Origin of the sequence: Streptomyces sp. NPDC048331 (assembly GCF_043201215.1) — a bacterium.
Taxonomy (GTDB): domain Bacteria; phylum Actinomycetota; class Actinomycetes; order Streptomycetales; family Streptomycetaceae; genus Streptomyces.
In genome coordinates, this window is sequence record NZ_JBICYT010000022.1 from 56,642 (window position 1) to 109,782 (window position 53,141).

At 71.7% G+C, this 53,141-nt stretch carries 60 protein-coding genes (2 of these 60 running past the window's edge); 34 read left to right on the forward strand and 26 right to left on the reverse strand.

Annotated features, from left to right (window positions below; all coding sequences use genetic code 11):
- Positions 1–47: the 3' portion of an Imm7 family immunity protein gene (locus ACGFYY_RS27845; protein ID WP_393713436.1), read on the forward strand. Its footprint begins 346 nt before the window's first position; only the last 47 of its 393 coding nucleotides appear in the window; its start codon lies off the left edge, out of view; it ends in the stop codon at positions 45–47.
- 56 nt (positions 48–103) lie between these two features.
- On the opposite strand, the gene ACGFYY_RS27850 is transcribed toward ACGFYY_RS27845, so the two are convergent.
- Positions 104–1,345 (reverse strand): saccharopine dehydrogenase family protein, encoded by a 1,242-nt coding sequence (locus ACGFYY_RS27850; protein WP_393713438.1) that lies wholly within the window; start codon positions 1,343–1,345, stop codon positions 104–106.
- 111 nt (positions 1,346–1,456) lie between these two features.
- On the opposite strand from ACGFYY_RS27850, the gene ACGFYY_RS27855 reads away from it, so the two are divergent.
- The 3 genes from ACGFYY_RS27855 (at position 1,457) to ACGFYY_RS27865 (ending at position 4,488) form a co-directional block, all read left to right on the forward strand.
- Positions 1,457–2,200, forward strand: coding sequence for a TetR/AcrR family transcriptional regulator (locus ACGFYY_RS27855; RefSeq protein WP_393713440.1), 744 nt, complete (start codon positions 1,457–1,459; stop codon positions 2,198–2,200).
- Between the two features lie 117 nt (positions 2,201–2,317).
- Positions 2,318–3,862 carry an APC family permease gene (locus ACGFYY_RS27860; protein WP_393713442.1) on the forward strand — a complete coding sequence of 515 codons (1,545 nt, stop codon included), beginning with the start codon at positions 2,318–2,320 and terminating at the stop codon, positions 3,860–3,862.
- Positions 3,863–3,996: 134 nt separating this feature from the next.
- Positions 3,997–4,488, forward strand: a complete 492-nt coding sequence (locus ACGFYY_RS27865) for a hypothetical protein (protein WP_393713444.1) — start codon at positions 3,997–3,999, stop codon at positions 4,486–4,488.
- A gap of 42 nt (positions 4,489–4,530) precedes the next feature.
- Here ACGFYY_RS27865 and ACGFYY_RS27870 read toward each other — a convergent pair whose 3' ends face one another.
- Positions 4,531–6,702 (reverse strand): TerD family protein, encoded by a 2,172-nt coding sequence (locus ACGFYY_RS27870; protein WP_393713446.1) that lies wholly within the window; start codon positions 6,700–6,702, stop codon positions 4,531–4,533.
- A gap of 120 nt (positions 6,703–6,822) precedes the next feature.
- Here ACGFYY_RS27870 and cpt point away from each other — a divergent pair, with 120 nt between their 5' ends.
- The gene (gene cpt / locus ACGFYY_RS27875; RefSeq protein WP_393713582.1) at positions 6,823–7,344 is read left to right on the forward strand and encodes a chloramphenicol phosphotransferase CPT; all 522 of its coding nucleotides are present in this window, start codon (positions 6,823–6,825) and stop codon (positions 7,342–7,344) included.
- 158 nt (positions 7,345–7,502) lie between these two features.
- Here the strand turns inward: cpt and ACGFYY_RS27880 are convergent, their stop codons facing one another.
- Complete coding sequence (locus ACGFYY_RS27880; protein ID WP_393713448.1) at positions 7,503–8,072, reverse strand: anthrone oxygenase family protein; 570 nt, start codon at positions 8,070–8,072, stop codon at positions 7,503–7,505.
- A 220-nt stretch (positions 8,073–8,292) separates the two neighbouring features.
- Here ACGFYY_RS27880 and ACGFYY_RS27885 point away from each other — a divergent pair, with 220 nt between their 5' ends.
- Positions 8,293–8,811 carry a GNAT family N-acetyltransferase gene (locus tag ACGFYY_RS27885; protein WP_393713450.1) on the forward strand — a complete coding sequence of 173 codons (519 nt, stop codon included), beginning with the start codon at positions 8,293–8,295 and terminating at the stop codon, positions 8,809–8,811.
- A gap of 48 nt (positions 8,812–8,859) precedes the next feature.
- On the opposite strand, the gene ACGFYY_RS27890 is transcribed toward ACGFYY_RS27885, so the two are convergent.
- The 3 genes from ACGFYY_RS27890 to ACGFYY_RS27900 form a co-directional block, all read right to left on the reverse strand.
- Positions 8,860–9,870, reverse strand: a complete 1,011-nt coding sequence (locus ACGFYY_RS27890) for an AraC family transcriptional regulator (protein ID WP_393713452.1) — start codon at positions 9,868–9,870, stop codon at positions 8,860–8,862.
- 68 nt (positions 9,871–9,938) lie between these two features.
- Positions 9,939–10,802 (reverse strand): NAD(P)H-binding protein, encoded by an 864-nt coding sequence (locus ACGFYY_RS27895; protein WP_393713453.1) that lies wholly within the window; start codon positions 10,800–10,802, stop codon positions 9,939–9,941.
- A gap of 344 nt (positions 10,803–11,146) precedes the next feature.
- Positions 11,147–11,641 carry a hypothetical protein gene (locus tag ACGFYY_RS27900; RefSeq protein WP_393713455.1) on the reverse strand — a complete coding sequence of 165 codons (495 nt, stop codon included), beginning with the start codon at positions 11,639–11,641 and terminating at the stop codon, positions 11,147–11,149.
- A gap of 251 nt (positions 11,642–11,892) precedes the next feature.
- Between ACGFYY_RS27900 and ACGFYY_RS27905 the strand changes: the two genes are divergently transcribed.
- From ACGFYY_RS27905 to ACGFYY_RS27915, 3 genes are all read left to right on the forward strand, one after another.
- On the forward strand, positions 11,893–12,534 hold the full coding sequence (locus ACGFYY_RS27905) for an NAD(P)H-dependent oxidoreductase (protein WP_365268287.1): 642 nt from the start codon (positions 11,893–11,895) through the stop codon (positions 12,532–12,534).
- A 72-nt stretch (positions 12,535–12,606) separates the two neighbouring features.
- Positions 12,607–13,161 carry a flavoprotein gene (locus ACGFYY_RS27910; protein ID WP_393713458.1) on the forward strand — a complete coding sequence of 185 codons (555 nt, stop codon included), beginning with the start codon at positions 12,607–12,609 and terminating at the stop codon, positions 13,159–13,161.
- A 435-nt stretch (positions 13,162–13,596) separates the two neighbouring features.
- Entirely contained in the window at positions 13,597–15,489 is a 1,893-nt protein-coding gene (locus ACGFYY_RS27915; RefSeq protein WP_393713460.1) for an ATP-binding cassette domain-containing protein, read from the forward strand.
- Between the two features lie 92 nt (positions 15,490–15,581).
- Here the strand turns inward: ACGFYY_RS27915 and ACGFYY_RS27920 are convergent, their stop codons facing one another.
- From ACGFYY_RS27920 to ACGFYY_RS27930, 3 genes are all read right to left on the reverse strand, one after another.
- Positions 15,582–15,899 (reverse strand): ASCH domain-containing protein, encoded by a 318-nt coding sequence (locus tag ACGFYY_RS27920; RefSeq protein ID WP_393713462.1) that lies wholly within the window; start codon positions 15,897–15,899, stop codon positions 15,582–15,584.
- Positions 15,900–16,039: 140 nt separating this feature from the next.
- Positions 16,040–16,588, reverse strand: a complete 549-nt coding sequence (locus ACGFYY_RS27925) for a GNAT family N-acetyltransferase (RefSeq protein WP_393713464.1) — start codon at positions 16,586–16,588, stop codon at positions 16,040–16,042.
- 13 nt (positions 16,589–16,601) lie between these two features.
- The gene (locus ACGFYY_RS27930) at positions 16,602–17,612 is read right to left on the reverse strand and encodes a phosphotransferase (RefSeq protein ID WP_393713466.1); all 1,011 of its coding nucleotides are present in this window, start codon (positions 17,610–17,612) and stop codon (positions 16,602–16,604) included.
- 62 nt (positions 17,613–17,674) lie between these two features.
- On the opposite strand from ACGFYY_RS27930, the gene ACGFYY_RS27935 reads away from it, so the two are divergent.
- The 4 genes from ACGFYY_RS27935 to ACGFYY_RS27950 all read left to right on the forward strand — a co-directional run bounded on the left by ACGFYY_RS27935 (position 17,675) and on the right by ACGFYY_RS27950 (position 21,565).
- Complete coding sequence (locus tag ACGFYY_RS27935) at positions 17,675–18,490, forward strand: DUF1963 domain-containing protein (protein ID WP_393713468.1); 816 nt, start codon at positions 17,675–17,677, stop codon at positions 18,488–18,490.
- Positions 18,491–18,568: 78 nt separating this feature from the next.
- Entirely contained in the window at positions 18,569–19,195 is a 627-nt protein-coding gene (locus ACGFYY_RS27940) for a TetR/AcrR family transcriptional regulator (RefSeq protein ID WP_393713470.1), read from the forward strand.
- On the forward strand, positions 19,192–20,115 hold the full coding sequence (locus tag ACGFYY_RS27945; RefSeq protein WP_393713472.1) for an SDR family oxidoreductase: 924 nt from the start codon (positions 19,192–19,194) through the stop codon (positions 20,113–20,115). Before ACGFYY_RS27940 ends, ACGFYY_RS27945 begins: the two co-directional genes overlap by 4 nt.
- A gap of 52 nt (positions 20,116–20,167) precedes the next feature.
- Positions 20,168–21,565 (forward strand): hypothetical protein, encoded by a 1,398-nt coding sequence (locus ACGFYY_RS27950; RefSeq protein WP_393713474.1) that lies wholly within the window; start codon positions 20,168–20,170, stop codon positions 21,563–21,565.
- Positions 21,566–21,595: 30 nt separating this feature from the next.
- On the opposite strand, the gene ACGFYY_RS27955 is transcribed toward ACGFYY_RS27950, so the two are convergent.
- The gene (locus ACGFYY_RS27955) at positions 21,596–22,555 is read right to left on the reverse strand and encodes an MBL fold metallo-hydrolase (protein ID WP_393713476.1); all 960 of its coding nucleotides are present in this window, start codon (positions 22,553–22,555) and stop codon (positions 21,596–21,598) included.
- A gap of 266 nt (positions 22,556–22,821) precedes the next feature.
- Between ACGFYY_RS27955 and ACGFYY_RS27960 the strand changes: the two genes are divergently transcribed.
- A complete protein-coding gene (locus ACGFYY_RS27960) occupies positions 22,822–24,084 on the forward strand; it encodes a hypothetical protein (RefSeq protein ID WP_365268268.1) in 1,263 nt (420 codons plus the stop codon).
- Between the two features lie 88 nt (positions 24,085–24,172).
- On the opposite strand, the gene ACGFYY_RS27965 is transcribed toward ACGFYY_RS27960, so the two are convergent.
- A complete protein-coding gene (locus ACGFYY_RS27965; RefSeq protein WP_393713479.1) occupies positions 24,173–25,261 on the reverse strand; it encodes a WD40 repeat domain-containing protein in 1,089 nt (362 codons plus the stop codon).
- Between the two features lie 121 nt (positions 25,262–25,382).
- Between ACGFYY_RS27965 and ACGFYY_RS27970 the strand changes: the two genes are divergently transcribed.
- Positions 25,383–26,339: a helix-turn-helix domain-containing protein gene (locus tag ACGFYY_RS27970; RefSeq protein WP_365268264.1), complete on the forward strand. Its 957-nt coding sequence runs from the start codon at positions 25,383–25,385 to the stop codon at positions 26,337–26,339.
- Positions 26,340–26,478: 139 nt separating this feature from the next.
- A complete protein-coding gene (gene gap, locus ACGFYY_RS27975) occupies positions 26,479–27,477 on the forward strand; it encodes a type I glyceraldehyde-3-phosphate dehydrogenase (protein WP_365268262.1) in 999 nt (332 codons plus the stop codon).
- 149 nt (positions 27,478–27,626) lie between these two features.
- Here gap and ACGFYY_RS27980 read toward each other — a convergent pair whose 3' ends face one another.
- A complete protein-coding gene (locus ACGFYY_RS27980) occupies positions 27,627–29,063 on the reverse strand; it encodes an MFS transporter (protein WP_393713584.1) in 1,437 nt (478 codons plus the stop codon).
- 175 nt (positions 29,064–29,238) lie between these two features.
- Between ACGFYY_RS27980 and ACGFYY_RS27985 the strand changes: the two genes are divergently transcribed.
- Complete coding sequence (locus tag ACGFYY_RS27985; protein WP_393713482.1) at positions 29,239–30,114, forward strand: helix-turn-helix transcriptional regulator; 876 nt, start codon at positions 29,239–29,241, stop codon at positions 30,112–30,114.
- A 217-nt stretch (positions 30,115–30,331) separates the two neighbouring features.
- On the opposite strand, the gene ACGFYY_RS27990 is transcribed toward ACGFYY_RS27985, so the two are convergent.
- The gene (locus tag ACGFYY_RS27990) at positions 30,332–31,015 is read right to left on the reverse strand and encodes a class I SAM-dependent methyltransferase (RefSeq protein WP_393713484.1); all 684 of its coding nucleotides are present in this window, start codon (positions 31,013–31,015) and stop codon (positions 30,332–30,334) included.
- A gap of 51 nt (positions 31,016–31,066) precedes the next feature.
- A complete protein-coding gene (locus ACGFYY_RS27995; protein WP_365268256.1) occupies positions 31,067–31,510 on the reverse strand; it encodes a MarR family winged helix-turn-helix transcriptional regulator in 444 nt (147 codons plus the stop codon).
- 103 nt (positions 31,511–31,613) lie between these two features.
- On the opposite strand from ACGFYY_RS27995, the gene ACGFYY_RS28000 reads away from it, so the two are divergent.
- Entirely contained in the window at positions 31,614–32,006 is a 393-nt protein-coding gene (locus tag ACGFYY_RS28000; RefSeq protein ID WP_393713487.1) for a nuclear transport factor 2 family protein, read from the forward strand.
- 14 nt (positions 32,007–32,020) lie between these two features.
- Here ACGFYY_RS28000 and ACGFYY_RS28005 read toward each other — a convergent pair whose 3' ends face one another.
- Positions 32,021–32,407: a VOC family protein gene (locus tag ACGFYY_RS28005; protein ID WP_393713489.1), complete on the reverse strand. Its 387-nt coding sequence runs from the start codon at positions 32,405–32,407 to the stop codon at positions 32,021–32,023.
- 14 nt (positions 32,408–32,421) lie between these two features.
- Positions 32,422–33,618: an aromatic acid exporter family protein gene (locus ACGFYY_RS28010; protein ID WP_365268250.1), complete on the reverse strand. Its 1,197-nt coding sequence runs from the start codon at positions 33,616–33,618 to the stop codon at positions 32,422–32,424.
- 169 nt (positions 33,619–33,787) lie between these two features.
- Between ACGFYY_RS28010 and ACGFYY_RS28015 the strand changes: the two genes are divergently transcribed.
- Positions 33,788–33,973, forward strand: a complete 186-nt coding sequence (locus tag ACGFYY_RS28015) for a hypothetical protein (RefSeq protein ID WP_365268249.1) — start codon at positions 33,788–33,790, stop codon at positions 33,971–33,973.
- Between the two features lie 87 nt (positions 33,974–34,060).
- On the opposite strand, the gene ACGFYY_RS28020 is transcribed toward ACGFYY_RS28015, so the two are convergent.
- On the reverse strand, positions 34,061–34,453 hold the full coding sequence (locus ACGFYY_RS28020) for a hypothetical protein (protein WP_393713492.1): 393 nt from the start codon (positions 34,451–34,453) through the stop codon (positions 34,061–34,063).
- A 174-nt stretch (positions 34,454–34,627) separates the two neighbouring features.
- Between ACGFYY_RS28020 and ACGFYY_RS28025 the strand changes: the two genes are divergently transcribed.
- Both ACGFYY_RS28025 and ACGFYY_RS28030 read left to right on the forward strand, forming a co-directional pair.
- Positions 34,628–34,987, forward strand: coding sequence for a PRC-barrel domain-containing protein (locus ACGFYY_RS28025; protein WP_365268245.1), 360 nt, complete (start codon positions 34,628–34,630; stop codon positions 34,985–34,987).
- A 31-nt stretch (positions 34,988–35,018) separates the two neighbouring features.
- Positions 35,019–35,909, forward strand: a complete 891-nt coding sequence (locus ACGFYY_RS28030; RefSeq protein ID WP_393713494.1) for an oxygenase MpaB family protein — start codon at positions 35,019–35,021, stop codon at positions 35,907–35,909.
- Between the two features lie 10 nt (positions 35,910–35,919).
- Here ACGFYY_RS28030 and ACGFYY_RS28035 read toward each other — a convergent pair whose 3' ends face one another.
- Both ACGFYY_RS28035 and ACGFYY_RS28040 read right to left on the reverse strand, forming a co-directional pair.
- Positions 35,920–36,228, reverse strand: coding sequence for a hypothetical protein (locus tag ACGFYY_RS28035; protein WP_393713496.1), 309 nt, complete (start codon positions 36,226–36,228; stop codon positions 35,920–35,922).
- 112 nt (positions 36,229–36,340) lie between these two features.
- Entirely contained in the window at positions 36,341–37,180 is an 840-nt protein-coding gene (locus ACGFYY_RS28040; protein ID WP_393713498.1) for a class I SAM-dependent methyltransferase, read from the reverse strand.
- A gap of 147 nt (positions 37,181–37,327) precedes the next feature.
- Between ACGFYY_RS28040 and ACGFYY_RS28045 the strand changes: the two genes are divergently transcribed.
- The 4 genes from ACGFYY_RS28045 (at position 37,328) to ACGFYY_RS28060 (ending at position 40,763) form a co-directional block, all read left to right on the forward strand.
- Positions 37,328–38,065, forward strand: a complete 738-nt coding sequence (locus ACGFYY_RS28045; protein WP_393713500.1) for an ArsR/SmtB family transcription factor — start codon at positions 37,328–37,330, stop codon at positions 38,063–38,065.
- A 72-nt stretch (positions 38,066–38,137) separates the two neighbouring features.
- Positions 38,138–39,079 carry a DMT family transporter gene (locus ACGFYY_RS28050; RefSeq protein ID WP_393713502.1) on the forward strand — a complete coding sequence of 314 codons (942 nt, stop codon included), beginning with the start codon at positions 38,138–38,140 and terminating at the stop codon, positions 39,077–39,079.
- Between the two features lie 108 nt (positions 39,080–39,187).
- Positions 39,188–40,117, forward strand: a complete 930-nt coding sequence (locus ACGFYY_RS28055) for a ketopantoate reductase family protein (protein ID WP_393713504.1) — start codon at positions 39,188–39,190, stop codon at positions 40,115–40,117.
- A gap of 133 nt (positions 40,118–40,250) precedes the next feature.
- Positions 40,251–40,763 carry a hypothetical protein gene (locus tag ACGFYY_RS28060; RefSeq protein ID WP_393713506.1) on the forward strand — a complete coding sequence of 171 codons (513 nt, stop codon included), beginning with the start codon at positions 40,251–40,253 and terminating at the stop codon, positions 40,761–40,763.
- On the opposite strand, the gene ACGFYY_RS28065 is transcribed toward ACGFYY_RS28060, so the two are convergent.
- Positions 40,757–41,212, reverse strand: coding sequence for a Fur family transcriptional regulator (locus ACGFYY_RS28065; protein WP_393713508.1), 456 nt, complete (start codon positions 41,210–41,212; stop codon positions 40,757–40,759). The two genes, ACGFYY_RS28060 and ACGFYY_RS28065, sit on opposite strands and share 7 nt — an antisense overlap.
- Before the next feature lie 354 nt (positions 41,213–41,566).
- Between ACGFYY_RS28065 and katG the strand changes: the two genes are divergently transcribed.
- Both katG and ACGFYY_RS28075 read left to right on the forward strand, forming a co-directional pair.
- Positions 41,567–43,756 (forward strand): catalase/peroxidase HPI, encoded by a 2,190-nt coding sequence (gene katG / locus ACGFYY_RS28070; RefSeq protein ID WP_393713510.1) that lies wholly within the window; start codon positions 41,567–41,569, stop codon positions 43,754–43,756.
- 164 nt (positions 43,757–43,920) lie between these two features.
- On the forward strand, positions 43,921–44,406 hold the full coding sequence (locus ACGFYY_RS28075) for a DUF6328 family protein (RefSeq protein WP_365268226.1): 486 nt from the start codon (positions 43,921–43,923) through the stop codon (positions 44,404–44,406).
- A 79-nt stretch (positions 44,407–44,485) separates the two neighbouring features.
- Here the strand turns inward: ACGFYY_RS28075 and ACGFYY_RS28080 are convergent, their stop codons facing one another.
- The gene (locus ACGFYY_RS28080; RefSeq protein WP_181382813.1) at positions 44,486–44,641 is read right to left on the reverse strand and encodes a DUF6131 family protein; all 156 of its coding nucleotides are present in this window, start codon (positions 44,639–44,641) and stop codon (positions 44,486–44,488) included.
- Positions 44,642–44,789: 148 nt separating this feature from the next.
- On the reverse strand, positions 44,790–45,482 hold the full coding sequence (locus ACGFYY_RS28085) for an HAD family hydrolase (protein WP_393713513.1): 693 nt from the start codon (positions 45,480–45,482) through the stop codon (positions 44,790–44,792).
- 230 nt (positions 45,483–45,712) lie between these two features.
- Here ACGFYY_RS28085 and ACGFYY_RS28090 point away from each other — a divergent pair, with 230 nt between their 5' ends.
- The gene (locus ACGFYY_RS28090) at positions 45,713–46,540 is read left to right on the forward strand and encodes a ribonuclease BN (RefSeq protein WP_393713586.1); all 828 of its coding nucleotides are present in this window, start codon (positions 45,713–45,715) and stop codon (positions 46,538–46,540) included.
- Positions 46,541–46,565: 25 nt separating this feature from the next.
- Here ACGFYY_RS28090 and ACGFYY_RS28095 read toward each other — a convergent pair whose 3' ends face one another.
- Positions 46,566–47,519 carry a TIGR03557 family F420-dependent LLM class oxidoreductase gene (locus ACGFYY_RS28095; protein WP_393713515.1) on the reverse strand — a complete coding sequence of 318 codons (954 nt, stop codon included), beginning with the start codon at positions 47,517–47,519 and terminating at the stop codon, positions 46,566–46,568.
- Positions 47,520–47,734: 215 nt separating this feature from the next.
- Here ACGFYY_RS28095 and ACGFYY_RS28100 point away from each other — a divergent pair, with 215 nt between their 5' ends.
- Both ACGFYY_RS28100 and ACGFYY_RS28105 read left to right on the forward strand, forming a co-directional pair.
- Positions 47,735–47,974 (forward strand): DUF6213 family protein, encoded by a 240-nt coding sequence (locus ACGFYY_RS28100; RefSeq protein ID WP_365268219.1) that lies wholly within the window; start codon positions 47,735–47,737, stop codon positions 47,972–47,974.
- On the forward strand, positions 47,971–48,624 hold the full coding sequence (locus tag ACGFYY_RS28105) for an endonuclease (RefSeq protein ID WP_393713517.1): 654 nt from the start codon (positions 47,971–47,973) through the stop codon (positions 48,622–48,624). The genes ACGFYY_RS28100 and ACGFYY_RS28105 overlap by 4 nt, the downstream gene beginning before the upstream one ends.
- Positions 48,625–48,627: 3 nt before the next feature.
- On the opposite strand, the gene ACGFYY_RS28110 is transcribed toward ACGFYY_RS28105, so the two are convergent.
- Complete coding sequence (locus tag ACGFYY_RS28110; protein WP_393713519.1) at positions 48,628–49,095, reverse strand: DUF5709 domain-containing protein; 468 nt, start codon at positions 49,093–49,095, stop codon at positions 48,628–48,630.
- A 14-nt stretch (positions 49,096–49,109) separates the two neighbouring features.
- Positions 49,110–49,352 (reverse strand): DUF6480 family protein, encoded by a 243-nt coding sequence (locus ACGFYY_RS28115; RefSeq protein ID WP_365268215.1) that lies wholly within the window; start codon positions 49,350–49,352, stop codon positions 49,110–49,112.
- Between the two features lie 318 nt (positions 49,353–49,670).
- Between ACGFYY_RS28115 and ACGFYY_RS28120 the strand changes: the two genes are divergently transcribed.
- Positions 49,671–50,003, forward strand: a complete 333-nt coding sequence (locus ACGFYY_RS28120; RefSeq protein ID WP_393713588.1) for a phage holin family protein — start codon at positions 49,671–49,673, stop codon at positions 50,001–50,003.
- A 131-nt stretch (positions 50,004–50,134) separates the two neighbouring features.
- A complete protein-coding gene (locus tag ACGFYY_RS28125) occupies positions 50,135–50,449 on the forward strand; it encodes a hypothetical protein (RefSeq protein ID WP_393713521.1) in 315 nt (104 codons plus the stop codon).
- Positions 50,450–50,666: 217 nt separating this feature from the next.
- On the opposite strand, the gene ACGFYY_RS28130 is transcribed toward ACGFYY_RS28125, so the two are convergent.
- On the reverse strand, positions 50,667–50,822 hold the full coding sequence (locus tag ACGFYY_RS28130) for a DUF6131 family protein (protein ID WP_344548615.1): 156 nt from the start codon (positions 50,820–50,822) through the stop codon (positions 50,667–50,669).
- 315 nt (positions 50,823–51,137) lie between these two features.
- Here ACGFYY_RS28130 and ACGFYY_RS28135 point away from each other — a divergent pair, with 315 nt between their 5' ends.
- Together ACGFYY_RS28135 and ACGFYY_RS28140 are read left to right on the forward strand one after the other, a co-directional pair.
- Complete coding sequence (locus tag ACGFYY_RS28135) at positions 51,138–52,376, forward strand: FAD-dependent oxidoreductase (protein ID WP_393713524.1); 1,239 nt, start codon at positions 51,138–51,140, stop codon at positions 52,374–52,376.
- Between the two features lie 155 nt (positions 52,377–52,531).
- Positions 52,532–53,141, forward strand: partial view of a cytochrome P450 gene (locus ACGFYY_RS28140; RefSeq protein WP_393713526.1) — the beginning only. 611 nt of this gene lie beyond the right edge of the window; the window shows 610 of its 1,221 coding nt (coding positions 1–610); the start codon lies at positions 52,532–52,534; the stop codon falls past the right edge of the window.

A 53,141-nucleotide genomic window follows, 5' to 3' on the forward strand; every position in this document is an offset into this window, starting at 1 on the left:
CGCTGTCGCCGTGCATCCCCGTGCTCGAGGATCCGTTCGGCGGGTAGCGCCGCCGGTGGTGCGGCGGGCCGGGTTCGGCGGGCCGCGCCGGTGCGCCGGACGGTCAGTTGGCCGGGGTGTCGCCCTGTTCGCGCATGCCCCACGGGGAACCGTACGCGGTGAGCAGGTCCAGGAACGGGAGCGGCGGCAGGGCCTCGGGGCCCAGGACGCCGGGCTGCGACCAGATGCCGGTGGCCAGGAGTTCGAGGGCCACCACGGGGTTGACGGCGGTCTGCCAGACGACGGCCTGGGAGCCGTACTCGCGCATGGACCACTGGTTGTCGACCACGTGGTAGAGGTACACCTCGCGCGGCCGGCCGTCCTTGGTGCCCTTGACCCAGGTGCCGGCACAGGTCTTTCCGGTCATGCGGTCCCCGAGCGTCGCCGGGTCGGGCAGGCAGGCGGCGACCACGTCGCGGGGCGAGACCCGGACCTCGGTGCCGTCCTCGCTGCGGACCGCGACCCGTTCGGTGGAGTCCAGACCGAGGGCGTGGAGCGTCTTGAGCTTGCCGATGAAGTCGTCGCCGAGGCCGTACTTGAAGGTGACCCGGCGCGCTCCGACCCAGCGCGGGACGAGAAGGACCTCCTCGTGTTCGACGTTGACGCACTCGACGGGGCCGATGCCCTCGGGAAAGTCGAAGACCTCCGGCTCGCTGAACGGTTCGGTGGTGAACCAGCCGCGCTCGCGCTCGTACACCACGGGCGGGTTCAGGCACTCCTCGATCGTCGTCCAGATGTTGAAGGACGGGGCGAAGTCGTAGCCCTCGACCGCCAGGTTCGCCCCGTCGCGGATGCCGATCTCGTCGATGTCGTCGAAGAGCTGGTCGGCGGCGTAGCGGGCGAAGACGTCCGATAGCCCGGGCTCGACGCCCATGCCGACGAGGGCGAGACGGCCCGACTTCGCCCATTCCTCGGCCCGTTCGAACTGCTCGTCACCGAGCTTGACCCCGCAGGCGCTGTGCGGGTGCACGGGGTGGGGGCGGGAGAGGGACATGGCCATGTCGAGGTAGTGGCTGCCGGCCGCGAGCGCGGCGTTGAACAGGGGCATCACGAAGCGTGGGTCGGTCGCGTTCATCAGGACGTCGCATCCGCGCTCGGTGAGCAGGCTCGTGACCGCCGCCTCGTCGGAGGCGTCGACGCGGCAGGCGCTGAAACGCCGCTCGTCGCCGCCCAGGGCCGCGACCGCGGCCTCCGCGCGGGCCAGGTCGTAGTCGGCGACGACGAAGTGGTCGAAGAAGTCGCGGCGGGCGGCGATCTTGGTGATCGCGCTCCCGACACCGCCGGCACCCACAAGCAGAACACGCATGGCGAGGTCCTTTCTCGGTGAGGCGTGCGCCTCGGGGCTGATGGAACCGTTCCGTCCGAGTTAAGGTCAATGGTGTTGGCATAAGGATGGGCCGTACGGACGGAGACAGCGATGGCGAAGGACGTGGTCCCCGAGGAGGCTCGTAGGCGGCGGCGCCCGACCCGGCAGGGGACGGTGCTCTCCGAGCGGCTGATCGTCGAGACGGCCCTGCGGATGGTGCGCGAGCACGGGAGCGCGGGCCTGTCCGCCCGGCGGCTGGGCGCCGCGCTGGGGGCCGACCCCAGCACTCTGTACCGGTACTTCGACGGCATGGACGGGCTCACCCTGGCGATCGGCGAGGAGCTGATCGGCCGGGCGCTCGACGGCTGGGTCCCGACCGGGCGGTGGCGCGAGGACCTGCGCTCGCTCGGGCTGCGCATCCACGGCGCCTACCTCGCCCACCCGCAGGCCGCGCTGTTGACCGCGAGCCGGGTCAGCGGCCGGCCGCGCGAGATCGCGGCGGACGAGGCGATCCTCGGCAGCCTGCGCGGAGCGGGCTTCGCCGACGTCGACGCCGTACGGATCTACCACGCCTACATCGACCAGGCCCTGGCCTTCGCGGCGCTCGACGCGGGACCCCTCGCGCTGACGGAGAAGGCCCGCGAGTCGGACGAGGAGCGGTGGGAGTCGACGTACGCCCGGCTGCCGGCCGACGCCTACCCGAACATCGCGGCCACCGCCGGACTGCTGGCCGCCCGGATGCCCCACAGCGCGTACCCGGTGGCGCTGGAAATGCTGCTGGACACTGCCGAGCGGCAGCTCGAGGACGCGGCGGGTGCCGGGGGCGGGGGTGGGCGCGCGGCCGGGCGGGGGTGATCCGGCCTGCCGGGTGCGCTGGTGCCCGCTCTTATGCCAACACCATTGACCCTCTGCGCGAAGCACGGGTTTCCTCATCGCATTCACGCCCCGTTCACCGTGCACCAGTGAGGGACCATGGTCGAAGACACCCCGCGGACGCCTGCCGCCACCGCCACGCTCAGACCGAACGCGATCGGGTTCGTCGACGCCCTCGCCATCGGTCTGAACGCCACCTCGCCGGCGTACTCCCTGGCCGCCGTGATCGGGCCGATCGTCGCCCTGGTCGGCGTCCACGCGCCCGGGGTGATGCTCGCGTCGTTCGTTCCGATGGTGCTCATCGCTTCCGCTTTCTACTACCTGAACCGCGCCGATCCCGACTGCGGCACGACCTTTTCGTGGGTGACGCGTGCGTTGGGGCCCACGGCGGGCTGGCTGGGCGGCTGGGCGATCACCATGACCGGAGTCCTGGTGGTCGGCTCGCTCGCCGACGTGGCCGTCGACTTCGGTCTGCTGGCCGTCGGTCTGGACGGCTGGGCCGGGAACACCCTGATCCGCCAGGCCCTCACCGTGCTGGTGATCGTGACGATGGCGGCGCTGTGCGTGCGGGACACCCAGGCCGCGGCCCGTCTGCAGAACGTCCTCGTCCTGCTCCAGACCGTCTGCCTGTTCGTCTTCGCGGCCGTGGCCCTGTACCGGGTCTACGCCGGAACCGGCTCCCCGGGAGCGCTGCGGCCGTCCGTCGACTGGCTCGACCCGTTCGGATCCGGAAGCACGGCGCTGACCGGCGGGCTGCTGCTCGGCGTCTTCGTGTACTGGGGCTGGGAGTCGGCCGTCAACCTCACCGAGGAGACGAAGGACCCCTCCTCCGCCCCGGGCCGGGCCGGCATCTGGTCGACCGTGGTGCTCCTGGCCACCTACGTGTCCGTGGCCTTCGCGGTGGTCGCGTACGCCGGCACCGGCTACCTCGCCGCGCACGCCGACGACGAGGAAGCCGTCTTCGCCTCGCTGGCCCGGGAGGCCCTCGGCGGTTGGGACTGGATCGTCCTGGTCGCCGTCGCCACCTCGGCGCTCGCCTCCACCCAGACGACGATCATCCCGGCCTCCCGTACCGCGCTGTCCATGGCGCGCAAGCATGCCCTCCCCCGCCGGTTCGGTCTGATCCACGACCGGTACCGCACCCCCGCCGTCAGCACGTGGTGGGTCGCGGGCACGGCCACCGTCTGGTACCTGTTCATCCACCAGATCAGCGAGAACGCGCTCGCCGACTCGCTGACGGCCCTGTCCCTGCTGATCGCCTTCTACTACGCCCTCACCGGCATCGCCTGCGCGGTCTACCACCGGCGCCTGTTGACCGCGGGGGTGCGTGAGTTCCTGTTCATCGGCGCCGGCCCCGTCATCGGCGCGGGGATGCTGATCTGGCTGCTCGCCGAGGCGGTCGTCGACATGGCGGACCCCGCCAACTCCGCCGCCGGGACGTCCTGGTTCGGCCTCGGCCCGCCGCTGGTCATCGCCGTCGGCCTGAGTCTCGTAGGGCTGCTGGTGATGTTCGCCCGGCGCGCGGCGTCGGGGGCGTTCTGGGCGGAGCGCCCGAGCGTCCACGAGGCCCCGGTGGACGGCCTACGTGAGCCGGAGCGCCCCGAGGTGACGGAGCGGGCGCCCCGGCCCGCCGCACGGGGCTGAACGCGCGTGGGCGTACGAGCCGTCGTTGGACGTCCGGCGCAGATCCCTCAGGCGTCCACTGCGTACGGATTCACCGCGCTCACTTCCTCTGCCGTTCTCATGTACCCGTCGTTGCTGTCTTCTAGAGTTCGGCCATGACGAGCACTCCCTTCAGGGACACGGCGAAGGCGCTCACCGAGCACATGGACTACATCGCCATGCAGGTCGGCTGTGACAGGGCGCGTTCCCACAGTTGGTGGCGCAACATCGTGGAACACGGCCCGTGGAAGGGGCAGCAGGCGCGAACGGCGCCGCCGACGCCCGACGAGTGGGCCGGGATCGCGAAGCTGTTCGGCACGACCGAAGAGCAGGTGTGCGCGATGATCGCCGCCGACTGGTTCGGCGTCCGGCCCGGCACCGAGGTCTCGGCCCGGGTCATGCAGTTCGCGCCCGTGTTGGACGAGCTGAGCGAGAAGGAAGCCGAGGCGCTGGGCGTCGTCGTCCACAGCATGGCATCGTCTGCGGCTCCCCAGGGTCAGGCCGCCATCGGATCGAAAAAAGGCCTCCGGCCGTCCCTCGTGGTGCGGGACGGCCGGAGGCCTGAAGTAGGTGGCGAGGAAAGCGAAGAGGCTACATTGGAGTGTTGAGAAGGAAGCCCCTTCATAGCCTCGCCACGGCTACGTTAACAGTCACGCGGGGATCAGGTCACGCAGGTTTTCGGGGGTGACGATCCTCGACCCCGGGTGCAGCTTCTCGGGCCGCTCCAGGCCGATGTACGTGACGGGTCCCGCCGGGATCGTCTTCCCGTCCCACACGGTCACGGTCGTGGCGCTGCCGGTCATCAGCTCGATCAGGTGGCGGACGGTGAGCTGCTCGCGGTCGACGACCGCGCGCATCAGCATCGCGACCGTCACCCGGTTGCCCTCGACCCGGTTGTACGACGGAGATCCCGTCAGGTACAGGTGCAACCACTTGGCGCGCCACCGGCCGTCGGCCCCGCGGAGGAAGACCAACGGCAGTGCGATCCGGCCCGGACCGCGCAGATCCGACTTCATGCGCACCGTGCGCGGCTCGAACGGTCGTCCCTGCTGCTCGGCCCCGCGCAGCATGAACCCGAAGAACGACTCCTCGACCTCCTCGAAGCCTTCTCCGGAGAAGATGTTCACCTGCGGGACGATGCAGGTGGCGCGTACCGCGTCCAGTCGTAGGTCGATGAACTCCGAGGCCCCTTCGGGCGCGTTCGTGATGTCACCGGAATGCTCGCCGCCGACGTCCCGCAGGTTGGTGTACGACAACCAGGAGACGGTCGAGTAGTCGGTGTCCAGCAGGGCGGCCGACAGGTCGAAGTCGGTGATGCGCTCGGTCTGCTTCCAGTACACGAAGAAGCGCAGCAGGTCGCCGTCGATCGGGGAGATCGAGCCGCGCGGCAGCACACCGAGCCCGGACATGGTCGCCTTACCGCTGAGCGGCAGCGCGACGTCCAGGACGTCGGGGTCGATCAGCAGGTGGTCGGCGGCGGGCAGCCGGCGGCGGAGGTCCGCGTCGATCGCGGTGATCATCCGCTTGCACTCGGACGCGTACACCGGCGGGCGGGTGTCTTCGGTGACCCAGGCCCGACCGGAGCGGTTGACGAACACCCGTTGTTCGCCGGTCGCCTCCGCACGGTTGTGCAGGTGTTGGCGTACCGACAGCAGGACGCGACCGGAGACGTCGGGGACGACCTGTTCGGCGGCGGCCATGACCGCGTCACGCTCGTCCTGCGTGGAGGCGGAGCGCAGCAGCCGGTCCAGGGAGCGCAGCAGCTTGCCGGGCGCGGCCTTCAGCAGTTCGGCCGCGCCGGTGGGGTCGAGCTGGGCGTGCAGTTCCTCGACCCGACTGTCGAAGGTGCGCGCCGCCTTCTCGCCGCGGGCGACGGCGAACACGTCGGACGCGTGCGGCCACTGCGGGTACTCGTGCGGGTGCAGCCGCTCGCCGAGCCGTTTCCACATCTCGCGGTGTGCGTGCACGTCGGCGAGCTTGGCGGGCGCCGCGCCGACGACCGCGTCGAGGCCCGCGAGCAGCGCCCGGCGCGCGGCACGGGGGATGCCCCGCAGCCGCGTCGGCTCCTGCAGGCCGACATCACCACCCGCGAGCGCGCAGGCGAGCCGGAGCACATCGGTGACCGTGTCCAGCAGCAGGCCCGAACCGGCCTTCAGTCGGGCCTCGTTGACCACGGCCCGGTTCTCCCGTACAGGGATCTCCTCGGGCTGCGGTCCGTCGACGCAGTGGCCGGCGAGCTGCCTGAGGTCCCGTAGGGCGTCCTCGCCGAGGGGGGTGGCGCTGCTCGCCAACGCCAGGTAGAGCAAGGTGAGTTCGTCGTCCAGGGAGCCGCCGAGGTGCAGGACCGTCATGCGGTCGCCCGCCACCGCGATCAGTTCGTCGTGGTGGGTGAGCATCTCGGCGTACGTGTGCCGGTAGTTCCCGTAGGAGGGGAGGGTGAGCAGGTCCACCACGCCGGTGCTCAGCTGCTCCAGCGTGCTCTCGCGCGTGTTGTCGTCGGCGAGCGCCCCGGCTATGCACCGCATCCAGAAGTCGAAGGTGTCGGGCACGTTGGCCGGGAAGTCGATGAAGTAGGCGTTGTGCTGGACGTGGTCGCCGACCATCTCACGTACGGTGTCCAGCGTCCGTGCGGCGGTGTCGACGACGGCCCTCTCGGAGAGCCCTGACAGATGTTCGAGCAGCTGTGTCGAGAGCTTGAAGCCCACGGACATCAGGGCGGCGTCGAACTGCTGCGCCGCGACGGCGCCCTCCCCGACGGGTCCCGCGGGGCGGGGGACGCGGTGGGTGTGCCGGAGGACCAGGGGGTCGAGTCGGTGGACCATTCCGGCATGATCCCAAGGCCGTGCGGACCGCCGCACCCGGTTTTCCCAGGGGTGGCCGGTGTGCGCCGAAACCCGTTCCGTGCCGGGTGGCGAGAGTTCTACTCTGGCACGGTGACCCAGATGATCATTCTCAACGGTGGTTCCAGCTCGGGTAAGTCCGGGATCGTTCGGTGTCTGCAGGACGTGCTGCCGGATCCGTGGCTGTCGTTCGGGTGCGACGCCTTCGTCGACTCCCTGCCCGCCGCGATGCGGGAGGCGGAGGAGGGGATCGAGATCGCGGCGGACGGCGCGGTGAGTGTCGGGGCGACCTTCAGGGCGCTGGAGGAGGCCTGGACCGAGGGGATCGTGACGATGGCCCGTGCGGGAGCGCGGATCATCGTCGACGACGTGTTCCTCGGTGGAGCGGCGTCCCAGCGGCGGTGGCACAAGGCTCTGGGCGACCTGCCGGTCCTGTGGGTCGGCGTGCGGTGCGACGGCGCGGTGGCCGCGGGCCGTGAGATCGCCCGCGGGGACCGGGCCAGGGGTATGGCGGCGACGCAGGCGGACTCGGTGCACCGGGGGGTGTCCTACGACATCGAGGTGGACACCACGCGCACCGAATCGCTGGAGTGTGCGCGGATCATCGCCTCCCACACAGGCTGACGCGCGGCGCGCCCCCGGCACGACACTCGGCGGAGGGCTTCCTCGACTGCCCGGCACCACCACTGCGGGCGGTCCGCTGCGGCAGGCGCTCCGTTGCGGCGGGCGCTCCGTTGCGGCGGTGCCGGGCAGGCTTCTCAGGTGTCCCTGCGGGGAAGCGCTCAGCGCGTGGCGCGGCCGTGCAGCAGCGTGGCGCGGGCGAGCGCGGTGAGGGCCACGGTGCAGAGCAGGGTGCGGAGGATGTTCGTGGTGACCCAGGTGGACTTGAACCGCTCGACGATCGAGAAGTCCTTCATCTGCTCGACGACGCCCGCGTCGGCGAGTTCGTTGTTGAGCGGGATGTTCACGGCGAAGGTGATCACGAGGACGACGAGGTACGCGACCGCGGCCGCCGCCACCCACAGGGCGGTGGCGCGTCTACCGCCGCGGTACTCCACGACCGCCGCGGCGACAGCGGCCACCAGGGCCAGCAGGAACACCGAGCCGAAGAGCGGGTTGCCGTCGATGGCCTTGTTGAAGGCACGCATCGCGGTGACGTACGTCTGCTCGTCACCGGCCGCCAGCCCCGGCATCACCGAGACGTCGAAGGCGAAGAACAGCCCGGCCATCAGACCCACCAGGACGGTGGACAGGGTGATCAGGGTGGTGGCGAGCCGGGTGTTCCGCGGCCGGACCGGCGTCGCCGACGAGGTGGGCGGGGTCGGAACGTGCGGCGTCGGGTTGATGGTCATTCGACTCTCGTCCTCTTCCAACAGTCAGTACAGCACGATGCGATGCAGTGCGGTGCGACGCTTTGTGAACGCGAACGCCCGATCGTGACATCACCTGTTCGATCTTCCGTCGGGTTTCGATGGGCCCTTGGGCGAATCTTTAGTCACGGCTGCCCCGGGCGCTGCCGGGCGGCCTCGAACCCCGGCGAGGGGGTGTCGGGGCCGGCGATACGCTGGACCCATGCCTGCTTCGAACACCCCCGCACCGGCCCCGCTGCGCCTGGAACCCGTCACCGCCGACAACTTCGACGCGGTGTGCGCGATACAGGTACGCCCCGACCAGGCCCACCTGGTCTCCCCCGTGGTGAAGTCGCTCGCTGAGGCGTACCTGCACCCCGCCACGGCGTGGCCCCGGGCAATCGTCGACGGCGACGAGACCGTCGGCTTCGTCATGGCCTTCCACGACATCCTCTGGGACCCGGCCGTCGACCCCGACGACCGCCGCAGCGGCATCTGGCGCCTCAACATCGACGCCCGCCACCAGGGCAAGGGCTACGGCCGCTTCGCCGTCCGCGCGGCCACCGAAGAGATCCGGGCCCGCGGCATCCCCGACGCGTACGTCACCTGGAACACCGGCGCGAACAGCCCGGAGCCCTTCTACCTCGGACTCGGTTTCCGTCCCACCGGCGAACTCAGCGGGGACGAACGAGTGGCACGGCTCCCCCTCGCCCCGGACCGCGCCGAGCAGTCGAGCCGCTGAGCTCCGAGCCGCTCGTACGAGGTCGACGCGCGCGGGTCGGGTCCGGTCTCAGGAAACGGCACGGCCGAGCACGACCGTGCCCCGCAGTGCCTGCGCCTGCGCAGCTTCCGGCGCCGTCGTCCCCGAGCGGAACTCCCGTGGGCTGACACCCCGGACCCGCTTGAAGGCGGCGGACAAGGCGAACGCACTGCTGTAGCCCACCGTGCGGGCCACCTTCTCGACGGTGGAGTCCGGTTCCCGCAGGAGATCGGCGGCCAGTGCCAGGCGCAACCCCGTCAGGTAGCCGACCGGCGGTTCGCCGACGAGTTCCGTGAACCGGCGGGCCAGCGACGCCCTGGAGACGCCCACCTTCAGGGCCAGTTCCTCCACGGTCCACCCGTGCGCCGGGCTCTCGTGCAGCAGCCGCAGCGCCGGCCCGACCACCGGGTCGCCGTGAGCGCGGAACCAGCCCGGGGCCCCGGATCCGGGCGCCGCGAGCCACGCCCGCAACACCCCGATCAGCAGCAGGTCCAGCAGCCGGTCCAGGACCACCTCCTGGCCCGGCTCCTCGCTGGAGATCTCCGAGGCGAGGAGCGTGATCAGGGTGGAGTCGGCGGTCCCGGCCGGCCGCACCAGGATCGTGGGCAGCGCGCTCAGCAGCCGGCCACCGACCTCGCCCGGCGCCTGGTACGTACCGCTCAACATCACCGCCGCCTCGGCGTCCGGGCGGGAGGCGCCCCAGGTCCGTACACCGAGCGCCATCGAATCCGAGACGTCCTCGCCCCCCACCGTGCTGCACCGCTGGTCCGGCCCCACCACGATCTGGACGGGGGTGCCCGGCAGGTCGGCGACCGTGTACGGGGCGGGCCCGCGTACGACGGCCACGTCCCCGGGGTCGATCCGTACCGGCTCGGCGTCCGGATCGTCAGGCAGCAGCCAGGCCGAGCCCTGCACCATGGTCACCACCGACAGCGCGGCACGGTCCTCGATCCGCATCGACCAGGGAGGGTTGAGCACCGACTTCTGCAGAAACGCGCCCCGGGCCTGCGGGCCCGCAAGGAGACCGGCCAGCATGTCCATACGCACATCCTCCCCACGACGGAACAACACCCCGGCACGGTCCCGGGCGTGGGCGCGGCGGGTCCGCATCAGACGGCCCGCAGGTCCCAGACACCGGTGGCCGCCGCCTCCCGGGCGAAGTCCGAAAAATCGCGGGGCGGCCGCCCCAACACCTCCTCGACCCCGTGGACCAGGTGCGCGTTGCGCCCGTCCAGAATCAGGGTGAACAGCTCGGCGAAGTCCTCCGGCAGCCCGTTCTCACGCAGCACCGCACGATAGTCCTCCATCGAGATCGGAGCATAGGCGATCTCACGGCCGGTCACCTTCGAGAGTTCGGCGGCCACATCGTCGAACCCCAGCAGGCGCGGCCCCGACAGCTCGTACGTCTTCCCGATGTGCCGGTCGTCGGTCAACGCGGCCACCACCACGTCGGCGATGTCTCCGGTGTCCACGAACGCCTCGACACCGTCCGCCGTCGGCAGCACGATCTCGCCCGACCGGACGGAGTCGAGGAAGAAGCTCTCGTCGAAGTTCTGGTTGAACCAACTCGACCGGACGATCGTCCAGTCCGCGCCGGACGCCTTCAGCCCCTCCTCGCTGGTGCGCGCCGCCTCCTCGCCACGCCCCGACAACAACACCAGGCGCCGGGCCCCGGCCGCCACCGCCACCTCCGCGAAGGCCGTCACCCGTGCGGAGGCCCCGGGGAAGGCGAGGTCGGGGTAATAGGTCACGTACACCCGGTCGACGCCGTCGAGCGCCGGGAGCCAGGTCGCGGGATCGTTCCAATCGAAAGCCGGCTCCCCACGGCGGGATCCGACCCTGACGAGGCGGCCCTGGGCCGTGAGTCGGTCGGCGACCTTGCGGCCGGTCTTGCCGGTTCCGCCGATCACCAGGGTGACGCCGCCCGCGTCGGCCTGGCCCATGTCGTCCGCGTTCTTCCTTGTCTTCGTCATGACCCCAGTCAAACCCGATGACGCGAGACGCGACATGGTCGAAAAGCTCACCTGCATACGCGTACGTCCACGAGGGGATCCGGAATCGGGACGACGGGGCGTCGGGGCGGAGCAAGGCGCACGGCATGCGTGAACGCGTAGAAGTTTCCTCGGGTTTGCTGCTGCGGAGCTGGGCCCGGCGCGATGGGTCGACGGTGACCACCGCGTCAGCTCGCGTACGACGGCATCCGCTACGAGGTCGAGCGCCACGCCCGTCCGGCCACGGACCCCGATCCGCATCCGGATCCCGCACCCTGACCGGTCGAGCCCGTCGGCCGGTCAGCGTGCGGGGTCGGCACGCGAGGTCAGTACACGAGCTTGTACGTGACGTCCTTGGGGACCGGGGCCGGTGCGGTGTCCGTGTAGACGAGCCGGATCGTGCTGAAGCGCTGCACGTCCGGGTGGCCCGGCCAGGGCTCGGGACCGCTGAGGGTCACCGTCACCGGGTAGGAGCGGAAGCGGCCCGCGGCGCAGTAGGGGACACAGTCGTTCACCATGTCGGTGCCTTTGGCCGTGGCGGTCTTCGGACCCCAGGTGTCCCACTTCAGTCCGACGAGCCGGTTGTTGCCGTCCCCGCAGGCCAGCAGGTATTCCTCGGGGCGTACCTGGGACTGCGAGAAGCAGTCGACGACCACGAGGGGCTCCGCCGGAGCCGACACGGCCCGGGGGCTCTGCGCGGACGCCGGGACGGCGGCCGCGGTGAGAGCCGCCGCCGCACACAGAATGGTGGCGGTCCGCACCCTGGCCTTCAACCAGGACCGGGGCGCACGCATGAGCCGGCCGTCTTCTGAGGTATCCACGAGGCCTCCTCGCCCTTTTGTCCCGCTGTCGGCGGTGCGGCTAAACCCAGCTTCCCCCATCCGGGCGGGCCGCGCACGCGCAGCGGCGGGGACCGCTCTGGTGGGCGTGGTGGGCGCGAAACCCGCCCCCGCGCTCGGTGGCCGCCGACCGGTAAGGAGAATGGGGACAAGAGTGAGTGACAAGAGCGAGTGAGCCGACCGGCGGCGCGGACAGGCGGCGACGAGGGCTCGGATCGACCGGGGGAACGTACATGCAGATCGGGGTGTACCTCGCGCATCCGCAGCCGGGTAGCTTCAACCACGCCCTGTTCGACGCCGTGGTGGAAGAGCTGCGCGGCCGGGGGTGCCGGGTGGTCGCGCACGACTTGTGCGCCGAGGGTTTCCCGCCGTCGCTGTCCGCCGAGGAGACGGGCACGGTCCAGGCTGCGCAGGGCTCTCGCGACCCGCAGGTGGCACTGCACCAGAGGGAGTTGGCCACCCTGGACGCCCTGGTGTTCGTCCACCCCAACTGGTGGGGCATGCCTCCCGCCGTTCTGACGGGCTGGGTGCAACGCGTGCTCGCGGCGGGCGTCGCCTACAAGCTGGGTACGGCGGACGGCGAGCCCGCACCGCTCCTGAAGGCCGACCGGGCACTCGTCCTGAACACGTCCGACACCCCTCTCGACCGGGAGGAGTCGGAGTTCGGCGACCCGCTGCAACGGATCTGGGCGTCATGCGTCCTGCCCTATGTGGGAATCGGCGATGTGCGACGGACCGTCTTCCGGACGGTCACCGACTCCTCCGACGCGGAACGCACGGCCTGGCTGGACCGGGCGCGCCGACTGGCGGCGGAGCTCACGGACCGAAACGCCCCCGGTGCTGTCGGGGACGGCTCGCACACTCCGGCACCGTGAGTTCGGAGCCTGCGGAAACCGCCTCGATCCGGAAAACGTGATCAAGCTCGAAGCATGTGATCATATTGCGGCATGACCACGAAGACTCTCCACCTGCTCTGCTCCGCCGCCCCGCCCGTCTTCGACGTCGCCCGGGTCATCGAGGACGCCCAGGTCCGCGGCTGGGACGTATGCCTCGGCCTCACCCCCACCGCGGCGCACTGGCTGTCCGAGAGCCTTGACGGACTCGCCGCCCTGACCGGCCATCCCGTGCGCTGGCAGTACAAACTCCCAGGCCAGCCCGATGTGTGGCCGGCAGCCGACGCCGTCCTCTTCGCGCCCGCCACCTTCAACACCGTCAACGCGTGGGCCCTCGGCCTGACCCACAACCTCGTCGTCGGCCTCGCGGCGGAGGCGACCGGCAAGCGTACGCCCGTCATAGCGATGCCCTGCACCAACACCGCCCTCGCCGCCCACCCCCAGTTCGAGATCTCCCTGGCCACTCTGCGCAACGCCGGAGTCGAACTCCTCCACGGCGAAACCGGATACTCCCCGGACCCCGCCGACCCGGATGCCCCGATCCACTTCCCCTGGGACACCGCCATCGACGCGCTGGGCGCCCTCGACCGCGCCGTGCCCCTGGCCTGAGCCCGGACCCGCACCTGGAGCCGGTCCCGGCGCTGCTCGCCGTCCTCCCGCGCCCCCGGTGCGACGGAAACCGCCGGTCAGGTGTTCCACCCCCGGGCGGGGCGCTCGTACGACCGCCCGGGGCCGCGTCACCGGCCCGCAAGCGGTTTCCGGCGCGCGGGCCCCCGTACCGGCGGGTTCCGGCCAACCTCCGGTGCCTGCGCGCCCGGCAGCCCGGGGGCGCCCGGATTCGATCAGCGGCCACGGCCGGGGAGCCCTCGCCGCGAGGTCGGCCAGATCCCGCTGCTCCGGCCCTCGGCCTGCGCTGTACTCACTGCCTCCAGTTCCCGCGACCACGCAGCCGCCCCCTCCGCACACCGTGGAGCCGGGCTTCTCCGGCATGCGTGGCGCGCGACGAACCGGTCTCCGACACAAGCCAGTTGAAGGAGTCGCAGCGTGTCCGAGCAGCAGACCGAGCACCGGAAGACCGCCGCACCACCCGCACCACCCGCGCCCCCGGAGTTCACGTACACCTGGGGCCGGCACAACGAGACGATGGAGGCGCTGTCCCTCGGGCAGATGGCCCGCCGTGTCCCCTCCGCACTCCGGCAGACCGCGCGGCTCGCGCTCGCCGTCAACCGCACCGCGTTCCATGTCCTGGTCGCCGCGCAGATCCTCGGCGGGATCTGCACGGCGGCGGCGCTCGCGGCGATCTCCCGGGCGATGGTCCCGCTCCTGACCGGTGACGGCGTCGCGGAGCGGATCGCGGCGGCGGCCTGGCCGCTGGTCGTCGCGGCCGCCATGACGGCGCTCGGCGCGCTGGCCTCCCTCACCTCGGGCAGCGCGGCCCGCCGCCTGAATCCCGGCATGGCCACCCTCGCCGACCTCGCCATGGTCGACGCGCACATGGACGTCGAACTCGCCGCCTACGACGCCCCCGACTTCACCGAGCGCTCCGAGGCCGCCGAGACCGGATCCGCCCGCTCGGCCATGCTGCTGCAGGACGCGCTCGGCTTCACGGGCGGGCTGATCGACATGGTCGCCGTGGCGTCCGTGCTCGCGGTGGTCCACCCCGTGCTGCTGCCGTTGCTCCTGCTGTCGGTGATCCCGCGCGGCCTCGGCTCGGTCTACGCCGCCCGCCTCGACCACCGGCTCCACAACCAGACCATCGCCTCCCGCAACATCAAGCACATGATGCGTTGGCACCTGACCACCCCGAAGCTCGCCGACGAGCTGCGCGGCAACAGCATGCGTCCGTACGCCCACCACTGGTACGCGGCGGTCTGCGAGCGCATCGACTCCAGGATGGTCGGCTCCGCACCCCGCTTCCTCGCCGTCCATCTGATCGCCGCCGCGGCCTCGGGGATCTTCGTCGTGGCGACCTACGGGGCCCTCGCCGGGCTCGTCGTGGGCGGGTACATGGCGCTCGCCGCGGCCGGCACGGCGATCGTCGCCATGCGGACCTCCACCGCCGCCCTCTCGCAACTCGTCGTCTACGGGGCGGCGATGTTCCAGCACGCGCTCTACCTGGGCGACTACACCGCCTTCGTGTCCGAGGCCGCCGAGAAGTCCGGTCCGCGCGGCCCCCAGGTGATGGAGGCCGCACCGGAGAAGATCCACCTGGAGGAGGCCACGTACACCTACCCCGGCAAGGACACGCCCTCGCTCGGGCCTGTGTCCCTGACCCTGTCCCGGGGCGAGGTCATCGCCGTCGTCGGGGAGAACGGCGCGGGGAAGTCCACGCTGATCCGGCTGTTGACCTCGTTGACCGCCCCGACCTCCGGAATCGTCTCCTGGGACGGTGTGCCCACCTGCGACGCCGACCAGCGCACGGCATGGCAGCACGTCGGCCTCGTCACCCAGTCCTACGGGTACTGGCCCTTCTCCGCGCGGGAGAACATCACCCTCGGCCACGCCGACCCGCGGGGTGAGGAGGCCGTCTGGGACGCCTTGGACGCGGTCGGCATGCGGACGGCCGTCGAGGAATTCCCGAACGGCCTGGACACGCTGCTGGCCCGCTCGATCTGGGGCGGCCACGAGCCCTCCGGCGGCCAGTGGCAGCGCCTGGCGTGCGGGCGGGCGTTCCACCGTAAGCCGGGCGTGCTGGTCATGGACGAGCCGACGTCGGCCATGGACCCGCGCGGTGAACACATGGTGTTCTCCGGGCTGCGGGACATGAAGGACGACCGGATCACGGTGATCGTCACCCACCGGATGGAGAACTGCCGCCTCGCCGACCGGATCATCGTCCTCGACGCGGGACGGATCACCGAGCAGGGCGATTACGAGGAGCTGGTGCGCCTGGACGGCTCCTTCGCCGAGCTGGTCCGACTCTCCCAGGACCGCTAGGCCGTCCCCTCGGGGTGTCCGGTCCGGGGGACGTGTCGCGCTCCGCGTCCCCCGGTCCCCCGGTCCCGCGGTCCCGGAGAGGCCGCCGCTTCTTATGTCACCTGCCGGAAGTGCACGACGGTGATGTGATCGGTCGGCTCGATGTCGGGGTAGTGGTACCGCAGTCTGTCGTGGAGCTCGGCCAGGTCACGGAAGCCGTCCGCCACGGCGTCCGCCTCACTCAGTCGGCCGACCGTCGTCTCGGTGAGCCGCGTGACGACACCCGGCAGGGCCACTTCCTCGTCCGCCTCGAACACGAGGCTGACCGGGCCCACCTCCACCGGGTCGCGGAAGCGGACGGTGGTCGTCTTGCGGCCGGTCCGCACGGCGTCGAGGTAGTCGGGATGGAAGTACAGGGACGGAACGTTCATCGGAGCACCGTAACGAGTGTCGTGCCGACCACGACGGGGATTTTTTCGCGACCTGATCCGGCGTCGTCGACATCGCCGATCAGCGGGGGGACGCGCACGGCGCCGCCGGGGCCGCGTGCCACCGGGCGGCGCGGTGCGCGTCAGACCTCGGGCAGGGTCGGGTCGGGAGTCCAGGGGCTCGGGGCGCTGATGGCCCAGCGTTCGTGGTCGCGCCAGCCGCCGTCGATGTAGAGGTAGGCGGGCGAGAGGCCTTCGTAGCGGAAGCCCAGCCGCCGGACCAGGGCCAGGGAGGCTTCGTTCCCCGGCTGGATGTTGGCCTCCAGCCGATGGAGGCGCAGGTCGGTGAAGGCGTGCCGCATGGTCGCGGCGACCCCTTCGGTCATGTACCCGTGGCCCGCGGACGGGGCGAAGGCCGCGTAGCCGAGGGAGGCGCCCTGGTAACGGCCCCGGATGATCGAGTTGATGTTGACCATACCGGCGGCCGCGCCGGTCTCCCGGACGCGGACCAGGAAGCCCCGGTTGGTGCCGTCGTCGAAGCGGCGCACCCAGGCCCGGAACTCGTCCGCGGTCGCGGGCAGCTGCATCCACGGCCGGTGCAGCACGGAGCTGGCCCGCACGAGGCCGCAGAATTCGTCCTGGTCGGAAAGGGTGAGCGGGTGCAGTTCCACCCGTGACGGCATATCGATCATGGGCCCACGTTACCTAGCGGGTCGCGTAGGCCGCCTGGACCTCGTCGGCTCGGTCGGTCCACCAGTGCAACAGTGCCTCGCCTTCCAGGAACATCTTCCCGAAGGCGGGATCCCGGCGGGCGAGGAGGAACTCCAGCTGCCAGTAGTCGGTCAGGCGCTTCCACCACAGCCGGCTCACCGCGTCGGCCAGGTCCGCCTCGGACAGCTCGATCACCGACCGGTACCCGGCCGTGAACGCGGCCACGCGTTCGAGGTCGAAGACGCCGTCGACGCCGAACTGGACCTGCGCGGTCCGCGCGACCTCCTCCGCGTACGGGCGGACACCGAGCCGGTCCCAGTCCAGGATCGCCACGACCCCGCCGTCCCGGCGCAGCAGGTTGCGGTACTGGAAATCGCCGTGCGTCCAGCCGTACGGCCCGGCGGGGATCACGTCGCGCGGTCGCCGGTCCGCGAACCGGGCCAGGAATGCGCGCCGTTCACGCACGGCCGTGTCGAGGCCGTCGGTCGCATTCGCGGGTAGCCGGACCAGCAGGTCTCCGGCGGCGTGGTCGGCCGCGGCCACGTGGGTGGCCTCGGCCGGCGGGCACCGATCCGGGAGCGGGCCGGGGGAATGACGGCGCAGGGCGTGGTGGAGGCGGGCGAGGAGCGCGCCGAGTTCGCGGGCCTGGTCGAGGGTGAGTTCGGGCCCCGGTACGTGCCGGCCGTCGACCCAGGCGAGGACGCAGTAGCCGTGCCCGTCGATCTCCGCCACGAGGTCCCCGCCCTCGGTGGCCAGGGGCGCGGGGACGGGGAGGCCGTCATCGGCAAGTCCCGCGAGAACCGCGAGGTTCCGGCGGACCTCGGGCAGCGGGACGTCGGTGATCTCCTTCACCGCGTACGGGCCGGACGCCGTGTCGAGGCGCCAGTTCCGGTTCATCAGGCCATGGGCGAGGAAGTGCCGGTCGTACACCTCGCCCAGGGCGAAGGCGCGCGTCAACGCGTGCGGCGCGGTGGGCGGATGGTCGGGTCGGGGCGTGTCCGTCACCTTGCGCACGGTACGCGGGACCGACCTGCCGGGGACGCGGATCGCCCCGTAACCTGCCGCCTGTGACCCGTCGTACCCCTCCCCGCCCCGTGGATGTCGAGCAATTGTTCCCGGAGGTCGCCCCGCTGCGCCGGCAGGCCGTACGGCTGCACCCGCGAGCGGGGACTCCGTCGCGGGAGGAGAGTTCGGTCGGCGGCCCGCTGTTGTGGCCCGAGCGGGATGCCTGGCCGTTGTGCCCGGAGCACCTCGGGTCCCCGATGGTGCCGATCGTCCAGCTCCGTGCCGTCGACGCCTTCGGCGTCGTGGAGTTCCCTCCGGGCCGCGACCTGCTGCAGGTGCTGTGGTGCCCGCGCGCTCACGACGGTCGATGGGTCGTCCCCGAGGTGCGGTGGCGGGCCGCGGCGGCGGTCGGGAAGGTACGCGAGGCTCCCCCGGTGCTCGCCGGGACTCCTGTCGGACACGTGCCGACGCCGTGCGTGGTCCATCCGGAGCTGATCACGGAGTACCCGAGCTGGGACCTGCCCTACCCGCTCTGGGACGCCTTGCTGCCGCGTTTCGCACGGGTGGAGGCGGAGACGGGGTGGGACTACCAGTACCACCTGTCCACCGCTCCGGGCATCAAACTCGGTGGGTACCCCGGCTGGTGCCAGGACCCTCAGTGGCCGGACTGCTCGGGGTGCCGCAAGCCCATGGATCATCTGCTGACGGTGGCGAGCGTCGAGGCCGACGGCCACTCCGAATCGCCTTGGACGCCCCTCGAGGATGTCGGTGTCCGCTACGAGGGCGCCGGTCTGATGCTGGGCGACATGGGTGGGGTCCATCTCTTCGAGTGCCGGACCTGCCCGGACCGCCCCGTCAAGGACCGCTTCGACTCCTGAACCGGGGGCTGGGCCGTGGCCCGGGTCCGGCCCTACGTGCTTTAATAAATGCACGTTCATTTATTAAGGAGGGCGACAGTGGCCGGACGTCCCCGCGGGGTGGAAGACGTGGTGATCCTGCGGGCGGCGGCCCAGGTGATGGGGCGGCTGGGGCCGTCCGGGCTGACCCTGGCGGCGGTGGCCCGAGAGGTCGACCTGGTGCCCGGCACACTGGTGCAGCGGTTCGGCTCCAAGCGCGGTCTGATCCTGGCCTTGGCCGACCGGTCCGTGCGGGACGCGGAGACGCTGCCCGCCAGGATCCGCGGGGAGCACGCCTCGGCACTCGAAGCCCTGGCCGGCCTCTTCGCGGAGTGGATGGCTCCGATGGTCTCTCCGGAGACCTTCGCCCATCATCTGGCGTTCCTGTGCATGGATCTCACCGACCCCGAACTGCACGAACGGGCCCTCGCCGTGCACGAGGCCCAACGCCGTTCCGTCGGCGCGCTGCTGGCGGAGGCCGTCTCCACGGGCGAGCTCCACGCCGCGACGGATGTCGAGGCGCTCACCGCGACCGTGCAGGCCGTGACCTCCGGCACGGGTCTCCTCTGGGCGCTCGACCGGCGGGGCACCCTCGTCCGTCGGGTCCGGGACGGACTCGACGCCGTGCTGGCCCCCCATACCGCCACCACCCCCCTGAACCCGCAGGAAGACCTGGAGAAGAGATGACGACGAAGACACGACAGCTCGCCGAACAGCTCGCCGGACAGGTCGCGCTGGTCGCGGGCGGCACCCGGGGCGGCGGGCGGGGGATCGCCATCGAGCTCGGAGCCGCCGGCGCGACGGTCTACGTGACCGGCCGCAGCAGCGGGACACAGCGCTCCGATCTCGACCGCCCCGAGACCATCGAGGAGACGGCCGAGAGGATCACCGCCGCCGGCGGCCTCGGCATCCCGGTCCGCACCGACCACAGCGACCCGGAGCAGGTCCGGGCCTTGGTGGCCCGGATCGCGGCCGAACAGGACGGCCGGCTCGACATCCTGGTCAACTCCGTCTGGGGCGGCGACCGACTCACCGACTGGGAACACCCGCTGTGGGAGCAGGACCTGGACCGAGGACTGCGCCTCCTGCGTCGGGCCGTGGAGACGCATGTGATCACCAGCCGGTACGCGCTGCCGCTCATGGTCGCCCGCGGGAGCGGCCTGGTCGTGGAGGTCACCGACGGCAACACCGCCCGCTACCGCGGCTCCTTCTTCTACGACATGGCCAAATCGGCGGTGATCCGGCTGGCCGTCGCGCAGGCGGCCGAGCTGCGACCGCACGGCGTCGCGGCCGTCTCCCTCACGCCGGGGTTCCTGCGCTCGGAGGCGTTGCTGGAGCATTTCGGCGTCACCGAGGCCAACTGGCGTGACGGTGCCGCCGAGGACCCGAATTTCGCCCACTCCGAGACCCCCGCCTATCTGGGGCGGGCGGTCGTGGCCCTGGCGACCGATCCGGACGTCATCGCCAGGACCGGCCGGGCGCTGGCCACCTGGGATCTGTACAAGGAGTACGGGTTCACGGACGCCGACGGCACCCAGCCCGACTTCGCCGCGCACTGGGCCCGGAACCTGGAGGCGGAGTACGGACCCCTCGGCGATCCGCTCTGACATCACCACGCCCGTGGCGGCGTTGTCAGTGGCAGGAGCTAGCCTGCGTCACATGATCGAGGGGGAATTCGCCGTACCGTCACTCGGTGCGCTCGCCGACGAGGTCGCGACCGTACTGGCGGGTCGCCACGACCCCGGCGTGGTGGTGTTCGAACGTCTGCTCAACGCCGTGGTGAGCCACAGCTTCCGGGACAGGCAGGCACTGGCCGCCGCGCTGGGTGGCGTCCCGCGCGAGTTCAAGGTGATACCGCACGGGCAGGTGGCGTGCCTGGCGACGATCGTCGGTGCGGCGATCGGTCCGGTGCGGGCGGAGGGGTCGGGGGAGAACTCCCGGGCCGGCTGGCTCGAACTGTGCCAGCACGAGGCGCTGGGCTACATAGCGGGCGCACGCGCCGGTGAGGTCGCGGCATGGTTGCGGGCCGGTGATCACGTACCGTTCCTGCTCTCCGTACCGAGCCGGCCGACCGGCGCGGTGGAGCCGTACGCACTGGTCGAGCGCCTCACGGAGTACGAGCGCCTCGGCCTCCGACCCGGACCGGCGGACCTGGGACAGGCACTGCTGCGGTGCGGCGGCCCGATCGACCCGGACGTGGTGCGCGCCGCGGAGAGCCTGGAGTCGGTGGAAGGGGTCCGGCTGGCCGCCTGGCTGCGGCAGGGCGGTCTGCCCCACCCTGCCGGGCGGCGGGAGCGAGAAGCGGGTGAGGCCGAGCGTCCCAGCAAGCGCCGGGGAGCGCGGATCGGGCGCCGGATCCTGGTGGGGCACGAGGCCATCGAGGGTCGCGGCGCGTTTCCCCGGCAGTTCTGGTCGCTGTTCCGCGTGTTCGAGCCGCAGATCTCCTGTCCCCACTGGACCCTGCCGGACTATCGGGACGCCCATACGGTGGCGACCCTGCCCTGGCACCCGGACATAGCCGCGGCCCGGTTGCTGACGGGTGTCGCGTCGGCTGCCGACCAGGACGGCCGGGGCTCCCCCGCCTTCCTGGAGGCGCTCGCCGCGGCCGACGGGCCGGCCGGGCCCGCCGTGCATCTGGCCGTCGCCTACGGGCTCGCCTCCCTCCCCGAGCGTGACCGGGAGGCCGCCGTGCGCGCGCTGGTGCTGCTGGCCGAGCGGGGCCGGCTCGACGGCGAGCTGCTGGGGCGGGAACTGACCGAGCTCGTGGAGCTGGGCACCCTGCGGGTGCCCCTGCTGACGGAGTCGCTCCGGGCGGCCGTCGCCGAACCGGAGGGGGCCGGAGCGGTCTGGGCCGTCCTGGCGACCGCTCTCCCGGGTCTGCTGGCCCGTACCCGGCCTCAGCTGCACGGGGCGCTGCTGGCCGTCGCCGCGGACTCCGCCCGGCTGTCGGGGGCGCGAGGTGAGCTGCCCGAGGTGACGGCGCTCGCCCGGCGGCCCGGATCGTCCCAACTGCTGAAACAGGCAGGTCGGTTGCGGGACGCGCTGGCGGGGGCCTGACCCGGGCCCCGGTGCGACGGTCCGTGGCGGTCAGCCGTGCTGGTGCTGCTCGGGCAATCGGCTGTCCGGGTGCACCCACAGCAGTACGTTGTCGGGCCGTTCGTCACGGAAGAAGTCCAGGACGTCCTGGTCCGAGTGGCGCAGGCTGAAGTGGGTGAGGACGAAGAGCGTGTCCGGGTGGGCCTGGACGACGGGCTTCAACCGGCTCCATACGGTGTGTCCGACCCGGTCGGCCCGTTCCCGTTCCGCGTCGTCGAGATAGGTGCACTCGGTGATGATCACCGGGTAGGTGAAGAGCCACGGGTTGTCCTCGAAGACCCTCACGTGGGTGTCGCCGAGGAAGGCGAACAGCGGCTTGCGTAACTCCCGTTCGACCTCGGCGCCCTCCTTGCGGCGCTGCGCCAGCAGGCGGCCGAACTCCGCGCCCCGGCCCTGTTCGGCGAGGGTGTGCCGCAGTTCCTCGTACTCGGGCAGCAGCGCCTTGCGGGGTTCGGAGAAGGCGTAGCCCACGCACGGCACCTTGTGCGCGCAGTCCACCACCCGGACGTGGTGGCCGCGACGTCCGAAGGTGAACTCGTCTCCGCCGCGCACCCCGTGGAGCCGGCAGCCCGCGGCGAGGGCCGGATCGTAGGCGGTGCCGTGGTTCAGTTCGGCGGAGGCCCGCAGAAAGGTCTCCACGTACGGCACCGCCGCGGACGGCAGGTGGATGTCGACCCCGTCGGGCCTGGCCGCGAGGTGGTCGAGGTCTTTGGAATGGTCGTGGTGCGTGTGGGTGAGGAAGACGGTTTCCGGCTGACGGCCTTCGACCAGTCCGGCGTCGAGCGCGCAGCGCAGCTCGGGGATGTGGAAGAACGTCTTGTCGTTGGCACGGGAGTACCCGGTGAGGGTCAGTTCGGTGCCGGGTATGCGCCAGGTCTTCCACTGGCGGAACGGGTGTCCTCGCTCCAGCCGTTCGGGGTGGGCGGGTGTCCGCGAAGGGGCGCGTGTCATCGGTGCCTCCGTGGGGCCGCCGTGATCGGGTGAAGGGCCCGATCGTAACGGGCGGCGGCCTGTCGTGGCCCGTCGTTTTCCCGGGCTGCGCGGGGCGAGGGCCGGGCTCCTGAGGCGGGGCAGGTGGGGTCCACGGGGTGGTTGCGCCGCCTCTCGCGTTGCCTCTCGTCCCACCCTTCCCAATGCGTCGGAACCGGTGGACGGCCGCTCCCCGAGGACTCGAAGATGGGCCCGGCCCGCGCTCGGTGGGCCGCGAAGGGAGTGCCATGACGACGTCTCCGACGGCCGGCAGGCCGGCGCCACCACCGAGCAGTGGCCGAGAGGTCCCGGACAAGACCAAGTGGGCCGTCAAGCCGCTGAACGACGGCAAGGCGGCCTACACGTTACCCACCGAGTGGAAAGCCGGGGCGCTGCACCACAAGATCTCCAAGGAGCGCCTCAGTTCGATCGCCGAGCAGCTCACTCCGGCCTGGAACTCCAAGAGTTCGCAGGTCCAGGGAGCGGCGCGGGCGTTCTGGAATCTGTGCTGGTCGGTGGCCGGTGAGAGCGTCGCCGAGGCCGTGGCCATGGCGGGGCACAACGGCAGCCCCAACCCGCACCGCCTGCTGTGGAATCTGCCGCTGATGGTGTCGCTCGGACCGCAGAGTCCGGCCAACGACCCGGGCATGAACTTCGACCCCGACACCGAGCCGATACCGGGAGCGCCGGGCACGCGCCGGATGGACGCCGTGTCGCTCGCGCTCAAGGACCTGGAGACGGCCTGGTTGCGCGCCGCGGAGGCGGACGACGGACGCGGCGTGTACGACGCCGCGCTCTGGACCACCCTGCACCGGCACCTGCGGACCGCTCACCTCGCCGCCGAACTCGTCGACCGCGACAAGGCGGTGCTGTACCCGCCCCTGCGCGAACAGTGGGTGTACGACGCCACCACCAAGCAGAACCTGCGCAAGGGGATGACCCCGTTCCCGACGTACCGGGAGGGCCTGCGCCTCTTCACGGAGGCCCGCGTGAACGCGCCGTCGATCGCGGCGTACGCCCACTCCGCGGCCCCGGCCGCGACCGCGACGGTCCGCGCCGCCGTGAGCGGGCGGCAGGTGACCTTGACCCTGACCGCGGCCGAGGAGAACGTGCACCACGTGTGCGTGCGCCACACGCTCACCTTCTTCGACTTCACGGACTCGGCCCGGCCGCGGCCCATCAACACTTTCTGGCCCGACGTACGCACCTTCGCCGACGCCACGGCTCTGGCGGTGACGCTGCTGCCGGGCATCGGCCGTAGCTGCCTGCGGGAACTGGAGCGCGAGCTGGGCAACGTGGCCCAGGCGACCGACTGGCTCGACGAGGTCCTGGAGATCTCGAACGAGGACGTCGACGGCCGGCTCGTCTTCTACAACGTGCAGTTCACCGATGTGACCGGCACGGACGCGGCGCCCGTCGTCCAGGCGGTCATCGAGTCCTTCGCGCCGGACGGCCCCGACGGTCCGGGGTTCACCCGGGGGGACCTGGACTCCATCGCCGGGCAGCTGTGACACCGGCCGTGCCCGGGTGGGCGGGGCGCCGCGCGCTCCCGACCCACCCGGCACGACCGCGCCCCTGGTGAACCGGTCCGTCGGGTGATCAGGTGGCCGGGGGCGCCAGGGGCGCCAGGACCGCGACGTCACCGCCGTACCCCACCACCACCCGCCCGTCGGGCGCCACGGTCACCGCGGTCACCGCGGAGGGAAAGGCCGAATCCGAGCCCACCTGCCGGTGCCAGGCGAGGTCCCACACCCGCACCGTCCGGTCGTCGCCGCCGGTGACGACGAGCGGCCGGCCGTCGACCACGGTCGCGGCCAGGGCCCACACCGGACCCGTGTGCGGGGTCGGACGCCACCGCCCCACCACTTCCCTACCCGTGTCCACGGCCCACACCTGCACCCGACCGTTCCAGTCACCGGTGACGGCGAACGGGCGGCCGTCCACGACGACGGCCGTCAACGACACCCTCGGGGGGTCACCCGCGTCCATCGACAGGACCCGGCCCTCGTGGCGGCGCTCCGTCAGGTCCCATCCATGGACGGTGCCGTCGTCGTGCAGGGTGAAGGCCTTGGCCCGGCTGTCGACGAGTGCCGTGGCCATCGCCGCCACAGCACCGACACGGCCCCCGGCGGAGTCGTCCACCAGGTGGCCCGAGGGCTCGCCCGTGGCCGGGTCCCACATCTGCGGCGACGGGGCCTGACCGCCGGTGAGCACCATGGCGTGACCGTTCACCACCGCCGTCGTCACCGCCCACGCCCCGCCGGCGCGGGCCGCGAGGGGCCGGCGCCCGAGCAGGTCCCACGCCTGCGTCAGCACGTTCGGGTCGGCCACGACCACCACCGGGCGGCCCTCCACCACCGTGGTCGCCACCGCCCACACCGAGCCGCCTGCGGGCAGCGGGTCCCCCAGCCGCTCACCGCGCGCCAGGTCCCACACCAGCACGGCCCCCTCGTCGCCACCGGTGACCGCCACCGCGCGGCCGTCGACCACCGCGGTGGCGACCGACCACACGTTGTCCGTGTGGGCGGTCCCCGCGCCCACGGCTCCTTCGACCGGGTCTCCGGTGGCCCACTCCACCCGCCATCCCGCACCGGCTCGCACCGCACCTGCCCCCACCGCACCGGCACTCACCGCTCCTGTCGCGGCCGACTCGGCGCGGATACCGTCCTCATGAACCGGGTCCGTCATGATCGGCAGGCTAATCGCTCCCCTCCGAAGGCGGACCGGCCGTTCCCACCTCGCCGCTCGGCCGGAGCGGTCGGGGCGGCCGGATGGGGGCCGCCCCCTCCCCCGCCGTACCCTGAACCCCGTGCCGCCCTCCCGCCTCCACCGTGTAGCCGTCCTCGTCCTCGAGGGCGCGAAGCCCCTCGACGTCGGTATCCCCGCGCAGGTGTTCACGACCCGCGCGAGCATGCCGTACGAGGTACGGGTCTGCGGTGCGGCTCCCGGCCTGGTCACCGGCGGCGACGGCCTGTCGTACCACGTCACCCACGGGCTCGACGCGCTGGCGTGGGCCGACATCGTCTTCGTGCCCGGCTACCGCTTCCCCGACCGCGAGGACCCTCCGCGGGCCGTCATCGACGCGCTGATCGCCGCGCACGACCGGGGCGCGCGCCTCGCCGCCATCTCGACGGGCGCGTTCGCGCTCGCCGCCACCGGTCTGCTCGACGGCAAACGCGCGACGACCCACTGGCACTACGCACGTGCCCTCGCCGCGAAGCATCCGCTCATCCACCTCGACGAGAACGTCCTGTTCGTCGACGAGGGCAGCGTGCTCACCTCCGCCGGCGCCGCGTCGGGCATCGACCTGTGTCTGCACATCCTTCGCCGCGACCTCGGCGTGTCCGCCTCGAACCACGCGGCCCGCCGTCTGGTCGCGGCCCCGTACCGCAGCGGCGGCCAGGCCCAGTACGTGCCGCGCAGCGTGCCCGAGCCGCTCGGCGAGCGGTTCGCCGCCACCCGCGAGTGGGCGCTGCACCACCTGGGCGAACCACTGACGCTGGAGGCGCTGGCCCAGCAGGCGGGCGTCTCGCCCCGGACCTTCTCGCGGCGCTTCGCCGAGGACACCGGCTACACGCCCATGCAGTGGGTCATGCGGGCCCGGATCGACGTGGCCCGCGAACTGCTGGAGCGCTCGGAACGCGGTGTCGAGCAGATCGCCGACGACGTCGGCCTCGGTACCGGCGCCAATCTGCGGCTGCACTTCCACCGCATCCTCGGCACCACGCCGACGGAGTACCGGCGCACCTTCACCCAGGGCGAATAGTCCGCCGCCGGTCGGGCACCCGCCCCACGACCTGCGCGCCCCCGTCCGTGGCGAGATCCTTACGAACCATGGCGATCTCGCCGCTGTCGCGGAGGGTGACGAAGGGCGAACCTGATGGCGAACGAAAGGGACATCGCTCATGACTCGCATTGCCATCAACGGATTCGGCCGCATCGGTCGCAACGTGCTGCGCGCGCTCCTCGAGCGCGACACCGACCTCGAGGTCGTCGCCGTCAACGACCTGACGGAGCCCGCGACCCTCGCTCGGCTGCTCGCCTACGACACCACGTCGGGCCGGCTCGGCCGTCCGGTGACCGTCGAGGGGAATGTGCTCGTCGTCGACGGCCACCGCATCACGGTGCTCGCCGAGCGGGAGCCGGAGCAGCTGCCGTGGGCCGAGCTCGATGTCGACCTCGTACTGGAGGCGACCGGCCGCTTCACCTCGGCCGAGGCCGCCCGCGGCCACATCAAGGCCGGCGCTCGCAAGGTTCTGGTCAGCGCGCCGTCCGACGGCGCCGACGTCACGCTCGCGTACGGTGTCAACACCGACGCGTACGACCCGGCCGAGCACACGATCGTCTCGAACGCTTCCTGCACGACCAACGCGCTGGCCCCGCTGGCCGCCGTCCTGGACGAGCTCGCGGGCATCGAGCACGGCTTCATGACCACGGTGCACGCCTACACGCAGGAGCAGAACCTGCAGGACGGCCCGCACCGCGACCCGCGCCGTGCCCGCGCCGCCGGTGTCAACATCGTCCCGACCTCGACGGGCGCCGCGAAGGCGATCGGTCTCGTGCTGCCGCAGCTCGACGGCAAGCTGTCGGGCGACTCGATCCGCGTGCCGGTCCCGGTGGGCTCGATCGTCGAGCTCAACACCACCGTCGCCCGCGACGTGACGCGCGAGGAGATCCTCGAGGCCTACCGCGCCGCGGCCCAGGGACCGCTGGCCGGCGTGCTGGAGTACTCCGAGGACCCGCTCGTGTCCTCCGACATCACGGGCAACCCGGCTTCGTCGATCTTCGACTCGGAGCTCACCCGTGTCGACGGCCGCCACGTCAAGGTCGTCGCCTGGTACGACAACGAGTGGGGCTTCTCGAACCGCGTGATCGACACGCTCACGCTCCTCGCCGCAGGCTGACCGACAGCGGTCCCCGGTGGGGGCGGGCCAGGCGCCCGCGCGCGGTAGGTCCCGGTCATGGATTCCGATCCCGGTGACCGACCTGCCGCGCGCGGGCGCCTCGGCGTATGCGCGCCGCCGCGCCGGTATTTCGTGCCCCTGAGGCCCGGTCAGCGCATGCGCGGAAGGCGCAGGCTGAGCAGGACGGTCAGCGCGATGAGGCCGAGCTGGACGAGCAGGGCCACGGACACGGCCGTGCGCACGCCGGCCGCCGGGACCAGGGCCAGGAAGAGGCTCCCGAGCGTGGCGACACCGAGCGCCACCGCGGACTGCTGGGCTGTGATCATGACGCCACTGCCCGCCCCCGCCCGGTCGTTGGGGACGTCCGAGAGCATCAGGCGCACCAGTACGGGCAGTTGGAAGCCCTGCCCCAGTCCCGCCAGGGCGATACCCGGAGCGAGAACCACCGGGCCGAGGTCCGGCCAGCCATGGCGCAGGGTGGCCAGCAGGAGGGCGATACCGGCCGCCTGGATGACACCTCCGGCGGTGACGATCCGGCTGCCGAAGCGGGCGACCAGGCGCGGCCCGGCCAGCGAGGCCCCGAAAAAGGCCACTGCCATGGGTGCCAGGGCCAGCCCCGCAGCCACCGGGCCCATGTCCAGACCCTGTTGCAGCGTCACGGCGAGGACGAACATGAAGCCGCCGAACCCGATCGAGAACGGCACCACGAGCACCAGCCCGCGCCGCAGGGACTCCAGTCTCAGCAGGCTCGGCGGTACGAGCGGGATGAGGCCCTTACGGTCGGCCCGACGCTCGGTGAAGTAGAACGCCACGGCGGCGACGGGGAACACGGCCAGCGAGATCCAGGTCCACAGCGGCCAGCCCGCGGCGCGCCCCTCGGTCAGCGGCAGCAGCAGCGAGACCAGCGACAGCGCGAGCAGCAGGGTGCCCGGCACGTCGACGGCCGCGGGCCGACCGGCCCTGGTGTCCGGGACGGTGCGCACGGCCAGGACCAACCCGAGGACCACCACGGGGACGTTGACCAGGAACACCGCGCGCCAGCCGGTTCCACCGAGGTTCGCGGCGACCAGGACGCCGCCGAGGATCTGCCCGGCGACCATGGACAGGCCACCGGTGGCCCCGTACAGGCTCATGGCCCGGGCCCGGCGCGGACCCTCGGTGGTGGCCTGGATGGTGGCGAGCACCTGCGGCAGCATGAGGGCGGCGGCCGCGCCCTGGGCGACGCGGGCGGCGACGAGGGACCAGGCGTTCGGGGCGAGGCCGCAGGCCAGCGAGGTGACACCGAACGCGGCCATGCCGACGAGGAAGAGCCGGCGCCGGCCGAGGCTGTCGCCGACGCGCCCACCGAGGACCAACAGGACGGCGTAGGCGACGCCGTAGCCGCCGACGACCAGCTCCAGGAGGGCGGGGCCGGCGGCGAGGTCGTGCTCGATGGACGGGAGCGCGACGTTGACGATGAAGAAGTCGATCAGGGGCAGGGCCGCGCCGAGGAGCACGGTGAACAGGCCGAGGCCGTTCAGGTGGGGCGCGGGTGCACCACGGCCGGGGGAACTGCGGCCGGGCGCCCTGCGGGCGGAAGCGTGCACGGGGTCGGTGTGCACGGGATCGCTGTGCACGGGATTGCTGCGTACAGGGTTGCTGCGTACAGGGGTCTGAGTCACCCTCTGACGATCGCCCGACCGTCAGACGGGTACCAGAGTGTCGTTATCCAGGTACCAGGAGTACCTGGCAACAGGATGGACGGTGCGGCAGGCTGGGATCATGACCACTGTGGCTCCTGGAAGCGATGTTCGGCGGCACGAGCTGGCCGAGTTCCTGCGTACCCGCCGCGAGCGGGTCACGCCCGAGCAGGTCGGGCTGGTGCGCGGGCCGCGCCGGCGGACCCCGGGGCTTCGCCGCGAGGAGGTCGCGCACCTGTCGTCGGTGGGCGTGACCTGGTACACGTGGTTGGAGCAGGCGCGCGACATCCAGGTGTCGGGTCAGGTGCTGGACGCGGTCGCGCGGACCCTGTTGCTCGACGTGAGCGAGCGGGAGCACCTGTTCTCGCTGGCCGGGAGCCTCGACCCGGCGCAGCCGGCGGTCTGCCCGAGCGTGACGCCGTCCGTGCGCGCGATCATCGACCAGTTGGGCCACATCCCAGCGTGCGTCCAGAACAGCCGGTACGACATCCTCGCGTACAACGCCACGTACGGGCGCCTGCTCGGCGACCTGGACAGCAAGCGGCCGGAGGAGCGCAACTGCATGTGGCTCGCCTTCACCGACCCGGAGTGGCAGGCGTCGGTGGTCGACCTGCCGAGCACGCACCGGATCATGGCGGCGAGGTTCCGGGCGGCCATGGCCGAGCATCTGGCGGAGCCCGCCTGGAAGACGCTGCTGGCGCGGCTGGAGGGGGCGTCGGCGGAGTTCCGGGAGGTGTGGGCCCGCCACGAGGTGGTCGGCGGGCAGGTCGCGAAGGCGAAGTACATCCGCCAGCCGCACGTCGGCATGCTGTACCTGGAACACAACAACCTGTGGCTCGGCCCGCGAACCGGTGCGAGGCTCGTGACGTACGTCCCGCTCGACGAGGAGACGCGCGAGCGCCTGGAGGAGCTGGAGCGCCTGACGGCGGCTCAGGCCGGTGCGGGACTCCGCGGCTGACGCGTCGCCACCTCGTTCGTGCTCCCCCGGCCGAGAAGGCACGCTCGTCCTCCCGACGGACGTGGCCGGGGCGGGACGTGCGGCAGGCTCGCGTGCGCCATGACGACAGGGGCGAGCGAGCCGCGGACGGCGGCGGCCCGTCCCGCCCGACCTCTTGCTTCACCGAGCTCATGGAACGGAGGTCAGGCGGGCGGTGGGCGGCCGCGCAGGGGCGCGGTCACTCAGAACCGCTCGAGTAGCCGGACCCGGGTGTTCTCGGCCCGCTCGCGTCCGGCGCGAGGCGGGCCAGCAGGTGTGCGTCGAGGAATCCCCGCTCGGAGGCGGGGTCGTGGATCAGCCGGGCGAACGTCGTGAACCCGGCTCCGGCCAGCAACTCGGCGAACCGATCGACCGGCCAGCTGTAGGCGGGCGTCACCTTGTGGTCGAAGCGGACCGGCTCCGGTCCGTCGGTCGCGAAGAACGAGACCAGGAGCAGGCCACCGCGCGCCAGGACGCGTGCCTGTTCGGCGAGGAGCGCGGGCAGTTCCCCGGGCGGCGTATGGATCATCGAGTAGTGGGCCATGACGCCGCCGAGCGCGCGGTCCTGGACCGGTAGGGCCTCCATCCGCGCTCGGTCGTACCGCAGCGCGGGACGGGCCCGTCGGGCGTGGTCGATCATGCCCGGGGAGATGTCGACCCCGAAGGCGTCCAGTCCCAGGTCGTGCAGCAGGGCCGTCAGGTGTCCGGGCCCGCACCCGACGTCGGCCGTGCGCAGGTTCCCCGTCCCGCGCACCAGCTCGGCGAAGGTGGTGAGCATGGCCCGCGCGAACGGCTGCGTCTCCAGCCGGTCGGCGAACAACGACGCGTAGAGCTCGACGACCTCGTCGTAGGCCGCCCCGGTCTCGTCCTGATGTTCCGCCACGGGCCGAACGCTACTCCCTCGCGGCCGGCAGGCGGACCGCTTCCGGGCCTTCTACGCGAACGGGCCTTCGGCCATGAAGCGGCGCAGGTGGCGGGCGAAGGACTCGGCCTCGCCCGGGGGCCAGGAGGAGAGGCTCGTCGTGATGTGGTCCGCCAGGCGGGCGCGCAGCTCGGCCACGACGAGCTGCCCCTCCTCGGTCAGGACGAGGAGGTGTGCGCGTCGGTCGGTGGGGTCCGGTTCGCGGCGGATGAGGCCCGCGTTCTCCAGCCGCGAGGCTCGGCGGGTCACGCCGGACCGGTCGACCCCCACGTCGTGGGCCAGGTCCGCCGCACTTCGGGGGCCGGTCCGGGCCAGGGCGCTCAGCACGGGGTAGGTCACGTCGTCGACGGCCTCGCCCATGCCTTCCGTGAGCCGCTGGTGCAAGTGCGTGCGGGTCGTGCGCTTGAGGAGGATGCCCAGCGCGTCCGCGATCTCATGCCCGATCTTGTTGTCCACGACAGAAGAATAGCGTGCGTCGCGCACGCATCACTGCTATGGTTCTCGAAAAGCGTGCGCCACGCACGCAATGCTCCTCCCTTCCGTACCGAAAGGCACTCCCATGACGCGCACCAACATCACCGCCGCCCTCTCCGACCTGCTCCTCAACCGCGACCTGACCGTCCATGAAGCCGCCGACCGCCACTTCGCCCCGGAATACCGTCAGCGCACGGACGGCGAGTGGGCGGACCGGGCCGGATTCATCGAGCACATCGTGCACCTGCGCACCGTCGTCGACCACGGCCGCATCGAGGTCCACGAGGAGCTGTACGACGGCCTCAAGTACGCCGACCGGCACACCGTCGACGTCACGAAGACGGACGGTTCGACGGTACGCACCGAGGTCTACCTGTTCGGCGAGTTCGCCCCCGACGGCCGGTTCAGCCGCATCGAGGAGACCACCCTGATGCTCGAAGGATCCGAGGCCGACCGCGATCTCGGCAGCGCCCGCTAGAGGGTGTCTCGCGATCAGGGGCGGAAGCGCAGTGGGTGATCCGACGGGACCTCCACCACGGCGATCCGCACCCCGTCGGGGTCGGCGATCCACATCTCGATCAGGCCCCAGGGCTCGCGCCGGGGAGGTCGCAGTACCTCGGTGTCCCGGCCGCGTAGTTCCTCGTACGCCGCGTGGACGTCCTCGACCTGCAACCACAACCGCAGGCCCGGCGAGGGGGGTGCCTCGGCGCGGCCCGACAGTTCGAGGAAGCCGCCGCCGAGGAAGTAGACCGTGCCGCGCTCGGGGCCGGTACCGAACTCGCGGTGGATCGCCAGCCCCAGGGTCTCGCCGTAGAAGGCGCGCGAGCGTTCGGGGTCCGTGGGACGCAGCAGAACCCTGCTGCCCAGTACGTGCACCATGGCCCCACTTTCCCTCACGCGGTGTCCTGCCGCCGCCGCTTCAGCGTCTTCCAACGCCTGCGCCGGGTGCGGGTGTGCTGGTCGAGTTCCTCCAGCAGGCGCTGGGAGCGCTTGTCCACACCCAGCTCGTCCAGGACCCGGTCGATCTCGGTGAGCAGCGCGCCGCTCAGTTGCCAGTGGGTGGGGTCCTCGCGGGCGGCGGCCAGCAGCAGGACCGCGAGCCGGTCGCGGTGGGCCCGGGCGACGGCCAGTTCGCCGGTCAGTCGGGCTTCCGCCTCTTCCGCGTTGGCGCTGACCTGCGCGGTGATCAGCTGAGCGAAGCTTTCCACCGCGACGGCCGTATGGCGTAGCACCTCGCGCAGCGCGGCCGCGGTCGCGTGGTCGAAGAGCGGCCCGTCCGGGCGGGCCCGGGCCAGGTCGGTGAGGGTCCGGCAGGCCACGCGGAGCACGACCGCGCAGATCTCCAGGGTGTCCAGTCCGGTCCGCAGGACCAGCCTGAAGAGCAGCCCCTCCTTGACGCGCGGGTTGAGCCGGAGGCTGTCCTCGGCCTGCCGGAGGGCGGCGTCGACCTGGGCGATGTCGTTGTCCAGCCGGCGCGCCTCGTGCAGTCGGGCCGCGGCCTGCTCGACCCGGGCCGGTCCGGAGGGTTCCTCACCGAGGTGGTCGAGCAGTCGGCTCATCCGCCGGGCGAGGTCGGTGATCGCGTCGCCGGCCGGGCCGACCCAGACGGGCGGTGCCAGGAGCAGGTTGACCAACAGGCCGACCACCGCGCCGATGATCGTCTCCAGGACCCGGTCCCAGGCGGTGTCCGTGACCTGGGTGACGCCGAGGACGAGCATGGCGCTGATCGCGACCTCGGGCACGAACTCGTCCACGCGCACCAGGTGGCCCACGACCAGCGAGGCGAGGATCAGCAGGCCCAGGCTCCACCAGGTCAGACCCACCAGCGCGCTGAACCCGATCGCGATCAGCACGCCGACGACCACCGAGTTCACCCGGCGGATGCTGGTGGTGAGGGTGGAGTACAGGGTGACCTGGACGACGAGCAGGGCGGTCAGTGGCGCGGTCAGTGGCAGCGGCTCGCTGCTCAGGCGGAGCGCGACGACGTAGCTGATCACGGCCGCGGCCGTGGAACGCAGGGCTTGGACGGCGACCGGCTCACGGCGGCGGCGTGCGACACGGGTGGCGAGGTTGGTGATCGTTTCCGGCATGCGGGGCGCCTTCCCGCTGCTGGACCGGATGACGCATGGCGTGGCCGCCGGGGCCCGATCGGCCGAGGATGGGCCGTAGGAGGAGGTCACCCCGGCCGTTCGCGGGTAGACGGTGGATGTCCGGGCAGTACCTGTCGACGAGAACCGCGAGCGCGAGGGAGAAACAGCCATGAAGGGTACGGAGGACAGGCGTGAGAAGTCGGGAGAGGGCCGTGCGGAGCAGGCGCAGGACCATCCCGGTCCGGACCCGGTGCACCCCGAGGCCAGCAAGCGGGTCGAGGGCAAGAGCCCGGAGGAACTGAGGCGGCGGCAGGAGCGGAAGACGACCCGAACGAGCGACGACGACGCGGAGTAACGACCGCGGGGCCGGTGACCAGGGGCCAGAGCAGGGGCCCGGAGGCGCGGAGCACCTTGCCGGAGGCCGGGGAGCTACGGCGGGGTGCTACGCGCCCTCGTCGTAGGTCCCCGCCTCGATCTCCAGGGCGAGTTCCTGGAGGACCCCGATCGAGGAGATGTCCGTCCGCCCGCTGTCGTGCACCATCGCGAGGCTGGTGAACGCCAGGCTGAAGCCCGAGACCATGGTGTGCAGGGCCGGCCCGAGCGCCTCCGCCACGAGGGCGGCCACCTGCTGGGGAGAGGCGTCGGCCGGCACCCTGATCGACGGCAGCATCTCGTTCAGGAGCAGAGTGGCCACGCCGGCCGTCGGCTCCGGGCCGACGCCGCCCTCCTCGCCTTCGCCGCTCTCGTCGATCTCCCCCGCCTCGGCCGCCCGGCGGATGTCCTGGGCGTCGGTGAGGATGCCGATCACTCGCTTGAGTACCTCTGCGCGTTCCATCTGCGGAGCGTAGCCCCGAGCCCCGGACCGGCGCCGGGGTTCGCCCTCACCAGGCCCCCTCCCGGGCGCTCCTCACGGGGAGTCAGCCCGGATCGGGGTACGCACGTGTAGCCGCTGCGCCACCGGGCAGGCGCGCCGTGACGGACACGGATCGATGGAGGAGCTGTTTCACACATGACTGAGAACGTCTGGGCCTACCACGTCACCGTCGACCGCATCACGGACGTGGACCTGTCCGGTTACAAGGTGGAGGCTGCCGACGGCAGCATCGGAAAGGTCGACAAACACTCCGACGAGGCGGGATCGGCCTATCTGGTCGTGGACACCGGCCCATGGATCTTCGGCAAGGAGGTCCTCCTCCCGGCCGGTACCGTCACCGGTATCGACGTGGAGGAGAAGCGGATCCGGGTCGGACTGACCAGGGAACAGGTCAAGGACGCACCGGAGTTCATCCGGGACCAGCACCTGGAGAGCACCGACTACCGGCAGCTGCTCGGCGGTTACTACGGAATCATCCCGCCGCGCTGGCTGTGATCCACGGCCGGAACCGGCACATACTGGGCATATGACCAGGACGAGGGACACGACGGTCCAGCGGATCAGGCGGCACGCCGGTGAGGCGGTCTTCCTGCGCGTCGCCGGGCCGGACGGGGCCCGGAACCGGGCGCGGATCCACACGACGCCCGGACCTCGGTGGTTCGCCCCGGATCGGCCGGTACGGCGGGTGCACGGGGACGCGTCGATGTTCGTCGGCGGGCTGGCCGCCCTGCTGCTGCAGTCCCTGCACCCGTTGGCGATGGCCGCCGTCGCGGCGCACTCGGGGTACCGGGGTGACCCGTGGGGGCGACTGCACCGCACGAGCACCTTCCTCGCCGTCACCACGTTCGGTACGAGTTCCGACGCCGAGGCGGCGGTGGCCCTGGTACGGGAGGTGCACGCGCGCGTCCGCGGGCGTACGGCCGATGGCGTCCCGTACCGGGCCGACGATCCGGAGCTGTTGACCTGGGTGCACATCGCCGAGGCGGACTGCTTCCTACGGGCCCACCAGCGGTACGGCAGACGCCCGTTGGACTCCGCCGGCTGCGACGCGTACCTGGCCGACACGGGGCGCGTGGCCCGCGCGCTGGGGGCGGACCGGCCTCCGGAGAGCCGGCGCGAGCTGGCTCTCCGGATGGCACGCTACCGGCCCGACCTCCGGCCGACGGCGGCCTCCCGGGACACCGCCCGGTTCCTGCTGACCGATCCCCCGCTACCGGGGGCCGCCCGGTTGCCGTACGCGCTGCTGGCGGCGGCGGCCGTGGACCTGCTGCCGCCCTGGGCGAGGTCGGTCGTGGCCGAGGACGCGCCCACGGCCGTCCGGATGCCACCCCTTGCCGCGCGCGCCGGCGGGCACGCCGTGACTCGGGCGATCCGCTGGGCACTGCCCCCCGCTCCCCCGGCTCCCCGGCCGGACTGACGGTGGACCCTCAGTACTCCTCGTCCGGGTAGCCCCAATCGATCTTCGGCTCGGCCCCCGCCGCCACCTCGGCGACCGTCGCCGCGAAGACCCCCTCGAAGTGCGGTCGCCACAGGTAGAAGCGCGAGACGCAGAGCGGGATGTCGGATTCCCCGGAAACGAAGTACGTGCCGTCGTCGCCCACCGCCACGCCGATGGTGACCTGGGCGGCTATGTGCTCCTCGTACATCAGCCGCTGCAGGGCCCGGACGATCGCCCAGGCCTGCGGCTCGTCCGCGACCGTGGTGACGGTGAAGGCAAGATCGATGTTCACTGACATGGCGGAAGGATAGGCGGGGCCACCGACAGCGGCGGCCCGCAGGCCACGGGCACGGGCCTCGGACCACGGGCCACGGGCCACGGGCCACGGGCCACGGGCCACGGGCCACCGACTACGGTCGGGTGGCCGTCACCAGGTAGTAGTCCAGGAGTTGTTGCTCCCAGGCGGCCAGGAAGTTCCGGGGCCAGGTGCCCGGCGCCCAGAGCCGGGCGAGCCAGCGGTCCCACCCCGGCCAGACCTGCGGACCGATCGAGGCGACCCGCACATCGGCGAAACCGGCTTCGGCGAGGGCATCGGTGAGCCGGGACACCGGCCGCGCGATGTCCAGGCCACTGGCGAACGAGTCGAGCAGCCCCGCGAGCCGCGTTCCGGGCTCGGACGCACCCTCCACGGTGAAGAAGCTGGTCACCGCCACCCGCCCGCCCGGGCCCAGCACTCTCGCCGCCTCCCGGGCGAACGCGGTCAGGTCCGGGAAGTGCTGCGCCGCCTCGACGCTGTAGAGACAGTCGAACTCCGCGTCGCCGAGCGGCAGGTCCTCCGCGGCCCCGAGCGCGAAGGCCAGCCGGTGCGGCTGCGCCGTGAGGAGCGGGGAGTTGGCTTCGCGGGCCCGCCGGAGCTGCTGGGGGTGGATGTCCACCCCGGTGACGGTCGTGGGTCCGTACTCCTCCAGCGCGAGCGCGCACCCGAGGCCGAGACCGCAGCCGACCTCGACGGCCCTGCCGCCCCGGGGGGCCGCGGCGTCGAGCACATGCCGGTAGAGGTCCTGCTCACTGCGGATCCGGTCGCCCTGGGACAGCGGCTGCCCGAGGTCGACCGCCTTCCAGTAGCCGAAGTTGATGAAGCCTCCGGCGAAGACCGGAACGGCGCTGAGATCGGCCGGTCCGTACGTCTCCCACACCTCGGGCCGTACGACCGGGGACGGCCGCTCCGTGGGGTCGTCCGACGACAACACCCCACCACCTCCTCGTGACGGGGGCGTTCTGCCCCGCGACCCTCAGTGTGGCGGGCGAACCCCTGGTCGCGACAGTGGACCTCGTCAGGAGACCTCATCCATACGGATTGTTCGTTGTTTACCGAAATCATGGGGCATCCTGGACGTATGAACGAGACGCATCCCGGACCGGCGTCCACGGGCGGAGCGGCCCCCGCGGCGCTGCTGGCCGCCTTCGCCGCCGCCCTGGCCGACGAGACGCGGGCCGCGATCTGCATGACGCTGCTGGAGGGGCGCGCCTGGACCGCGGGCGAGTTGGCCCGCATCACCTCGGTGGCGCCCTCCACCATCAGCGGCCATCTGACCCGGCTGCTCGACGCGGGTATCTGCGTGACCGAGCGACAGGGCCGCCACAGCTATGTGCGCATCGCCGACGGCGCGACCGCCCGCCTGCTCGACGAACTCGCCTCGCACGCCGTGCCGGACCGGGACGCGGCGCACGCCGTGCCCGTGGTCGCCGCGCCGGACCCGCTGGCCCGTGCCCGGACCTGCTACGACCACTTCGCCGGGCGGCTCGGCATGGCGGTGACCGACGCGATGGAGCAGCGCGGGTTGCTGCGCACGGAGGGCGTGTTCGAGCTCACGGAAGCCGGCCGCGCCTGGTGCGCCGACGCCGGGATCGGCCTGGCCGGCGAGGGGCGCAGGCCGCTGGCGAGCTCCTGCCTGGACTGGACCGAGCGACGCCGCCACCTGGGCGGCCTCGCCGGGGCGCGCCTGTGCGCACGGGCGGTCGAGCAGAGGTGGGTGGTGCGCCCGGCGGGCGGCGGGCGAGCGCTGGAGGTGACCGATGCCGGCGAGCGGGCCTTCGGTGATCTGCTGGGCCTCGGGGCGGCGGCGTGGAGCTGAGGTGGAGTTCCCGGCACACGAAGAGGCTTTAATTCGGTCGACACCGAAATGTTGGGCTCGTAAGGTGGGCTCATGACGTTCCGCTCGCGTTCGATCCCGCCCGGCGTCCTCACCGTCGGCGCCGTCACCTTCACGGTGTTCGCCTGGGCTTCCGCCTTCGTCTCCATCCGCAGCGCGGGGGCCGCGTACTCGCCCGGCGCCCTGGCTCTCGGCCGACTGCTGGCGGCCTCCCTGGTCCTCGTGGTGCTGCTCCTGATCAGCCGGCAAGGCCTGCCGCCCCGCGAGGCCTGGCGCGGGATCCTGGTGTCCGGTGTCGTGTGGTTCTGCGGCTACACGATCGTCCTGAACTGGGGTGAACGTCTGGTCGACGCGGGCACCGCCTCGCTGCTCGTGAACATCGGGCCCATCCTCATGGCGCTCCTCGCGGCCCGTCTCCTCGGCGAGGCGCTGCCCTCACGGCTCCTGGTCGGCATGGCCGTCTCCTTCGCCGGAGCGGTGGTGGTGGGTCTGTCCATGTCGTCCGGGGACGGCGGCTCCACCTCGGTGCTCGGGGTCGTGCTCTGCCTGCTCGCGGCGGTGGCGTACGCGACCGGCGTCATCGCCCAGAAGCCCGCGCTCTCCTACGGCACCCCCTTGCAGGTCACCACCTTCGCCTGCCTGACGGGGACCGTGGCCTGCCTGCCCTTCACGGGCCGACTGATCGCGGAACTGCCCGAGGCGCCGACGTCCGCGACCCTGAACATGGTCTACCTGGGTGTGGTCCCGACCGCCCTCGCCTTCACCACCTGGACCTACGCCCTGGCGCGCATGCCCGCCGGGAAGCTGGGGGCGACCACGTACGCCGTCCCGGCCATCGTCGTGCTGCTGAGCTGGGCCCTCCTGGGCGAGGTACCGGCCTGGCTGACCCTCCTTGGTGGAGCGCTCTGCCTGGCCGGAGTGGCGGTCTCCCGCTACACGCCGCGCGCGCGTCGCGCTCCCACCGAGGACAGCCCGCTCGGCGCCGGTCGGACCTGACCGCGCCCTTCCCCTCCCGACCCTCCCCCTCCCCGTCGCTGTCCGTGTCCCCGTCTCCCCCTTCTCCGTCACCACCGCTATCGCACCTCTCACGAAAGGCATCCCTCCATGCGGATCCTCACGGTCGGCGCCGGCGCCGTCGGCGGCTTCTTCGGCGCGCGGCTCGCGACAGCGGGTCAGGACGTCTCCTTCCTGGTGCGACCGGCCCGCGCGAAGGCCCTCTCGGCCCGTGGCCTGCGCGTGTCGGGCCAGGGGGAGGAGCTCGTCCTCACGCCGGATCTGGTGGCGGCCGGCGCCGTGGGCGGACCGTACGACCTGGTCCTGCTCTCCGTGAAGGCGACCGCCCTGCACACGGCCCTGGCGGACATCGAACCCGCCGTCGGCCCGGACACCGCGGTCGTACCCCTGCTCAACGGGATCGCCCACCTCGACACGCTCCGCGCGCGCCTCGGGGTCGGAGCGGTCCTCGGCGGCGTGGCGAAGGTGGTCACCACCTTGAACGACGACGGCGACATCCTCCGTATGGCTCCGCCCGCCGTCATCCTGACCGGCGAGCTCGACGCGCGCCCGTCGGCCCGGGTGGATGCGATCCGCGGTGTGCTCGCCGAGGCCGGCATCGACTCGCCGGCGACCGAGGACATCGTCGCGGCCATGTGGCACAAGTGGGCCTTCATCTCCACACTCGTCGCCCTGACCTGCTTGATGCGCGGCACGGTCGGCGAGGTGAACGCCGTTCCGGGCGGGGCGGCCCTGGCCGCGGCGCTGGTCTCCGAGACCACGGCGGTGGCGGAGGCCGCGGGCCACCCGATGACCGCGGCGGAGCTCGCCTTCACCACGTCGACCGTCACGACCCCGGGCTCCCCCCTCACCCCCTCCCTGTACCGCGACCTGGTCGCCGGAGCACCGACGGAGGCCGAGCACGTCCTGACCGACCTCACCGTCCGCGCCCGCGCGCTGGGCGTGGCCACTCCCCTGCTGGATCTCGCCGCCCTCCAACTTCGGGTCCACGAACATCGACTCGGCGCCGGACGCCCCTGAGGCTCCGGGACCGCTTCGCGCGGCCCCGCCGTGCGCGGCCCCGTACGCGCTCACCCGGATGCCCGGAGCATTGGGCATCCGGGCCGCCGGGCCTTTGACTGAGAGCTCCAAGGTCCGGAACACCCGTGGAGGCATGGTGACGGCGGTCGCGTGGATGCGTGGTGCGGCAGGTGCGGTGGTGCTGTCGGTGGTGGCGTACGGTGCCGCGGGCTGTTCCGACGGTGACGGCACCCCGTCCGACGCCGTGTCGAGTGCCGCGTCGGCGGTGAGGTCCGCGGGCGAGGCCGTGTCGTCGGCCGCCGCCGAGGCCGCGGAGGCCGCCGAGTCGGCGGCTGCCGTGGCGAAGGACAAGCTCGCCGAGGTGAAGGACGGGGTCGATGCCAAGGACCAGGTGTCCTTGGGTGCGGTGGCCACCGACGGCGACGGGTACACGACGGTCCCCGTGACGGCGCGGAACACCGACGACGCGACGAAGTCCTTCGCGGTACAGGTGGAGTTCAAGGACGAGAGCGGCAAGCTCGTCGACACCGTGGTCGTGACGATCACGGACGTCGCCGGGAAGGGCACGGGACAGGGAACGGCCCGCAGTACCCACAAACTGTCGGGCACGGTGTCGGCCGTGACCGGTACGGCCCTGCGCTACTGAGCGGGGCCGTCCACGGGTGACGCTCCGGGCCGGGTCCCCGGGGCGCAGTCCGGGCACCACCCTCGGTAGGTGACCTCGGCCCCGGAGACCGTGAATCCGAACCGCTCCCGCTCCGGGAGGTCGGCGAGGGGGTCTCCGGTGGGGTGGACGTCGCGGATGAGGCCGCAGCCGGAGCACACCAGGTGCTGGTGCGGGTCGTGCACGTTGGGGTCGTAGCGCTTCGCCCGGCCGTGGGCGGAGACCTCCGCGACCTCGCCGAGCAGGACCAGTTCGGCAAGGGTGTTGTACACGGTGGCCCGGGAGATCTCGGGCAGCCGCAGCGCGGCGCGGGCGTGCACCTCGTCGGCCGTGAGATGGACGTGCTCGCCGTCGAGGACCTCCGCGACGACGCGTCGCTGGGAGGTCATGCGCCGACTGTGCGCGCGTAGTCGCTGCAGCAGGTCGCTCATGTCGGTTTCACCTGTCCGGGCTCCGTGGGACGGGGGTACGTGCGGGAATCCGTGGCACCCGCGGTGCCCGTTCCGTATCCGCCGGGCCACCCTACAATCGCGCCGCCGGTTTCCCGGTCGGCCGGCACATCGAGGTGATCACATGAATTCACCCATTGGGCCGAGCCGGAACGACTCTGGGCTTCGACCGCCGGTTACGCGGTGACGCCCTGCGTGTTTCTCGTGGCTGTGCGGTCCGGTGTGCGCGACCATACGGACGCCGAGTCGCAGTGCCCGACCCTACGTGAAATGGCGGACGGCGTCGTGAACGAACGGCCGGCAGATGGAAACACCGCGACAGGAAGAAGGACGGACGTGTCCGGCAGCGAAAGCGAGAACCCGGCAATCCCCTCCCCGGCCCCTACGCCGGCTCCGCCCAGGACGAACCGGGACTGGTGGCCGAACCAGTTGGACCTCCAGGTCCTCCACCAACACTCGCCCCGGTCCAATCCCATGGACGAGGACTACGACTACGCGGCAGAGTTCGCGACCCTGGACGTCGACGCGCTGAAGCGGGACGTCTTCGAGGTGATGACGGCCTCGCAGGACTGGTGGCCCGCCGACTACGGGCACTACGGGCCGCTGTTCATCCGGATGAGCTGGCACGCCGCGGGCACGTACCGCATCGAGGACGGCCGGGGTGGCGGCGGCTCCGGCGCCCAGCGTTTCGCCCCGCTCAACAGTTGGCCGGACAACGCGAGCCTCGACAAGGCGCGCCGCCTGCTCTGGCCGGTCAAGCAGAAGTACGGGCGGAAGATCTCCTGGGCCGACCTGCTGGTCTTCGCCGGTAACTGCGCCATGGAATCGATGGGGTTCAAGACGTTCGGATTCGGATTCGGGCGGGAGGACATCTGGGAGCCGGAGGAAATCTTCTGGGGTCCCGAGGACACGTGGCTCGGAGATGAGCGCTACAGCGGCGACAGGCAACTCTCCGGTCCTTTCGGCGCCGTACAGATGGGCCTGATCTACGTCAATCCGGAAGGGCCCAACGGAAATCCGGATCCGATCGCCGCCGCCCGGGACATTCGCGAGACGTTCAAGCGCATGGCGATGAACGACGAGGAGACGGCCGCACTCATCATCGGCGGCCACACCTTCGGGAAGTGCCACGGCGCGGTCGACCCCGAGTACATCGGCGCGGAACCCGAGGGCTGCCCGATCGAGCAGCAGGGCATCGGCTGGCGGAACACCTACGGCAGCGGCTCGGGCGTCGACACGCTCACGAGCGGGCTGGAGGGGGCGTGGACCACGGAGCCGACGAAGTGGGACAACGGCTACCTGGACAACCTGTTCCGGTACGACTGGGAGCTGACGAGGAGCCCGGCCGGCGCCCAGCAGTGGACTCCCACGGATCCGTCGGCCCAGGGCACGGTGCCTGACGCGCATGATCCGTCGAAGCGGCACGCGCCCATGATGCTGACGACGGACCTCTCCCTGAAGCTCGATCCCGTCTACGGACCGATCGCCAAGGGCTTCCACGAGAACCCGGACCGACTGGCGGACGCCTTCGCCAAGGCCTGGTACAAGCTTCTGCACCGCGACATGGGGCCGCTCTCCCGCTATCTCGGCCCGTGGATCGCCGAGCCCCAGCTCTGGCAGGACCCCGTCCCCGAGGCCGATCACCCGCTGATCGGGGCCGCGGAGATCGCCACCCTCAAGGACTCGATCCTCGCCTCCGGGCTGTCCGTCTCCCAACTGGTCACCACCGCGTGGGCGTCGGCGGCCAGCTTCCGTGGCACCGACAAGCGTGGTGGGGCCAACGGGGCACGGCTGCGGCTCGCGCCCCAGAAGGACTGGGAGGTGAACGACGTACCCGAGGTGACCGACACGGTGCGGGCCCTCGACCGGATCCGGCAGGAGTTCAACGACTCCCAGGGCGGCGGGGCCCAGGTGTCCCTCGCCGACCTGATCGTCCTGGGCGGGTGCGCGGCCGTCGAGCGGGCGGCGAAGAGCGGCGGGCACGACATCACGGTGCCCTTCGTGCCGGGGCGCACCGACGCCTCGCAGGAGCAGACCGATGTGGACTCGTTCGCCGTGCTGGAGCCGCGGGCGGACGGGTTCCGCGGCTACCTCCGGGCGGGCGAGAAGCTGTCGCCGGAGACCCTCCTGCTGGACCGGGCCAACCTCTTGACCCTCACCGCGCCCGAGATGACGGTCCTGATCGGTGGCATGCGGGCGCTGAACACCGGCCTCGGGCGTTCGCCGCACGGAGTCCTCACCGACCGGCCGGAGACGCTGACCAACGACTTCTTCGTCAACCTGCTGGACATGGGGACGGAGTGGAAGCCGTCGGCCTCCGACGAGAACGTCTTCGAGGGCCGGGACCGGGCGACGGGTCAGGCCAGGTGGACCGCGACCGCCGTCGACCTCGTCTTCGGTTCGCATTCCCAACTGCGGGCCGTCTCCGAGGTCTACGCGTCCGAGGACGCGGGCGGCAAGTTCGCGCGTGACTTCGTGACCGCCTGGGACAAGGTGATGAACCTCGATCGCTTCGACCTCGCCTGAGTCGCGGGTCCCGGGCGGCCGCCTCCCGTCGGCCGCCCGGGACCTCCTCCCACCTCGTTCGGGCCCGCGGGCGCGTCGTCGTACCGAGTGCGGGCAAGGGAGGAACACGAGGCGAAGGCTCCTGCGTAAGCGCGTAAGCGCCGCAGCGGACACAGGGAGACGTCATGGCACACGATGACCCGACCGGTCGGGACGAGACCGCGGAAGAGCGGGCGGACCGGCAGTGGCAGGAACTCATCCAGGAGATCCGCGTCGCGCAGACGGGCGTGCAGATCCTCTTCGGATTCCTGCTCACCGTCGCCTTCACCCCGCACTTCCAGGGTCTGCCGCAGACCGACAAGGTGATCTACATCGTGACCGTGGTGCTGGGCGCCCTGGCGACGGGGGCGTTGATCGGGCCCGTCTCGTTCCACCGCATCGTCTCGGGCCGCCGGCTCAAACCCGAGGCGGTCGCGTGGGCCTCGCGTCTGACCTTCACCGGTCTGATCCTGCTCCTGGCCACGTGCACGTCCGCCCTCCTGCTGGTGCTGCGGGTGGCGACGCACAACACCGTCGTACCGTGGCTGGTCGCGGGCGTGCTGGCCTGGTACCTCCTGTGCTGGTTCGTCCTCCCGATCTGGGCGCGCGTGCGCTACACCGCGGTGGAGTGACATGTGCCGAGGTCCCGCACCCGGTTCGGGTGCGGGACCTCGGCAGGTCGTGCTGGGCGCGTCGTCGCTGCGCGTCCGGCTACCAGTAGTGGCGGCGGCCGCCGACCGCGTGACCGACCGAGCCCAGGACCCACAACACCGCACCCACGACGAGCAGGATGATTCCGAGGGTCCAGAGAATGGAAACTCCGGTCAGGAATCCGATGAGCAGGAGAATCAGCCCGACAGCAATCATGGCGTCCTCGTCGTCTTTCTCGTGGAGGGAGCTCGGCGGAGCAGTTCGGTCCGCCGAGGCGCTTCAGATGCCGTGTATCCCGGATTCCCGTTTCTAACAGCGTTGCGGCGACCGATTCGGCGGCGCGTATCCGACCGCCCCGTACGGCTCAGCGAGAGGTCGAGGGGTCCGCGCCGTCGTGGGGGCGGGCGAACGGACTGCTGTCGAGACGCGCGAGCAGATCGGCGGGATGCCGGTAGACGGCCCGCGCCCCGGCCTCTTCGAGGTCTCTGCGGGGGATCCCGCCACAGAGCAGGCCGACGCACGTGACGTCGGCCCGGGTGGCCGCCTCCATGTCCCAGACGGTGTCGCCGACGAACACGGCGTCGCGGGCCGTGGCGTCGGCGAGGCCGAGGGCGTGGTGCACCGGGTCGGGTGCCGGCTTGCCCTCGTCGACGTCGTCGGAGCTGGCCGTCGCCGTGATGGCGTCGTCGGCGCCGATGGCCCCGCGCAGCGCTTCGAGCTCGGAGTCCTTCGCCGAGGTCACGAGCACGACCCGCCAACCCCGTCGGTCCAACTCGCGGAGCAGTTCGGCCGCCGCCTCGAACGGGGGCAGTCGGTCGAAGTACGTGCCGTAGAGGGTGGAGTGCGCGTCAGTGAGGGCGTCGTCCTCGTTCGTGTCCCGCTCGGCCCCCAGCAGATGGCTCAGCAGATCCTCACCCGGCAGCCCGATGGCACGGTGGACCTCGTGCATGGCGACGTCGTGGCCGGCTTGCCGCAAGGCCTCCCACCAGCAGACGACGTGCAGGTGATTGGTGTCGACGAGGGTGCCGTCGACATCGAACAGCGCGGCACGGTTCATCTACGCCTCCTGCGGGGATCGGGAGCCGCCGGGCACCCGCCCGGCCGCCGTGCGTCGATCGGGAACATATCGATCGGGAACATATCGGGCGCCTACCCGCTGCCCGTCACCGCACGCCCCGTGAGCAGGCGGCCGTGATGGATTCCCGGAGAGGGGAGACCTACGGTGGGAGCAGCAACTGGAGCGGCCATGCTCGTGACACCACCCCCGGCCCACCGCTCCCCGGCGCCATGAGCGGGTCGGGAGAGCCGGGCCGGAGATCGCCCGTCGAACGGATACGCAGCGCGATCCGGCGCGGGCGGGCCGGACGCCGCTGGGGGCGCGTGCGGGAGGTCGAGCTGTGGCAGCGCGCCCTGGGGTTCGCGGCGCTCGGGTTCCTCACGCTGGTGCCGCTGCTGGTCGTCGTGTCCGCGGCGGACACCGCGACCGGGCAGGGGTTCGCCCAGTGGCTGGGGGACGGGCTCGGCGTGTCGCCGGCCGCCAAGACGGAGATCGACCGGCTCTTCGCCCTTCCCGGCCAGGCCTGGCGGACCACCACGGCCTTCGGTCTGGCCGTGCTCGCCGTGTTCGGGCTGTCCTTCGGAACCATGCTGCAGAGCGGCTACGAGAAGATCTGGGACCTGCCTCCCGGCCGCTGGTGGGCGGGGTGGCGGCACGTGCTGTGGCTCGGTGTCCTGGTCGGCGTCCTGTACCTGTCCGCGATCACACCGCCGTGGCGCGAGTCTCCCGTCCGTGGCCTGATCGCGGTCGCGATCGGTACGGTCTTCTTCTGGTGGTCCCAGTGGCTGCTGCTCGGCAGCCGGGTCGCGTGGACGGCGCTCCTTCCGGGGGCGCTCGCCACGATGTTGGGGCTGCTCGGCCTGCGGGTGTTCTCCCGGCTCGTCTTCTCCCCGTTGATCGCCTCCAACGCCGTCACGTACGGCCCCTTCGGGACCGTCCTCGTCATCCAGACCTGGCTGGTCGGGGTGGGTGTGGTCATCTTCGGGGGCGCCCTCACCGGCCGGATGCTCTACGACGAGCTGCCGCACCGCGCGCCACCGGTGCGCCCCGGCGGCTGACACGAGCGGATCCGCGGGCCTCCTCCTAGGCGAGGGCGGGAAGGACCTTCTCCCGGTAGTTCTCGAAGAAGGCCCGGTTGTCCGGTCCGATCTGCCCGACGTAGACCTCGTCGAAGCCCGCGTCCACGTAGGCGCGTACCGCCGCGATGTGCTCTTCGACGTCGTCGCCGCAGGTCACGTTCTCGGCGATCTGCCGGCGTGTGACCAGTTCAGCGGCCTGTTCGAAGTGGGCCGGTGTGGACAGTACCTGGCAGAGCTCACCGGGCAGGTGCTCGGTCGGCCACAGCCGGTGCACGGTGTCGACGGCCTGGTCGCGGTCCTCGCCCCAGCAGACCTTCACTCCGCCGACCACCGGCTTCCCCGCTCCCCCGGCCTCCCGGAAGGCATCGATCACCTCATGGTCCGGGCTCATGACCACGAGCCCGTCCCCGACCCTGCCGGCGAGTTCGGCGGCCCTTGGGCCGAAGCCGGACACGTGGATGAGCGGCGGGGTGTCGGGGACGGTGTAGAGCCGGGCGTTCTCGACCGTGTAGTGCGTGCCCTGGTGACTGACGAGGTCGCCCGTGAAGAGCTTGCGCATCACCTCGACGGCCTCTTCGAGCATGTCGGCCCGTTCGGCGAACCTCGGCCAGCGGTCGCCGTGGATGTGCTCGTTGAGGGCCTCGCCCGTTCCGACGCCCAGGGTGAAGCGGCCGTCGAGGAGGACGCTCGACGTGGCTGCCGCCTGTGCGGTCACGGCGGGGTGCAGGCGCACCGTCGGGCAGGTGACCAGGGTGATGACCGGCAGGTTCACCGCCTGCGACAGCGCGCCGATCATGGACCAGACGAAGGGGCTGTTGCCCTGGGCGTCGTTCCAGGGATGGAAGTGGTCGGAGATCGCGAGGCGGGTGAAGCCCGCGTCGGCGGCCCGGCGGGCCTGTTCCAGAAGCTGCGTCGGGGTGAACTCTTCGGAGGCGAGGAAGTAGCCGAACGCGGTCATGGGACACGCTCCTAAGAGATTGCTGGTGCGGGTGCGGATAGGGCACGCACGGGTCTCCCTCGCGGTTACCCACGCCCGGGCCGCGTATCGACCGGCCGCGCACCAAATGCGGCTTACGTGAGTGATCGATCGATTGGGGTCGCCCGGGACCGGGTAACCGATCCAGGAAGCGCGCACCTGACGGGTCCGCGCTACCGGAGAGGAGAGGTGGTGTCATGCACTCGTTCGCCCTACCGCTGATCCCCACGGAGGAAGGCAGACTGCTGATCCCGGCGGAACAGGTGACGGCCCTGCTGCGGGGGCTGGCCTCCGATTGGGAGAGCGCGGCGGAGCTGGACTCCGCGGAAGCCGACGCCGAGACGGTCCGGGCCCTGACGGAGGCCCTCACCCAGCTCGCCGACCAGATCGACGCGGAGTGCATCGCCTGCGCCTCGCCGCCGACCCAGGGCGGATGACCGCGAGCGCGACGGACGCGGCGGAGGCGATGGCCCGTCGGGTGGTGAGCGAGTACGGGGTGACCTACGCGCACGAGGCGGGTATCCGGCTGCGTGACACCCCGGCGCCGTTGTACCGGCTGCTGGTGCTGTGTGTCCTGCTGTCGGTGCCGATCCGTGCGCCGACCGCGGTCGCGGCGGCCCGCGAGCTCTTCGAGGCCCGACTCCGGACCCCCCGGCGGATGGCGGACTCGCGGTGGCAGGAGCGCGTCGACGCGCTCGGGCGGGCGCACTACCGCCGGTACGACGAGAGTACGGCCACCGCCCTGGGTGACGGGGCCCGGCTCCTGCTCGGTCGCTGGAAGGGCGACCTGCGCAGACTGCGGGACGAGGCCGACGGAGAGCCGGCCCGCGTACGGGAACTCCTCCAGGAAGTGCCGAGGATCGGGCCGACGGGCGCCGACATCTTCTGCCGCGAGGTCCAGGACGTTTGGCCGCGGCTACGTCCCTTCGCCGACGCGCGCGTCCGCGAGGTGGCCGGGAGCCTCGGCCTCCCCAGGACGCCGCGGGCTCTCGCCGCACTCGTCCCCTCAGGGGACTTCGTCCGGCTCGCCGACGGTCTGGTCCGCGTGAGCCTGTCCCCCGACGCCGCCGCGCGCCTCCTCACCTGAGCGTCACGCGTCGCCCTCGGAGTTCTCGTCGGGCTCCTCCACGATGTGCATGGCCGCCTCCTCCGCCGAGGCCGCCCCACCGCTGATACCCACCTCGTGGGCGACCACGGAGATGTGACGCGAGGGTCCGGTCTCGTCCGCGGGGGCCAGCCGTCCGGCCCGTACGGGACCGGATTGTGGGACTTCGTCGCTCTCGTCGGCGAACTCGTTCCACGTCGCCTCGTCGCCGTCGGGCTCGGGCACCTCGCGGGCGAGTCGCTGGTCGAGGGTCTCGCCCGTGTGCCGCCCCTCGGCGGTGGTGGCGGGATCGTTGACGGCGTAGGGCCGCTCGGGCGGTGAGTAACCGGTGTCGAGGGTCTCGTCGAGGGTGGGCTCGTCCAGGGCGTTGTCCATGTCGGGCGACGCCTGGGCCGGGTCGTCCCCTTCGTGCGGTTGGTAGACCTCGTCGCCGTGCGACTCGATGCTGCTCATGGGGTCTCCTCGGGTCACAGGTCCAGCACGACGGCGTAGACGAGGAAGAAGAGGGCGAAGATCACCGCCACGACGACGATGATCGCGAGCGGACCGGCGGCCCATCCTTTGCTGAGCGGCCGGTACGGCCCGGCGCCGGTGCCGGTACTGGATTCGCCCGGCGGCGTCTCCCCCGGAGGCACACCACCGCCCGGTTCGAGTCCTGGGGTGACACGGGGATCGGGGTCCGGATTACTTTCCGGTGCATTTCTGGTCATATGTGATCCCTCCCCTTGATCGGCGCCCTCATACCTGTCCGGCGGATCTCGTCTGCTCCGCACCCCGACCCACCCTCGTCACACTGTGTGACAGGGGCTCTACGCCGGCCGCGCCCCCGGAGTCGAGCCGCGAGGGCCCTCGGGGGCAGCGCGCGTAGCACCTCGGAGACGGGGTAGCCGCGCCACGACAGGACAGCGCGTCAGCGATGGGGCCGCGGTGGGCATTTCGACCCTCGGGGCGCCTCAGGACCAGGGGGGCAATCCGTGAGTACGTCAACACCACAGCGGGCATGCGTCGATGACCCGGTGAGCCTGCTGGTGTCCCGGGCGTCGCGGCGGCTCTCGGAGCCGGTTCGGGAGCGAACGCCGCTCGCCCGGGCGGAGTTGACGCGGCCGGGCAGGCGGTTCACGATCGGGGGCCGGCCTCCCGATGGCCCCGACCTCCTCGGCCTGATGGCGGCCCAGACCCTGGCGGCGACGGCGGTCGCCGCGCTGGCTCTCACCCTGCCCGTGTGGCTCTCGGCCCTGATCCTCACCTCGGCTCCGGCCCTGGCCGCAGCCGGGTCGGTGAGGGCCGGCGTCAAACGCGCCGCGAAGGCCGGAACACCCGCGCCGGAGCGCACCTACCACAGCCTCGCGGCGGACCGCTGAGCAGCGACCGGCCCCACGGACCTGGAGAACCGCGCGACCGGATCGAGCGCACCCGTGACGACCTCGGCCGGACCGTCGACACATCGACGGAGGCCGACAGGACAGCCCGAACGAAGGAGAGGACCACAGCCATGAAGGAAGAAGCCGCGAAGAAGGCAGCGCAGTTGACCGACCAGATCCGCGAGACGGCCGAACACGCAGCGCAGTTGGTGAAGGACAGGACGCCGAGCCCTGTCCTGGACAAGGCGGCCCAGGCCGCCGCGCAGGTCCGCGAGACCACGACCCGGGCCGGGCACCTCGCCTCCGAGAAGGCCCCCGGGCCGCTTCTGAACCAGGCCGCCCGGGCCGCGACGGCGGCCCGGGCCAACCGCACCACGCTGCTCACCGTCGGCGCCGTGGTGGTCGTGTTCGCGCTGATACGCCGCGGCCGGGGCCGCCGCCACTGACCGCGGTCGCCACGCCCTGCCCCGCGCCGGGCCCCGTACCCGAACAGGGGGTACGGGGCCCGGCGCGCGCGGTCCCGGGGCTCGGGTGCGGCCGAACCCGGCGGTCGAAGGGTGGCGGCGTGGCGCGGCGGAGGCGGCCGCCCGAACGTGCCGCCTCCGCTCCGGGCCTGTCCACGCGCGCCCGTGGAGCGCGAGGAACACGAGCGGCCGGTAGCTGTCAGTAGTAGTGGTTACGGCCGCCCACGGCGTGGCCCACGGATCCCAGGATCCAGAGGATGACCCCGACGACGACCAGGATCAGGCCGATCGTCCAGAGGATCGATATCCCCAGGAGGAAACCGACTACCAGGAGGATGACGCCGAGAATGATCATTTTTCTTACTCCGATCCGGAACCGGTGCACGGCGCGTGACGGATGTCCGGGCCACATCACCACTTCCTACCGAGATTCGGCGGGTACCCGGATCCGACCCGGCCATGCCGGTGAGAGGCACCGGAAACGACGGGATCACCAGATTTTTAACGAGATAGTGATGAGTGCCCGCCTTGTTGCATTCTGTCCACGGTCGATACGGGTGCCGCGCCCCGGGTCTCCGGTGCGCGTTTCGCTACCGCGTCGGGCGCGGTGCGTGGGGTAGGACGTCCTCCGGGGGCCTGACCGTGCGCGCGAGAAGGAGACGTTGTCGTGGTGACGGAGGAACGAACCGCCTGCTGTGTGGTGGGAGGCGGGCCCGCCGGAATGGTGCTGGCCCTGCTGCTGGCCCGGGCCGGGGTGGAGGTGACCGTACTGGAGAAGCACGGCGACTTCCTGCGCGACTTCCGCGGCGACACCGTGCACCCGTCCACCCTGTCGCTGCTGGAAGACATCGGCCTGGCGGAGCGCTTCGCCCGGCTGCCGCAGCGCCGCGTCACCTCCGTGCAGCTGCCCATCGGGCCGGACCGGTCCCTGGTCACGATCGGGGACATCGGGGCGCTGCCCGGCCCGTACAACTACATCGCCATGGTGCCGCAGTGGGACCTGCTCGACCTGTTGGCCGACGAGGCGGCCCGGGAGCCTTCCTTCCGGCTGCGCATGAACACCGAGGCGACTTCGTTCCTCATCGAACGTGGACGGGTCACGGGTGTGCGGTACCGGACCGCGGACGGGGACACGGGCGAGCTGAGGGCACCCCTGACGGTCGCCTGCGACGGCCGTGGCTCGCTGGCCAGGGCACTTCCCGAGCTGGGGCTGGAGGCCTTCGCGTGCCCGATGGACGCCTGGTGGTTCCGGCTGCCACGGCACGAGGAGGACCCCAGCGGGCTCCTGGGCGGCGTAGGCGACCGGTTCTTCACGGCGCTCATCGATCGAGGTGACTACTGGCAGTGTGCCGCGCTCATCCCCAAGGGCACCGATGCCGAGCGCCGGGCCGAAGGTCTGGAGACCTTCATGACCCGATTCACCGGAGCCGTCCCCTGGCTGGCCGGCCGGGCCCACGCCGTCGGCTCCTGGGACGAGGTCAAACTGCTCGACGTGCGGCTCGAGCGGCTGCGGCGCTGGCACCGCCCGGGGTTGTTGTGCATCGGTGACGCCGCCCACGCCATGTCGCCGGTCTTCGGCATCGGCATCAACCTCGCCGTGCAGGACGCGGTGGCCGCCGCTCGCCACCTCGTGGGCCCGTTGCGCGAAGGCACCGTGGGGCTGCGCGACGTACGCCGTGTCCAGTGCCGCCGCCTCCCCACCACCGTGGCCACCCAGGGCCTGCAACGCCTCGCCCACGCCCAGGTCATCGAGCCGCTGCTGGCCGGCGAGGCCGCGTTCGGCGATCCCCGGCGGGCGAAACGCCTGACCGAGCTCGTCACCGAATCCCGATGGCTGAACCGGCTGCCGGCCTATTTCCTCGCCTACGGGGCCCTACGCGAGCGGCCCCCGAAGGAGTCGCTCCGCTGAGCCGGCTCCCCGGCCCTGGCCCTGGCGCCGGCCCCGGCCCTGGCCCTGGCCGAAAAGGGCTCAACAGATGGGTAATACATATATCCTCGCTCGCAGAGCACGAACGACATGCGCACGGACGACATGCGCACGGACGCCATGCTTCGGGAGGCCTCATGAACGAACAGCCGGCCCTTCTCCCCTACGCCGACCCCGCTTTCGTCTCCGATCCGTTCCCGCTCTACCGGCAGCTGCGCGAGGACGGCCCGGTCCGCCGCGTCGTCGGCGCGGGCGGCCTGGAGGCGTGGCTCGTCACCCGCTACGAGGACTGCCTCGCCGCGCTGTCCGACGACCGGTTGAGCAGTGACGCACGCGACGCCTCCGACGCCCGCATACTGCGACAACTCCCCGTCACCGAACGGGAGTCGATGCTGAGCAACATGCTCCGCAGCGACCCGCCCGACCACACCCGGCTGCGTCGCCTGGTCTCCAAGGCGTTCACCGCACGCCGCGTGGCCGAGATGCGGCCACGGATCCAGGACCTCACCGACCGGCTGCTGGACGCCGTGGTCCCCGCCGGCCGAGCGGACCTCGTGGCGGACCTCGCGCTCCCGCTCCCGGTCGCGGTGATCAGCGAACTGCTCGGGGTGCCGGTGGACGAGCGGCGCGACTTCCAGCACTGGACGGACCGCATGATCAGGCGCGGCGCGGAGCCGCCGGACCCCGCCGTGATCGATGACGCGTGGAAGCACATGCGTACCTACGTGAGCGACCTCATCCACGCCA

Excerpts from the sequence above, each read along its gene's own strand:
- ACGFYY_RS27850 (WP_393713438.1), bottom strand. The coding sequence starts at position 1,345 with ATGCGTGTTCTGCTTGTGGGTGCCGGCGGTGTCGGGAGCGCGATCACC.
- ACGFYY_RS27855 (WP_393713440.1), top strand. The coding sequence starts at position 1,457 with ATGGCGAAGGACGTGGTCCCCGAGGAGGCTCGTAGGCGGCGGCGCCCG.
- ACGFYY_RS27860 (WP_393713442.1), top strand. The coding sequence starts at position 2,318 with ATGGTCGAAGACACCCCGCGGACGCCTGCCGCCACCGCCACGCTCAGA.
- ACGFYY_RS27865 (WP_393713444.1), top strand. The coding sequence starts at position 3,997 with ATGACGAGCACTCCCTTCAGGGACACGGCGAAGGCGCTCACCGAGCAC.
- ACGFYY_RS27870 (WP_393713446.1), bottom strand. The coding sequence starts at position 6,702 with ATGGTCCACCGACTCGACCCCCTGGTCCTCCGGCACACCCACCGCGTC.
- cpt (WP_393713582.1), top strand. The coding sequence starts at position 6,823 with ATGATCATTCTCAACGGTGGTTCCAGCTCGGGTAAGTCCGGGATCGTT.
- ACGFYY_RS27880 (WP_393713448.1), bottom strand. The coding sequence starts at position 8,072 with ATGACCATCAACCCGACGCCGCACGTTCCGACCCCGCCCACCTCGTCG.
- ACGFYY_RS27885 (WP_393713450.1), top strand. The coding sequence starts at position 8,293 with ATGCCTGCTTCGAACACCCCCGCACCGGCCCCGCTGCGCCTGGAACCC.
- ACGFYY_RS27890 (WP_393713452.1), bottom strand. The coding sequence starts at position 9,870 with ATGGACATGCTGGCCGGTCTCCTTGCGGGCCCGCAGGCCCGGGGCGCG.
- ACGFYY_RS27895 (WP_393713453.1), bottom strand. The coding sequence starts at position 10,802 with ATGACGAAGACAAGGAAGAACGCGGACGACATGGGCCAGGCCGACGCG.
- ACGFYY_RS27905 (WP_365268287.1), top strand. The coding sequence starts at position 11,893 with ATGCAGATCGGGGTGTACCTCGCGCATCCGCAGCCGGGTAGCTTCAAC.
- ACGFYY_RS27910 (WP_393713458.1), top strand. The coding sequence starts at position 12,607 with ATGACCACGAAGACTCTCCACCTGCTCTGCTCCGCCGCCCCGCCCGTC.
- ACGFYY_RS27920 (WP_393713462.1), bottom strand. The coding sequence starts at position 15,899 with ATGAACGTTCCGTCCCTGTACTTCCATCCCGACTACCTCGACGCCGTG.
- ACGFYY_RS27925 (WP_393713464.1), bottom strand. The coding sequence starts at position 16,588 with ATGATCGATATGCCGTCACGGGTGGAACTGCACCCGCTCACCCTTTCC.
- ACGFYY_RS27945 (WP_393713472.1), top strand. The coding sequence starts at position 19,192 with ATGACGACGAAGACACGACAGCTCGCCGAACAGCTCGCCGGACAGGTC.
- ACGFYY_RS27950 (WP_393713474.1), top strand. The coding sequence starts at position 20,168 with ATGATCGAGGGGGAATTCGCCGTACCGTCACTCGGTGCGCTCGCCGAC.
- ACGFYY_RS27955 (WP_393713476.1), bottom strand. The coding sequence starts at position 22,555 with ATGACACGCGCCCCTTCGCGGACACCCGCCCACCCCGAACGGCTGGAG.
- ACGFYY_RS27960 (WP_365268268.1), top strand. The coding sequence starts at position 22,822 with ATGACGACGTCTCCGACGGCCGGCAGGCCGGCGCCACCACCGAGCAGT.
- ACGFYY_RS27965 (WP_393713479.1), bottom strand. The coding sequence starts at position 25,261 with ATGACGGACCCGGTTCATGAGGACGGTATCCGCGCCGAGTCGGCCGCG.
- gap (WP_365268262.1), top strand. The coding sequence starts at position 26,479 with ATGACTCGCATTGCCATCAACGGATTCGGCCGCATCGGTCGCAACGTG.
- ACGFYY_RS27985 (WP_393713482.1), top strand. The coding sequence starts at position 29,239 with ATGACCACTGTGGCTCCTGGAAGCGATGTTCGGCGGCACGAGCTGGCC.
- ACGFYY_RS28000 (WP_393713487.1), top strand. The coding sequence starts at position 31,614 with ATGACGCGCACCAACATCACCGCCGCCCTCTCCGACCTGCTCCTCAAC.
- ACGFYY_RS28005 (WP_393713489.1), bottom strand. The coding sequence starts at position 32,407 with ATGGTGCACGTACTGGGCAGCAGGGTTCTGCTGCGTCCCACGGACCCC.
- ACGFYY_RS28010 (WP_365268250.1), bottom strand. The coding sequence starts at position 33,618 with ATGCCGGAAACGATCACCAACCTCGCCACCCGTGTCGCACGCCGCCGC.
- ACGFYY_RS28015 (WP_365268249.1), top strand. The coding sequence starts at position 33,788 with ATGAAGGGTACGGAGGACAGGCGTGAGAAGTCGGGAGAGGGCCGTGCG.
- ACGFYY_RS28020 (WP_393713492.1), bottom strand. The coding sequence starts at position 34,453 with ATGGAACGCGCAGAGGTACTCAAGCGAGTGATCGGCATCCTCACCGAC.
- ACGFYY_RS28025 (WP_365268245.1), top strand. The coding sequence starts at position 34,628 with ATGACTGAGAACGTCTGGGCCTACCACGTCACCGTCGACCGCATCACG.
- ACGFYY_RS28030 (WP_393713494.1), top strand. The coding sequence starts at position 35,019 with ATGACCAGGACGAGGGACACGACGGTCCAGCGGATCAGGCGGCACGCC.
- ACGFYY_RS28035 (WP_393713496.1), bottom strand. The coding sequence starts at position 36,228 with ATGTCAGTGAACATCGATCTTGCCTTCACCGTCACCACGGTCGCGGAC.
- ACGFYY_RS28045 (WP_393713500.1), top strand. The coding sequence starts at position 37,328 with ATGAACGAGACGCATCCCGGACCGGCGTCCACGGGCGGAGCGGCCCCC.
- ACGFYY_RS28050 (WP_393713502.1), top strand. The coding sequence starts at position 38,138 with ATGACGTTCCGCTCGCGTTCGATCCCGCCCGGCGTCCTCACCGTCGGC.
- ACGFYY_RS28055 (WP_393713504.1), top strand. The coding sequence starts at position 39,188 with ATGCGGATCCTCACGGTCGGCGCCGGCGCCGTCGGCGGCTTCTTCGGC.
- ACGFYY_RS28060 (WP_393713506.1), top strand. The coding sequence starts at position 40,251 with ATGGTGACGGCGGTCGCGTGGATGCGTGGTGCGGCAGGTGCGGTGGTG.
- ACGFYY_RS28065 (WP_393713508.1), bottom strand. The coding sequence starts at position 41,212 with ATGAGCGACCTGCTGCAGCGACTACGCGCGCACAGTCGGCGCATGACC.
- ACGFYY_RS28075 (WP_365268226.1), top strand. The coding sequence starts at position 43,921 with ATGGCACACGATGACCCGACCGGTCGGGACGAGACCGCGGAAGAGCGG.
- ACGFYY_RS28080 (WP_181382813.1), bottom strand. The coding sequence starts at position 44,641 with ATGATTGCTGTCGGGCTGATTCTCCTGCTCATCGGATTCCTGACCGGA.
- ACGFYY_RS28085 (WP_393713513.1), bottom strand. The coding sequence starts at position 45,482 with ATGAACCGTGCCGCGCTGTTCGATGTCGACGGCACCCTCGTCGACACC.
- ACGFYY_RS28090 (WP_393713586.1), top strand. The coding sequence starts at position 45,713 with ATGAGCGGGTCGGGAGAGCCGGGCCGGAGATCGCCCGTCGAACGGATA.
- ACGFYY_RS28095 (WP_393713515.1), bottom strand. The coding sequence starts at position 47,519 with ATGACCGCGTTCGGCTACTTCCTCGCCTCCGAAGAGTTCACCCCGACG.
- ACGFYY_RS28100 (WP_365268219.1), top strand. The coding sequence starts at position 47,735 with ATGCACTCGTTCGCCCTACCGCTGATCCCCACGGAGGAAGGCAGACTG.
- ACGFYY_RS28105 (WP_393713517.1), top strand. The coding sequence starts at position 47,971 with ATGACCGCGAGCGCGACGGACGCGGCGGAGGCGATGGCCCGTCGGGTG.
- ACGFYY_RS28110 (WP_393713519.1), bottom strand. The coding sequence starts at position 49,095 with ATGAGCAGCATCGAGTCGCACGGCGACGAGGTCTACCAACCGCACGAA.
- ACGFYY_RS28115 (WP_365268215.1), bottom strand. The coding sequence starts at position 49,352 with ATGACCAGAAATGCACCGGAAAGTAATCCGGACCCCGATCCCCGTGTC.
- ACGFYY_RS28125 (WP_393713521.1), top strand. The coding sequence starts at position 50,135 with ATGAAGGAAGAAGCCGCGAAGAAGGCAGCGCAGTTGACCGACCAGATC.
- ACGFYY_RS28130 (WP_344548615.1), bottom strand. The coding sequence starts at position 50,822 with ATGATCATTCTCGGCGTCATCCTCCTGGTAGTCGGTTTCCTCCTGGGG.